55 protein-coding genes (1 of these 55 cut by a window edge) are annotated in these 56,599 nt (G+C 65.7%); 20 read left to right on the plus strand and 35 right to left on the minus strand.

The features are described from left to right. The first annotated feature begins 84 nt into the window (after nt 1–84). The gene (locus G404_RS0108500) at nt 85–291 is read left to right on the plus strand and encodes a hypothetical protein (RefSeq protein WP_028639520.1); all 207 of its coding nucleotides are present in this window, start codon (nt 85–87) and stop codon (nt 289–291) included. Between the two features lie 434 nt (nt 292–725). Here the strand turns inward: G404_RS0108500 and G404_RS18555 are convergent, their stop codons facing one another. The 6 genes from G404_RS18555 to G404_RS0108535 form a co-directional block, all read right to left on the minus strand. Further along, nucleotides 726–2,918 (minus strand): xanthine dehydrogenase family protein molybdopterin-binding subunit, encoded by a 2,193-nt coding sequence (locus tag G404_RS18555; protein ID WP_036520850.1) that lies wholly within the window; start codon nt 2,916–2,918, stop codon nt 726–728. Further along, entirely contained in the window at nt 2,915–3,385 is a 471-nt protein-coding gene (locus G404_RS0108515) for a (2Fe-2S)-binding protein (RefSeq protein WP_245584452.1), read from the minus strand. Before G404_RS0108515 ends, G404_RS18555 begins: the two co-directional genes overlap by 4 nt. A gap of 126 nt (nt 3,386–3,511) precedes the next feature. Continuing rightward, on the minus strand, nt 3,512–5,329 hold the full coding sequence (locus G404_RS18560) for a GGDEF domain-containing protein (RefSeq protein ID WP_084601176.1): 1,818 nt from the start codon (nt 5,327–5,329) through the stop codon (nt 3,512–3,514). Nucleotides 5,330–5,406: 77 nt separating this feature from the next. Next, on the minus strand, nt 5,407–6,756 hold the full coding sequence (locus G404_RS18565) for an APC family permease (protein ID WP_084601178.1): 1,350 nt from the start codon (nt 6,754–6,756) through the stop codon (nt 5,407–5,409). After that, nucleotides 6,753–7,781, minus strand: coding sequence for a histone deacetylase family protein (locus tag G404_RS0108530; protein WP_028640707.1), 1,029 nt, complete (start codon nt 7,779–7,781; stop codon nt 6,753–6,755). The genes G404_RS18565 and G404_RS0108530 overlap by 4 nt, the downstream gene beginning before the upstream one ends. A gap of 87 nt (nt 7,782–7,868) precedes the next feature. Next, entirely contained in the window at nt 7,869–8,630 is a 762-nt protein-coding gene (locus G404_RS0108535; RefSeq protein ID WP_028640708.1) for a metallophosphoesterase family protein, read from the minus strand. Nucleotides 8,631–8,923: 293 nt separating this feature from the next. On the opposite strand from G404_RS0108535, the gene G404_RS18570 reads away from it, so the two are divergent. Then, complete coding sequence (locus G404_RS18570) at nt 8,924–9,268, plus strand: UrcA family protein (protein ID WP_051280412.1); 345 nt, start codon at nt 8,924–8,926, stop codon at nt 9,266–9,268. On the opposite strand, the gene G404_RS0108545 is transcribed toward G404_RS18570, so the two are convergent. Further along, nucleotides 9,258–9,749 (minus strand): winged helix-turn-helix transcriptional regulator, encoded by a 492-nt coding sequence (locus G404_RS0108545; RefSeq protein WP_211230755.1) that lies wholly within the window; start codon nt 9,747–9,749, stop codon nt 9,258–9,260. The two genes, G404_RS18570 and G404_RS0108545, sit on opposite strands and share 11 nt — an antisense overlap. A gap of 273 nt (nt 9,750–10,022) precedes the next feature. On the opposite strand from G404_RS0108545, the gene G404_RS19820 reads away from it, so the two are divergent. The 3 genes from G404_RS19820 (at nt 10,023) to G404_RS18580 (ending at nt 13,434) form a co-directional block, all read left to right on the plus strand. After that, complete coding sequence (locus G404_RS19820) at nt 10,023–10,688, plus strand: hypothetical protein (RefSeq protein WP_156906247.1); 666 nt, start codon at nt 10,023–10,025, stop codon at nt 10,686–10,688. A gap of 64 nt (nt 10,689–10,752) precedes the next feature. After that, nucleotides 10,753–11,151, plus strand: coding sequence for a peptide-methionine (R)-S-oxide reductase MsrB (gene msrB, locus G404_RS0108555; RefSeq protein ID WP_028640710.1), 399 nt, complete (start codon nt 10,753–10,755; stop codon nt 11,149–11,151). Nucleotides 11,152–11,298: 147 nt separating this feature from the next. After that, nucleotides 11,299–13,434: a transglycosylase domain-containing protein gene (locus G404_RS18580; protein WP_036520852.1), complete on the plus strand. Its 2,136-nt coding sequence runs from the start codon at nt 11,299–11,301 to the stop codon at nt 13,432–13,434. Between the two features lie 48 nt (nt 13,435–13,482). Here the strand turns inward: G404_RS18580 and G404_RS0108565 are convergent, their stop codons facing one another. From G404_RS0108565 to hflK, 4 genes are all read right to left on the minus strand, one after another. Further along, a complete protein-coding gene (locus G404_RS0108565) occupies nt 13,483–13,902 on the minus strand; it encodes an ester cyclase (protein ID WP_211230756.1) in 420 nt (139 codons plus the stop codon). Between the two features lie 169 nt (nt 13,903–14,071). Further along, nucleotides 14,072–15,628 (minus strand): Do family serine endopeptidase, encoded by a 1,557-nt coding sequence (locus tag G404_RS0108570; protein WP_028640712.1) that lies wholly within the window; start codon nt 15,626–15,628, stop codon nt 14,072–14,074. A 114-nt stretch (nt 15,629–15,742) separates the two neighbouring features. Next, complete coding sequence (locus G404_RS0108575) at nt 15,743–16,588, minus strand: SPFH domain-containing protein (RefSeq protein ID WP_028640713.1); 846 nt, start codon at nt 16,586–16,588, stop codon at nt 15,743–15,745. After that, entirely contained in the window at nt 16,578–17,693 is a 1,116-nt protein-coding gene (gene hflK, locus G404_RS18585) for a protease modulator HflK (RefSeq protein ID WP_051280416.1), read from the minus strand. Before hflK ends, G404_RS0108575 begins: the two co-directional genes overlap by 11 nt. Nucleotides 17,694–17,860: 167 nt before the next feature. On the opposite strand from hflK, the gene G404_RS0108585 reads away from it, so the two are divergent. From G404_RS0108585 to hemH, 3 genes are all read left to right on the plus strand, one after another. Further along, the gene (locus G404_RS0108585; protein WP_028640714.1) at nt 17,861–18,826 is read left to right on the plus strand and encodes an Mrp/NBP35 family ATP-binding protein; all 966 of its coding nucleotides are present in this window, start codon (nt 17,861–17,863) and stop codon (nt 18,824–18,826) included. 5 nt (nt 18,827–18,831) lie between these two features. After that, nucleotides 18,832–21,165: a molybdopterin cofactor-binding domain-containing protein gene (locus G404_RS0108590; protein ID WP_425411625.1), complete on the plus strand. Its 2,334-nt coding sequence runs from the start codon at nt 18,832–18,834 to the stop codon at nt 21,163–21,165. Between the two features lie 63 nt (nt 21,166–21,228). Continuing rightward, nucleotides 21,229–22,260, plus strand: coding sequence for a ferrochelatase (gene hemH / locus G404_RS0108595; RefSeq protein ID WP_028640716.1), 1,032 nt, complete (start codon nt 21,229–21,231; stop codon nt 22,258–22,260). 3 nt (nt 22,261–22,263) lie between these two features. On the opposite strand, the gene G404_RS0108600 is transcribed toward hemH, so the two are convergent. Continuing rightward, nucleotides 22,264–22,632, minus strand: coding sequence for a hypothetical protein (locus tag G404_RS0108600; protein ID WP_245584453.1), 369 nt, complete (start codon nt 22,630–22,632; stop codon nt 22,264–22,266). 51 nt (nt 22,633–22,683) lie between these two features. Between G404_RS0108600 and G404_RS0108605 the strand changes: the two genes are divergently transcribed. Further along, nucleotides 22,684–23,802 (plus strand): serine hydrolase domain-containing protein, encoded by a 1,119-nt coding sequence (locus G404_RS0108605; RefSeq protein WP_028640718.1) that lies wholly within the window; start codon nt 22,684–22,686, stop codon nt 23,800–23,802. Here the strand turns inward: G404_RS0108605 and G404_RS0108610 are convergent. The 4 genes from G404_RS0108610 to pdxH all read right to left on the minus strand — a co-directional run bounded on the left by G404_RS0108610 (nt 23,767) and on the right by pdxH (nt 27,577). Continuing rightward, nucleotides 23,767–25,068, minus strand: a complete 1,302-nt coding sequence (locus G404_RS0108610; RefSeq protein ID WP_245584454.1) for an amino acid permease — start codon at nt 25,066–25,068, stop codon at nt 23,767–23,769. The two genes, G404_RS0108605 and G404_RS0108610, sit on opposite strands and share 36 nt — an antisense overlap. A gap of 67 nt (nt 25,069–25,135) precedes the next feature. After that, a complete protein-coding gene (locus G404_RS0108615) occupies nt 25,136–25,930 on the minus strand; it encodes a dimethylarginine dimethylaminohydrolase family protein (RefSeq protein WP_028640720.1) in 795 nt (264 codons plus the stop codon). Nucleotides 25,931–25,963: 33 nt separating this feature from the next. After that, entirely contained in the window at nt 25,964–26,935 is a 972-nt protein-coding gene (locus tag G404_RS0108620) for a cation diffusion facilitator family transporter (protein ID WP_028640721.1), read from the minus strand. A 9-nt stretch (nt 26,936–26,944) separates the two neighbouring features. Next, nucleotides 26,945–27,577 (minus strand): pyridoxamine 5'-phosphate oxidase, encoded by a 633-nt coding sequence (gene pdxH, locus G404_RS0108625; RefSeq protein ID WP_036520927.1) that lies wholly within the window; start codon nt 27,575–27,577, stop codon nt 26,945–26,947. Nucleotides 27,578–27,704: 127 nt separating this feature from the next. Between pdxH and G404_RS0108630 the strand changes: the two genes are divergently transcribed. The 3 genes from G404_RS0108630 to fabI are packed head-to-tail and all read left to right on the plus strand — an operon-like array spanning nt 27,705 to nt 30,478. Continuing rightward, the gene (locus G404_RS0108630) at nt 27,705–28,634 is read left to right on the plus strand and encodes a DnaJ C-terminal domain-containing protein (RefSeq protein WP_028640723.1); all 930 of its coding nucleotides are present in this window, start codon (nt 27,705–27,707) and stop codon (nt 28,632–28,634) included. A gap of 6 nt (nt 28,635–28,640) precedes the next feature. Beyond that, on the plus strand, nt 28,641–29,678 hold the full coding sequence (locus G404_RS18590; RefSeq protein WP_051280419.1) for a YihY/virulence factor BrkB family protein: 1,038 nt from the start codon (nt 28,641–28,643) through the stop codon (nt 29,676–29,678). Beyond that, nucleotides 29,675–30,478, plus strand: coding sequence for an enoyl-ACP reductase FabI (gene fabI / locus G404_RS0108640; protein ID WP_028640724.1), 804 nt, complete (start codon nt 29,675–29,677; stop codon nt 30,476–30,478). Before G404_RS18590 ends, fabI begins: the two co-directional genes overlap by 4 nt. 1 nt (nt 30,479) lies before the next feature. Here fabI and G404_RS0108645 read toward each other — a convergent pair whose 3' ends face one another. From G404_RS0108645 to G404_RS0108685, 9 genes are all read right to left on the minus strand, one after another. Next, entirely contained in the window at nt 30,480–31,046 is a 567-nt protein-coding gene (locus tag G404_RS0108645; protein ID WP_245584455.1) for a hypothetical protein, read from the minus strand. Between the two features lie 123 nt (nt 31,047–31,169). Next, the gene (locus G404_RS0108650) at nt 31,170–31,685 is read right to left on the minus strand and encodes a demethoxyubiquinone hydroxylase family protein (protein ID WP_028640726.1); all 516 of its coding nucleotides are present in this window, start codon (nt 31,683–31,685) and stop codon (nt 31,170–31,172) included. A gap of 14 nt (nt 31,686–31,699) precedes the next feature. Further along, the gene (locus G404_RS0108655) at nt 31,700–32,179 is read right to left on the minus strand and encodes a disulfide bond formation protein B (protein ID WP_281170260.1); all 480 of its coding nucleotides are present in this window, start codon (nt 32,177–32,179) and stop codon (nt 31,700–31,702) included. 13 nt (nt 32,180–32,192) lie between these two features. Beyond that, complete coding sequence (locus G404_RS0108660) at nt 32,193–33,524, minus strand: S41 family peptidase (RefSeq protein WP_036520856.1); 1,332 nt, start codon at nt 33,522–33,524, stop codon at nt 32,193–32,195. Between the two features lie 122 nt (nt 33,525–33,646). After that, nucleotides 33,647–34,870, minus strand: a complete 1,224-nt coding sequence (locus G404_RS18595) for a murein hydrolase activator EnvC family protein (protein ID WP_245584456.1) — start codon at nt 34,868–34,870, stop codon at nt 33,647–33,649. A 5-nt stretch (nt 34,871–34,875) separates the two neighbouring features. After that, nucleotides 34,876–35,313 (minus strand): 23S rRNA (pseudouridine(1915)-N(3))-methyltransferase RlmH, encoded by a 438-nt coding sequence (locus G404_RS0108670; protein ID WP_028640729.1) that lies wholly within the window; start codon nt 35,311–35,313, stop codon nt 34,876–34,878. Between the two features lie 86 nt (nt 35,314–35,399). After that, complete coding sequence (gene rsfS / locus G404_RS0108675; protein WP_028640730.1) at nt 35,400–35,786, minus strand: ribosome silencing factor; 387 nt, start codon at nt 35,784–35,786, stop codon at nt 35,400–35,402. A 124-nt stretch (nt 35,787–35,910) separates the two neighbouring features. Further along, the gene (locus G404_RS18600; protein WP_036520858.1) at nt 35,911–36,633 is read right to left on the minus strand and encodes a nicotinate-nucleotide adenylyltransferase; all 723 of its coding nucleotides are present in this window, start codon (nt 36,631–36,633) and stop codon (nt 35,911–35,913) included. After that, on the minus strand, nt 36,597–37,886 hold the full coding sequence (locus tag G404_RS0108685) for a glutamate-5-semialdehyde dehydrogenase (protein ID WP_028640731.1): 1,290 nt from the start codon (nt 37,884–37,886) through the stop codon (nt 36,597–36,599). The genes G404_RS18600 and G404_RS0108685 overlap by 37 nt, the downstream gene beginning before the upstream one ends. 272 nt (nt 37,887–38,158) lie before the next feature. Here G404_RS0108685 and G404_RS0108690 point away from each other — a divergent pair, with 272 nt between their 5' ends. After that, nucleotides 38,159–39,388 carry a peptidoglycan DD-metalloendopeptidase family protein gene (locus tag G404_RS0108690; RefSeq protein WP_245584457.1) on the plus strand — a complete coding sequence of 410 codons (1,230 nt, stop codon included), beginning with the start codon at nt 38,159–38,161 and terminating at the stop codon, nt 39,386–39,388. Continuing rightward, nucleotides 39,381–39,743, plus strand: coding sequence for a bactofilin family protein (locus G404_RS0108695; RefSeq protein ID WP_028640733.1), 363 nt, complete (start codon nt 39,381–39,383; stop codon nt 39,741–39,743). The genes G404_RS0108690 and G404_RS0108695 overlap by 8 nt, the downstream gene beginning before the upstream one ends. Before the next feature lie 129 nt (nt 39,744–39,872). Here G404_RS0108695 and G404_RS0108700 read toward each other — a convergent pair whose 3' ends face one another. Beyond that, nucleotides 39,873–40,550: a DUF1013 domain-containing protein gene (locus G404_RS0108700; protein ID WP_211230758.1), complete on the minus strand. Its 678-nt coding sequence runs from the start codon at nt 40,548–40,550 to the stop codon at nt 39,873–39,875. 143 nt (nt 40,551–40,693) lie between these two features. Continuing rightward, entirely contained in the window at nt 40,694–41,722 is a 1,029-nt protein-coding gene (locus G404_RS0108710; protein WP_036520863.1) for an NAD(P)H-quinone oxidoreductase, read from the minus strand. Nucleotides 41,723–41,815: 93 nt separating this feature from the next. On the opposite strand from G404_RS0108710, the gene G404_RS0108715 reads away from it, so the two are divergent. From G404_RS0108715 to G404_RS0108725, 3 genes are all read left to right on the plus strand, one after another. Then, on the plus strand, nt 41,816–42,034 hold the full coding sequence (locus G404_RS0108715; RefSeq protein WP_028640736.1) for a DUF1192 domain-containing protein: 219 nt from the start codon (nt 41,816–41,818) through the stop codon (nt 42,032–42,034). Nucleotides 42,035–42,279: 245 nt separating this feature from the next. After that, entirely contained in the window at nt 42,280–44,649 is a 2,370-nt protein-coding gene (clpA, locus tag G404_RS0108720) for an ATP-dependent Clp protease ATP-binding subunit ClpA (protein WP_028640737.1), read from the plus strand. A 120-nt stretch (nt 44,650–44,769) separates the two neighbouring features. Continuing rightward, a complete protein-coding gene (locus tag G404_RS0108725) occupies nt 44,770–45,774 on the plus strand; it encodes a ligase-associated DNA damage response exonuclease (RefSeq protein WP_028640738.1) in 1,005 nt (334 codons plus the stop codon). Between the two features lie 4 nt (nt 45,775–45,778). Here the strand turns inward: G404_RS0108725 and G404_RS0108730 are convergent, their stop codons facing one another. Then, a complete protein-coding gene (locus G404_RS0108730; RefSeq protein WP_028640739.1) occupies nt 45,779–46,087 on the minus strand; it encodes a hypothetical protein in 309 nt (102 codons plus the stop codon). A 95-nt stretch (nt 46,088–46,182) separates the two neighbouring features. On the opposite strand from G404_RS0108730, the gene G404_RS0108735 reads away from it, so the two are divergent. After that, nucleotides 46,183–47,769: a cisplatin damage response ATP-dependent DNA ligase gene (locus tag G404_RS0108735; protein WP_028640740.1), complete on the plus strand. Its 1,587-nt coding sequence runs from the start codon at nt 46,183–46,185 to the stop codon at nt 47,767–47,769. A gap of 25 nt (nt 47,770–47,794) precedes the next feature. Continuing rightward, nucleotides 47,795–48,433, plus strand: a complete 639-nt coding sequence (locus G404_RS0108740) for a YoaK family protein (protein WP_028640741.1) — start codon at nt 47,795–47,797, stop codon at nt 48,431–48,433. Here G404_RS0108740 and G404_RS0108745 read toward each other — a convergent pair. Genes G404_RS0108745 through G404_RS18605 form a run of 4 tightly spaced genes read right to left on the minus strand, consistent with a single transcriptional unit; the run spans nt 48,411 to nt 51,891 of the window. Then, nucleotides 48,411–48,698 carry a DUF167 domain-containing protein gene (locus tag G404_RS0108745; RefSeq protein ID WP_028640742.1) on the minus strand — a complete coding sequence of 96 codons (288 nt, stop codon included), beginning with the start codon at nt 48,696–48,698 and terminating at the stop codon, nt 48,411–48,413. The genes G404_RS0108740 and G404_RS0108745 overlap by 23 nt on opposite strands. After that, a complete protein-coding gene (locus G404_RS0108750) occupies nt 48,679–49,245 on the minus strand; it encodes a gamma carbonic anhydrase family protein (RefSeq protein WP_028640743.1) in 567 nt (188 codons plus the stop codon). The genes G404_RS0108745 and G404_RS0108750 overlap by 20 nt, the downstream gene beginning before the upstream one ends. Further along, a complete protein-coding gene (gene hemB / locus G404_RS0108755; protein WP_028640744.1) occupies nt 49,245–50,237 on the minus strand; it encodes a porphobilinogen synthase in 993 nt (330 codons plus the stop codon). The genes G404_RS0108750 and hemB overlap by 1 nt, the downstream gene beginning before the upstream one ends. Nucleotides 50,238–50,286: 49 nt before the next feature. Beyond that, on the minus strand, nt 50,287–51,891 hold the full coding sequence (locus G404_RS18605; RefSeq protein ID WP_245584458.1) for a M23 family metallopeptidase: 1,605 nt from the start codon (nt 51,889–51,891) through the stop codon (nt 50,287–50,289). 101 nt (nt 51,892–51,992) lie between these two features. Between G404_RS18605 and G404_RS0108765 the strand changes: the two genes are divergently transcribed. Next, complete coding sequence (locus tag G404_RS0108765) at nt 51,993–53,030, plus strand: DUF3667 domain-containing protein (protein ID WP_245584459.1); 1,038 nt, start codon at nt 51,993–51,995, stop codon at nt 53,028–53,030. Here G404_RS0108765 and G404_RS0108770 read toward each other — a convergent pair. From G404_RS0108770 to tilS, 3 genes are all read right to left on the minus strand, one after another. Further along, nucleotides 53,027–54,007, minus strand: coding sequence for a quinone oxidoreductase family protein (locus tag G404_RS0108770; protein ID WP_028640746.1), 981 nt, complete (start codon nt 54,005–54,007; stop codon nt 53,027–53,029). The two genes, G404_RS0108765 and G404_RS0108770, sit on opposite strands and share 4 nt — an antisense overlap. A 4-nt stretch (nt 54,008–54,011) precedes the next feature. Further along, on the minus strand, nt 54,012–55,964 hold the full coding sequence (gene ftsH, locus G404_RS0108775) for an ATP-dependent zinc metalloprotease FtsH (protein ID WP_028640747.1): 1,953 nt from the start codon (nt 55,962–55,964) through the stop codon (nt 54,012–54,014). A gap of 125 nt (nt 55,965–56,089) precedes the next feature. Next, nucleotides 56,090–56,599, minus strand: partial view of a tRNA lysidine(34) synthetase TilS gene (tilS, locus tag G404_RS0108780; protein ID WP_245584460.1) — the 3' portion only. The gene runs 354 nt beyond the window's last position; only the last 510 of its 864 coding nucleotides appear in the window; its start codon lies off the right edge, out of view; it ends in the stop codon at nt 56,090–56,092.

Below are 56,599 nucleotides of genomic sequence, written 5' to 3' on the forward strand. Positions count from 1 at the left end.
CCTCTCGCGCCTCGTCAATCGTTCTCAGCGTAAGGCGTTGCCGGGACTGGCCAATATTGCAATTATGCCTGCACGGAGGACTTTATGGCTTTGGTGGAAGTGTTTGAGGGCGAGGATCCGGAAAAGCTACTATTCGTAGCCGACTTCGACTTCCTGCCGCGCGTTGGCGAACACCTTGCCCGAGATACGGAAGGCTTTTTCGAGTATTATAACGTCGTCAAAATCTGGCACCGGCAGGACACTGCGGAAGGCACCTTTCGGGCGTGCCTGCTTGTGACGCTCGATGATTGAGAACCCCAAATTTGTCCACGCCGCCTAGCATGATGGCGCTGATGTTCTGGTGCTTAAATTCGATCGAGCCTCGGTTCCGTGGGAGTATCTTTTGAAGCGCGCGATTGTGCGCCGCCTTGTTGACGACATCTCCAGACAATTCGCTACCCAGTATGGCAAAATAATCCGCTACGATCAGATCGATTTCGCCGTTATCCCATGCATGTGCCATAGCTGAACGCTATCCCGATAATACCTCTTTGACCAGGTCCTCTTGGGTGCTCAAAATCCGCGATAAGCTATTGGTCTTACTCAGCGATCTCGACTGGGCACCATTTTTCCTCCCGGCCGGCGGTCGGGAGATCATAAAAACCTCGGAAAACTGAACAATTTAACCGGCCGGTGGGCATTGGCCGTGCGCCAAGGCCGCGCCGGGTCTGGCGCGGCCTTGGGGGTTATGCCAATTGCCGGGCGATCGGCAGGGTGCGGATGCGTTTGCCGGTGGCCATGAACAGCGCGTTGGCAAGCGCGGGGGCCGCAGGGGGCAGGCCCGGTTCGCCCAGGCCACCGATCGGGGCGTCGCTTTCGATAAAGTGCACATCGACCAGCGGGGCATCGGCGAGTTTGAGGATCGGATAGTCGGGAAAGCTGTTCTGATCGACCGCGCCATTGGTGATCGTGATCGCTTCGCCTAGCGCGGTGGACAGTCCCATCAGCACGCCGCCCTGCACCTGCGCCTCGGCATTTTTGGGGTTTACCGTCGTGCCGCAATCGATCACCGCCCACACCTTGTGGACCTGCGGCGTGCCGTCGGGTTTGAGGCCGGCTTCGATCACATGCGCGCAGATCGTGCCAAAGCTTTCGACCAGCGCGATGCCGCGCCCGGTGCCCGCGGGCAACGGCGCCCCCCAATTGCTGCGTTTGGCAACAGCATCAAGCACCGCCAGGTGCCGTCCGCCCGCGGGCAGATGCGCCCGGCGGAACTGATAGGGATCCTGCCCGGCGTGGTGCGCAAGCTCGTCCATGAAGCTTTCGTTGTAGAATCCGTGCTGGGTCGAATTGACCGAGCGCCAATAGGCATCGACCTGGTTCGAGATATATTTGTAATGCCGCCGCGCGGTCGCGGGCACCGTGTATGGGAACACGGTTTCGGATTCGGCATCGGCAAACTGGGCATAGTCGGTCTGCCACGCCGCGATCCGGCCATCAGCGTCCAGCGCGGCCTGCAACTGGCCGAGCGATTGCGGGCGATAGGCGCCCTGTTTGACATCCTCTTCGCGCGACCAGATGATCTTGACCGGGTGATCAACCTGCATCGCCACGCGCGCGATCTGTTCGATGATCTGGGTATAGGGGGGGAAACGCCGGCCAAACCCGCCGCCCATGATCATCGGGTGGAATGTCACCTTATCCACCGGCAGGCCGGAAAACTGCGCCAGCAGGTTGCGCGTCTGGATCGGGTCCTGCGTGCCGCCCCAGACTTCCAGCCGGCCATCCGCATGATATCCGGTCATTGCAAAGGGTTCCATCGCCGCCTGGTGCAGGAAAGGCACGCGGTATTCGGCACGGATTGCCTTGGCGCCCGGCGCGCTCAGCACTTTGGCCGCATCGCCTGTGGTGTAATGGTTGTCAGGCTTGCCCGCTGCGATCAGTTGGCCTTGCGCGGCGTAGATGCTGGCGCTGCTGAGCCCGCCATGCCCTCCATCGCCGAATTTGGGCGCAAGCGCGCGCGCGCCTTTCAACGCCGGCCAATAGCCGCTGGCCACGACCACCACTGCATTATCGAGCGCTATGACCTTTTCCACGCCCTTGACCGCCATCGCCGGCGCGTGATCGACCGACTGCAACGTGCCGCCGCGCACCGGCGCCGCGATCACGGTGGCCACGCGCATCTGCGGCAGGGCGAAATCGATGCCGTATTGCGCGGTGCCATTCACCTTGGCGGGAATGTCGAACCGGTCGATCGGCTTGCCGATGAAGGTATAACGGTCACGTGTCTTCAATTGCGGTTCGCTGACCAGATCCTGCCGCGCCGCCGCCTCTGCCAATTCGCCATAGCGCAGCACTTTGCCCGTTTTGGCATGGGTGATCCGGCTGTCCGATGCGACGAGTTCGGATTTGGGCACGCCCATCCGATCCGCCGCGGCATCGATCAGCGCCAGCCGCGCCGCCGCGCCGACCACGCGCATGCCATATTGCCCGGTGGCGCGGATCGCCGATGACCCGCCGGTTACCTGCAGCGGCACATTGCGCGCCAGCAGCGAAAAAACCTGGTCGGGCAGATGTTTCATCGCCGGTTGGCCGGCCAGGCTGGGCACAAACAGCTTGGCCAGCGCGGTGTTGCCAAAGGCATAGTCGGCAGGCGCCTGTTCGACGCGGATCCTGCTCCAGTCGGCATCGAGTTCATCTGCCAGCATCTGGGCCAGCGCGGTGTGCGATCCCTGGCCGAAATCGATATGCGGCGAATAGACCGTGATCGTGTCGTCGTTGGCGATTTTCAGCCAGCCTGCAAACGAGCTCTGGCCCGGCCCGGTGGTCAGCTGCTTGGCCCGCGACAGCGCCGCCTTGTCACCCCACCACACCGAAAACACGCCTGCGCCCACGACAGCCGCGCCGCCGATCAGGAAATATCTGCGGTGCAGTTTCATGCCACGGCTCCTGCTGATGTGCCGGCAACGGCGTGGATCGCCTCGCGAATGCGGACATAGGTGGCGCAGCGGCAGATATTGGTCATTGCCGCATCGATCTGCGCATCGGTGGGCCGGGGCGAATGGCTGAGCAGTGCGGCGGCCGCCATCAGCTGGCCCGACTGGCAATAGCCGCATTGCGGCACCTGGTGCGCAATCCAAGCGGTCTGCAGCGCGTGCGGTGCTTCGGGCGTACCCAGCCCTTCGATCGTGGTGATCGATTTGCCCGCCACCGTGCCCACCGGCACGCTGCACGAGCGAACGACTTCGCCATCCACATGCACGCTGCACGCGCCGCAAGCGGCAATGCCACAGCCGAACTTGGTACCGGTCAGCCGCAGTTCTTCGCGCAAGGCCCACAACAGCGGTGTGTCATCGTCGACATGGAACGTGACCGGTTTGCCGTTCACGCTGGTTTCGATCGCCATCGGCATTTTCCCCCAACACCCTTGTGCCGCGATCATCGGACCACGGTCATTGATAGGTAGCATATAAGGACTGGCCAGAGGTACAAGCCGAATGATCGGGCAATGCTTGTCGGCGGGGCGCCGGATTCAGCCGATTTCGGCGTGAACCGGCAGCAGCCCGTCGGCGGTGGCGGGCATCCCGCTGTGGCCGACAATCACCCGGTTGCGGCCCTGGTGCTTTGCTGCATAAAGCGCGGTGTCGGCCGCGCGATAGAGCGATCCGAAGGTGTCGCCCGGCCGCGCCATGACCAGACCGATGCTGACAGTCACTTCATCCCTGCCGATGGTATCGCCATGATCGCACGCAGCGATCGCCTGCCGCACGCTTTCGGCAAACCTGTGCGCGGCAAACAGGCCAAGGCCGCCGACCATGATCGCAAATTCTTCGCCACCCAGCCGCGCCACGATCTGGACGGGCGAATCCCAGCGTTGCAGCCGTCGCGCGATCGTCACCAGCACGGTATCGCCGACATCGTGGCCGTGGCGGTCGTTCACCGTTTTGAACTGGTCGATATCCAGCAGCAACAGGGCCAGCGCACCGGTGCCGTCGGCCGAGGCGGCATGATCGGTCAGCAGCGGGGTTATGCGTTCGACAAAGCCGCGCCGATTGCACAGGCCGGTCAGCGGGTCTCGCCGAGCCTGATCCTGCGCCACCGCCTCTGCGGCCAGCGCGGCATCGCGTTCCTGGCGCAACAGCGTGAAGCGCCGCGTGGCCGCGATCGACAGCCACACCGTCTGCCAGGCGCCCGACAGCAGCACCAGCATCTGTTCGCCGCCGCCCCACAGCGTATCACCCAGATTGAAATAACCGGTCAGGCTCATCATCAGCAGCGGCACCACCCAGGCACCGGCAAAGGCCCGCGCGGTGACACTGCCGCGGCGCCAGGCGATCACCAGACAGGCCAGGATCACCACCACCAGCACCGAAAACAGCGCCGATACGGTATAGGCCAGCGCCACGATCGCGCCCGATCGCATCAGGCCCAGCGGCAGGCCCGCCAAACCCACCAGCAGTGCCAATGCCACCGCGACGCGGGCCAGCCAGCGCGGCAATTTGCCGGGTTCGATCGCGCTGATCAGGCTGAGCGCGGTCAGCATCAGCAAAGCCAACGCCAGCACCGTGCACACCTGCGCCGACACCGTTCCCGCCATGCCGGGCAGGACAAACAGGTGCAATTGCGACCACATCACCCCCCACACCACCATCACCGTCGACCAGAGGCCCTGCAGCACCGGGAACAGGCGGCGCACGGCAAACCCCAGCGCCAGATTGAAGACCGCGCCGATCGCCAGCAACATCAGCGTGGCGCCGATCAGGCTGGCCAGTGCAACAGATTGCAGGTCGGATGCTTCGGCCGGGACCAGGCGCATCCGCAACGCCTCTGCCGCGGCCAACCGGTCAAACCGCACGATCAGCCCGGTCACGCGCGCGGTGCGCACCGGCGCCTGAAACCCGAGCTGGCCGCCCAGCCGCCAGTGCCCGGAGAAATCGCCGCTGTGAACGTCCTGCCAGGCGATAAAGCCATCGGCATAGCGGAACCCGACCAGCAGCCGGTCAAACCGCGATGAATGCACCATCAACACCGGCACATGGCCGCCCTGCCGAAACAGCTGCGCGCCGCCTGCAAGCCACAGGCTGCCATGCTGGTATCCGTCCGGGTCACCGCCGCACAACAGGCCGCCAGGCACATCATGATCGTGCGCCGGATCGGGTGTTGCGGTCGAGGCATGACAGAATGCGGCAGGCGACAGCGTGTCGACGCGTGCGTCAACACCCGCGTTGGCGCGGTGCGACACGCCGGGTGCGCCAACCAGCAATGCGATCAGGCACAGGCACGACACCAAGCGCGCCCGAGTCGCGATCCGCCACTTGGCGATCCAGAGCAAGGGCGGATTGCCGGTCATCGTGCGCTTGTGCCACGAAGCCCTGTGCAAAATGTTAAAAACGCAAGGATTTGCAGTAATATTTCGGCAATGGCCGATCAGGCATCGGCAAAAGGATCGATCGCGTCTGCAGATGCCACCAGCCCAAGCGGCACGATCCGGAATTGCCACCAGGCCAGTCCCGACACCAGCCAGATTGCACCCAGTTCAAGCGCCATCCGGTTCATGTCGGACATGATCGCGACAACCACGCCGATGCCCAGCAGCGGCGAGATCCCGTGCACGATCACGTTGCGGCGGACATGCCGCGCAAAATGGACCATCACGCACAGATGAATCAGCGCAAAGCCGAACAGCGCGCCGAAATTCACGAACGCGGCGAGCTGGTCCATGGCCTGGCGCAGCCACAGCGCAACCACCACCGACACCGCAGTCGATGCCAGCATGGCGACATGCGGCGTGTTGTAGCGGGGGTGCAGCCGCGCCAGCGCGCCGGGCAATTGCCGGTCGCGCGCCATGGCATACAGCACCCGCGCCACCCCGACCTGCATCGGCAAGGCATTGCTGAACCCGACGAGGATCGCATAGGCCCAGGCCAAGGCAAGGCCGGCCCAGATCCCGCCCAACTGTCCCGCCATTTCGTAGGCGGCAGCATCCAGGCTTTTGAAGTGCGCACCCTGCATCGCGTTGCCCAGGACCCACGCCGACAGCACGAACAGCGCGGTGGCAAAGGCCAGCACCAGCAGGATCGCACGGCCAAGCGTGCGCCCGCTGCGGTCGGCGGTGTCTTCGGCCAGCGTCGATACCGCGTCGAATCCCAGAAACGACATCACGCAGATCGACGTGCCGGCCAGCACCGCCGACAGCGAGAACGGCGTGCTGTAGAACGGAGTGATACCCAGACCTGCTGCGCCATAATGATGCAGGCGGACATACCCTGCCAACACCAGCAGTGCGACCATGACTGCCACTTGGGCGACCACAGCGGCAAACGACACTTTTGCGGTGGAGCCGATGCCGAACCAGTTGACCACCGTCGTAAACGCCGCCAGCAGCACGATCCACACCCCGCGGTCGATCCCCGGCATCAATTCGCCCAGCGCGACTGCCAGCACGACATAGACAAACGCGGGGATCAGCAGATAATCGAGCAGGATCATCCAGCCCGCCACAAACCCGGCGAACGGCCCCAGCACGACGCGGGCAAAGCCGTAGACCGATCCCGCGCTGTGCACTTCGCGGACCATTGCGGCATAGCTGAACGCGGTGAACGCCATGCACAGCCCGCCCAGCAAATAGGCCAGCGCCAACATCCCGTGCGCGGCCGCCCAGACAACCCCCAACGTCGACAGCGGCGAGATCGGCGCAATATAGGCCATGCCATAAGCCACCAGATCGCCCAGGCGCAGCTGGCGGCGAAACCCGTCGGGTGCGGCGGCCTGGCTCATCCGGAAAAGCCGGTCAGCACGGCGGTGACATTGCCGCCGATGTCGGCCACGGCATAGCCGCCCTCCATGACGAACAGCGTCGGCCTGCCCAGGCTGGCGATGCGTTGCCCGATCGCGGTGAAATCGTCGGCCCGCAGCTTGAAATGGCTGATCGGATCTTCGGCAAACGTATCAACGCCCAGCGAGATCACCACACTGTCGGGCCCGAACGCCGCGATATCGGCAATCGCACAATCGAGTGCTGCCAGATAGTCGGCCCCGGTGGTGCCCCATGGCAGCGGATAATTGACATTGGCGCCCAGCCCCGCCCCGCTGCCGCGTTCATCGGCATGGCCCAGAAAGAACGGATATTCCTGCCTTGGGTCGCCATGCAGCGAGGCAAAGAACACATCACCCCGGTCGTAAAAGATCGCCTGGGTGCCGTTGCCATGGTGGTAATCGACATCGAGCACCGCCACCCGCGCCGCGCCGTGATCGCGCAGATATTGCGCCGCGATCGCGGCATTGTTCAAATAGCAGAACCCGCCCATCGCGCGCGCACCGGCATGGTGCCCGGGCGGACGGCACAAGGCAAAGGCGCTGTGCGCGCCGCGGGTCAGATGGCGCGCGCCGGTCAGCGCGCAATCGGCGCTCGACCGCACCGCCGCCCAGGTGCCCGCGGTGATCGGCACCGCAGCATCGATTGCATAGAACCCAAGCTTGCCGTCGATATGGTCGGGCGGCACATCCTGGCGCAAGTCCGCGGCGGGCCAGGCATACGGCAGCGCATCACCGGTTTCGCCCAGAGCCGACCATTCGTCCCAGGCGGTTTCCAGAAAGGCCACGAAATCCTCGGTGTGTACGCGCGTCAGCGCGGAGCGATCAAACCGGTCGGGCGCAACGATCGGCCCCAGGCCCGCGCCGCGTACGGCATCGAGCACCTGATCGGCACGCGAAGGCATTTCAAAACATGGCACCAGCCGCCCGCGATAGAATTCGGCCGCACCATGATGCAACCGATGGTCTTCGCTATGGATTGTCAGCATGCCCCGTCCCGAATTGCGTGATCACAGTTGGTCAGACTGCCTGCAGGCGGGTGGCAATGCAAGCGGCCGCCGGAAAACGGCCCAGTCTCAGCGATATCGGCCGATTGTGGCCGCATCGACACCTTCAAGCTTGCGCAGGCTGCATGTCAGCCGCCCGCCGACCAGCGTCAGCGCGTTGAACGTGGGCGGTGTCGTGCGCAGCCGCTGTGACAGGGTGCCGGCGCCGATCATCCGCACCGGGCCCGATGGGGTTTGCTGCACCAGGTCGAACGCATCGTGCACATGGCCCGACAGCACCGCCAGCACCCCGCGGCGTGCCAGTTGATCGAGCGCATGATTGCCGCCCTTGGTCAGGGCGCGGCCGCGCGTGCCGACTTCGACCAGCGGATGGTGGCACGTCACCAGCACCGGCGTATCGATGGCGATGGCGTCGATCTGCGCCAGCGTGCGCGCCAATGCGCGCTTGGGCGCAATCCCGCGCGACCAGTTCAGCCGCCATTGCGCCGCGGCGGTGGTTGGCAGCCGCACGATCGCCAGGCGATCGAGCACCAGCGGTCGTTCGATCGCGGCCTCAAGCTTGCGAAACCGGCGATAGGGATCAAACAGGCGTTCGACCGGATTGAAATAGGGCAGATCGTGATTGCCCGGATCGATCTGCACCGGAACCCCCAGCCCGGCAATCCACCGCGCCGCGGCATCGAATTCGCGCGGCCGCGCGCGCATCGTGAAATCGCCGGTGATGATCACCCCGTCGGGCGCTTCGTCGCGCACCGCCTGCCGAACCCAATCGAGCGCGCGGCGGTCCTCCAGACCGAAATGCAGGTCGCTGATGTGGAACAGACGGATCATTGATCCAGCCTTGCCGTTGGCCGCATGCCAAGGTCAAGCCGACAATGTCGTTTGACGGCGCCGGGCCGTTGTTTGTCCCGCCATCGCGGTATCATGGCCCCCGGTCGAGCCTGTGATGCATCCACCGCCGCCCTGGGGCACACCACGATCAAGCGCTGGGCGGTACCCCCACCCCGGAAAGTTCGGGTGCCGCACAACGCGACCGGCGGGGGCCGTTGGAGACGAACCCCCGCCGGTTTCCCACCCAAGGTTCGTCTCGCCCCACATCTGTAAAACCGCAAAGGAAAACGATCATGTCACATGCATTTGCATGGCGTCGCGCCGCGCTCGCCAGTCTCGTCCTGATCCCCGCGCTTGGCCTGGGCATCAGCCCGGCCATGGCGCAATCCGCCGATGCCGATACCGAGGTGCATTCGATGGTGCTGCACTATGGCGATCTCGATTTGTCGACGGCCAAGGGTCGCGGTCAGCTCAACGCGCGCATCCGCGAAGCGGCGGCCAGCGTGTGTGGCATGCAGCCAGGCGTGCGTACACAGCCCCAGATCGAAGAATTTCGCGATTGCTACAACCAAGCGCTGAACCATGCGCAACGAACGCTGGCGCAAAAGCAGCAGGACATGCAGCTGGTCAGGCGGTGATGCGCAAGCCCGGTGTGCTGGTCTGGGCCAGATCGACAGCATCGCGCCAGACCAGTTCGCCAGGGCCGACAATGCGATCGTCGTGCGACCGGATGGTGATCGGTGCAATCGGCAAGCCGTCGCGCGCATCGCACAGCACCGGGTTGCACGGCACCCCCAGCGCCCATTTTTCGCCCCATTGCCGCAATGCCAGCATCGCCGGCAACAGATCATTACCCTTGGCGGTCAGGCGATATTCGATGCGGCGGCGATCATCGGCGCAATGTTCGCGCTTCAGGATGCCCGCTTCGACCAGCCGGCCAAGCCGGTTTGACAGAATATTGCGGGCAATACCCAACTGATCGAGAAAGTCCTCGAAATGGCGCACCCCGTTGAACGTCGCGCGCAGGATCATGAACGACCAGCGTTCGCCCATCGCTTCGAGCGCAAGCGGCAAACCGCAACCTTCGAGGCAGGACAAGGGTTCGTGCAGTTTATCCATGGTCTGCCCGCATAGACCAAAATCCGCGCAATTATAAGCGTCCATCTTGTTGCGTGGCCCGACTGCGTCCGTGCAGCGTCCAAGATTGCAAAACGCAACGTAACGCATTAGGTTCGGATACGAAACTGATTGCCCCCGGCTTTCCAGCGCAGGCCCTGATCGACACCCTTCTGGGCGCGCTGACACTGGCGCCCCGGATGATTCCTGGTTCATCCGGGGGCCTTTTCACACGATGCTTTGCGCCCCTGCCCCCGCGCCGCTATGGCCGTGGACATGGCTTTTCTGTTTCGATCGATGGTGCTCGCGCTGGCCGGCTTGGTCCTGGTTGCCGCAAACCAGCCGATACCGCCGGCAGTGCCGGCCATAACCGTGCAGGATCAGCATGACGTGCGCTGCGCTGCCGCGTTTGCCGTCGTGGCCACGCTGCAGGCCCGGGGCGACAAGAATGCATTGTCGCTGCCCCCGCTGGCCATTCGCGGCAAACGATACCTTGGACTGGTGGGCGAACGTCTGGCCACGCAAACCGGGCTGACCGGCGATGCGGTGCGCGATCTGTTGACACAGGCCGCGCGCAGCATCGGACCGGCCGGCGCGGCGGACGTGGCGCGGTCTTGCCTGGGCGAACTCGACACGGTCGTGCCACCGCGTCCGGCACCCGCTGCGCCGGCATGCCTTGCCATGCTCGACATCTATGCGCAGGTGCTGGAGTCCCGCGATCCGGGCGATCCGATCGTTGCGCGACTGCGGCAGGAATCGGCGGCCTTGTCGGCTGCGGCGCATGCCCTGCTGCAAAGCCACGGGCTTGATGACGCGGGCCAGGCTGCCGCAATCGCGCGCGAACGCGCGGCGGTCCGCGCAGCGCTGAGCGGTGGCGCGGCCACGCTCGATGCCGATGATTTTGCGCAATGCCGCCAGCTTGCCGCCGCACAGACCCGTTGAACAGACCCGTTGAACCGACCCGCCCGCGCCCCCAGATAGGCACCGCCACCAGGAGACCTGCGACATGCCAGACAAGCTCAACCTGACCGATGCCGAATGGCGCCAACGGCTGACCCCCGAACAGTATCATGTGCTGCGCGAGGCCGGCACCGAACGTGCATTCACCGGCAAGTACGACCACAACAAGGCACCCGGCGAATATTTCTGCGCCGGCTGCGGCGCGCCGTTGTTCGAATCCGAAGCCAAATTCGACAGCGGCTGCGGCTGGCCCAGCTTTACCGCCCCGGCCGAGGACGAAGCCGTGGTCGAATTGACCGACTCCACGCACGGCATGATCCGCACCGAAGTGCGCTGCGCGCGTTGCGACGGACATCTGGGCCATGTCTTTCCGGACGGCCCGGCGCCAACCGGCCTGCGCTATTGCATGAACAGCGCGGCGCTCGATTTCACGCCGAAAGACTGAGCGCGCATCGCCCTATCCCCCGCTTTTGCGCAAGCCGCGCATCGACGCCGGTTAACCCTGCGTTACACTTGCCCTATGCATGGCGTGCCGACGCGCTTAGGGGCGTGCATGGTGCGCATATCGTCAACAGGGATCTAAGCAGGACCGATGGCCAGAACGGACAATCCCCGTCGTCGCAAATCCGGGGGTGATGAGCCGCGTCGCAGCGGATGGCTGGGTCGTATGGTCAGGGGCACCCTGATCTGGACTTTGGCGATCGTGCTTTTGGCTGCGATCGGACTGACCGCGGCGGTTCTGGCCACCGCACGGTCGCTGCCCAGCTATGAACGGCTGAAATCGAGCCAGGCCGGGCAGATGATCGTGGTGCGCGCCGACGACGGGTCCGAAATCGTCACGCTGGGGCCCAGCTACGGCAAATGGATCCCGATCGACCGCATGCCCAAGGTCATGCAGGATGCGATGATTTCGGTCGAAGACCGCCGCTTTCACGACCATTGGGGGGTCGATCCGGTCGGCATCGCGCGCTCGGTTGTGGTGCGCGTTGAAAAGGGCCACTGGCGCCAGGGCGGATCGACAATCACCCAGCAATTGGCGCGCAACACATTCTTGAATTCCGACCGCACGTTCGATCGCAAGATTCGCGAAATCGTGCTGGCGCTGGCGCTGGAAACCAAGTTCAGCAAGGACCAGATCCTCGAACTGTACCTTAACAAGGTCTATTTCGGCGGAGGTGCCTACGGTGTCGATTCGGCCGCGCGCAAATTTTTCGGCCATTCGGGCGAACAGCTGAGCCTGGCCGAAGCCTCGGTGATTGCCGGGCTGGTCAAGGCACCGTCGCATTATTCGCCCACCGCCGACGCCAAGGCCGCGGTCGATCGCGCGCAAGTCGTGCTGCAGACCATGCAGGAAGCAGGCGCGATCACCCCGGCCGAGGAAAAGGCCGCCGACGTCAGGAACGTCAAGCTGGCCGAAGAAGCCGGCCAGAATTCGGCACGCTATTTCACCGACTGGGTGCTGCCGCAGCTCGACCAGATCCTGCCAGACAACGACCGGCAGATCGAGGTGTGGACCACGCTCGACCCCGCCGCGCAACGCGCCGCGACCGACGCGATTCAGGCCAACGCGCCCAAGGGCGCGCAAGGCGCACTGGTCAGCGTGGACCGCGATGGCGCGGTGCTGGCGATGGTCGGCGGTACCGACTACGTCACGTCGAACTACAACCGCGCCACCAACGCGGTGCGCCAGCCGGGGTCGGCGTGGAAACTGTTCGTCTATCTGGCAGCGCTTGAAGCCGGGTACAAACCCGATGACAAAGTGGTCGACGAACCGGTCACGATCCAGGGGTGGAGCCCGCGCAATTCGGGCGGCAAATACGCCGGGCCGATCGATGTCCGCACCGCGTTTGCCTATTCAAAGAACACCGTCGCGGCGCAGTTGGGCAACGAAGTCGGCTTTGGCGCGGTGGCCAACATGGCGCGCCGGTTCGGCATCAGCACCCCGATCAACACGATGCCGTCGATGGTGCTGGGCAGCAGCGACGTGCGCATGATCGACATGGTGCGCGCCTTTTCCGAAGTGTCGGCCAAGGGCGCATCGGTCACACCCTATGGCATTCGCAAGGTTACCACGACCGAAGGCGAAGTGTTGTACAGCCATCGCGCCGACGCGCCGCAGCAGCTGGTGCCCGACTATGTCGCGGCCGGAATCACCGATCTGCTGCAGACCGCGGTCGCAATCGGCACCGGACGCGCCGCCCAGATCGGGCGCCCGGTGGCGGGCAAGACCGGCACGACCACCTCGAACAAGGACGGCTGGTTCCTGGGCTTTTCCAGCGGGATCACCACCGGCGTATGGATGGGCCGTGATGATGCCAAGGCGGTGCCGGGGCTGCAGGGCGGAACCGCGCCGGCGCGCGCCTTTGCCGCGTATATGCGCGTGGCAACCGCCAAGCGCCCGCCCGAAAAATTCCAGACCGATCTGAAATTGCCGACGCAACAGCTCGAACCCGATGACGAAACGCTGCAGAACGGCGGCGACAGCTATTTCTTTGTCGATCCCAACGGCAATATCGCCAACCACCAGTCCAGCACGCCCGATGGCGGCGATGTGCCCGGTCGTTCGCGCGACGACACCGCGCCTGTGCCGGACAATGGCGCGGCGGCCAACGACGATTTCCTTGATCGCGCCACGGGCCGGCCACCCGGAACCGCGGCCGGACGCCGCGCCAATCCCGCTCCGCGTACCCCGGCGCCAGGCCATGGCCAGCCGCCGGGTCTGAATTGACGTCATTCCCGGGCAAGGTGCCCAGGCACTTCGCCCGGGATCAGCGGATCAGGCCCAGTCGAGCTGCTTCAGCGCCCAGCCGTCATTCCACACTTTGGTCATGTGGCTGACCTTGCCGTCGGTCAGTTTGATCACATAGACGTAGTCCGATTTCGCCGCCTGGCCGGTTGGCGGAACGGGCCCGCCATCGGCGGTATGGGTGCCGGTAAAGACAGCCGCGGCGACAACCGTGGCGCGTTCTGCATCTTCGGCAAAGGCGGTCAGGTGATAGGCGCCATCGGGCAGGATGCCCAGCAGGCCCTTCATCCATTCGGCATAGTCGGCCAGCGTGGTGATTTCGGCGATCGCGCCGGACTGCGCCGAAAATCCGGCATCGGCGGTGGCATAAGCCGCGCAGCCATCCCAGCCCTGCCCGGTTTCGCACGCTTCGAAAAAGGCCCGTGCCACCGCGATATTGCTTGTCATCATCGTTCTCCCGCCTGCCCCGAACGGGCCGGATCGCGGCGGAGATATGCCCGGCGAAGGTGCCGCGTACAAGGTGCATGGATGGGCGGATCGGGCGCGATTGCGTTGCCCGCGAAAAAGGGCGGCGCCGGTTGCCCGGCGCCGCCCCGTCGCATTCGGCAATCGGGCGCGATCAGCGGATACGCACCGGAAAATAGAACGGCGGCTGACCGCTGCGCTGGATGCGCAGCAGCACCGCTTCACGGTTGCCGGCCTTGGCCTGCCTGACGGCCGCATCGAGATCGGCGCGCGTCGCCACCGGCTTGTAATTGGCCGACAGGATGATGTCGCGGCGCTGCAGGCCCTTGGCCGCGGCATCGCTCGATTCGTCGACTTCGGTAATGACCACGCCATGGACATCTTCCGACACGCCCAGCTGGCGCGCGATCTGCGGGGTGACGGGGATTACCGACACGCCCAACGCCTGCTGAACCGGCGATCCGCCATCGTGGCCACCCTTGGCGCCCGCGCCCAGGCCATCTTCGTCCTGGCCCTGCTCGGGATCAAAGCTCTGCTTGGCCAGTTCCTCTTCGCTCGGCCGTTTGTTGACCACGGCATTGACCGTCAGGCGCTGCCCGTTGCGGATCAGTTCGATCGGCACATGTTTGCCCGGCGCGATATTGGCGACGATGTACGACAGCGACGTGTCGGGGGTGACATCTTTGCCATCGACCGTCAGCACCACGTCACCCGGCTGGATCCCGGCCCTGGCAGCACCTTGCCCGGGAACGACCGACTGCACGAATTCGCCGCGCCGCTTGGCCAGGCCCAGCGAATTGGCCAGATCGTCCGACAACGGCTGGATCGACACACCCAGATAACCGCGTTCGATCGCCATGCCCTTGATCAGCTTTTCCACGATCGGCGCTGCGGTTTCGGCCGGGATGGCAAAGCCGATGCCGACGCTGCCCCCGGTGGGCGAAAAGATCGCGTTGTTGATGCCGATGACATTGCCATGCATGTCGAACATCGGTCCGCCCGAATTGCCCCGGTTGATCGAGGCATCGGTCTGCAGATAGCGGTCATAGGCCGAACCCGTGCCGGTGTTGCGCGACACGGCCGAGATGATCCCCTGCGTCACCGTGCCGCCAAGACCATAGGGATTGCCGATCGCGATCACCCAGTCGCCCACGCGGGCATGGCGCGAATCGCCAAATTTCACGAACGGAAACGGCTTGGTCCCGTTGATCTTGAGCACGGCCAGATCCGATGCCGCGTCCTTGCCGATCAGTTTGGCCGGGTAATCGGTGCCATCGGGCATGGTCACGGTGATCGATTCGACCTCGCCCTTGCCTTCGGCGGTGATCACGTGGTTGTTGGTCACGATATAGCCGTCGGCCGACACCACAAAGCCCGACCCGAGCGACTGTGCTTCGCGCGTCTGCCCATTGCCGCCACCGTTGCCGCCGGGTCCGCCCTGGCCGCCGAACATTTCGCCAAACGGCGTTCCGGCAAACGGGTTCTGTGCCTGAACCTTGACCCGCTGGCGCGTGGAAATGTTCACCACGGCGGGCTGCAATTGCTGGGTCAGGTCGGCAAAGCTGGCCGGTGCGCCGGCGCGCGGCACCACTGCGTCGATTTGCGCACTGTCATTCTGCGCAACCTGGGCCCCTGCGGGAAAACCCGTGACAAGCGTCAGCGCACTGCCGGCGAGGAGCAGCGCCGAAGTAACTCCATAAGCGTATCGCACGTGTCCTGGTCCTCTTTCAATCTGCCGGCAGCGCGCAAACCTTGCGAATCCAAGCGCTGCCGGAATGCTGACATCACCTTCCCCGCCTGAACGGGGTTTGAATATGCGGCATGCCTATTTGCCCCGGAATTGGCGCAGATAGGCATTGTCGGGCGACAGCACGATGGTCGTGTGGTTGCCCTTGTGCGCAAAAGTCACGTCATAGCTTTGCATGGCGCGGTAAAATTCATGGAATTGCGGATCCTTGCCGAAACTGGCGGACAGGATCTGCAAGGCGCGCGCTTCGGCCTCGGCACGGATCAGCGCCGCATTGCGATGGCCTTCTTCACCGATCGCGGCAGCATCGGCCTGCGCCTGGGCGGTCATCCGCGCCAGCGCCGCATCCTGCGGTGCCCCATCGGCCAAGGCCACCCGCGACAGATGCACATCGGTCACCGTGGCGCCATAGCCCGCCCATTCGCGATCCAGCGCGGCGCGCAAGGCATCCTTGCCGCTGCCGCGTGCCAGGCCTTGCGCATCGGCCAAAGTGCCCTGCCCCAGCTGTTGCCGCACGACGCTTGCAAAGATCCCGCGCAAGGCTGCGTTCGCCTGGTCCGGCGTCCCCAGCGCGGCATGGAACCGCACCGGATCGGTCACCCGCCATGCCGCAAAGGCATCGACGCTCAACGCCTGTGCGTCGGCAGTGGTGACCGCGGTGTTGTCGACTGTCAGCGTCAGCAATCGCCGATCCAGCCAGACAACCTGGTCCACAATCGGCACGCGCAGCGCAAGCCCCGCCTGGGCCTCGGGCGCATTCCAGCCATTGATCACCCGCACCGGCTGGCCCAGGCGCAGCACCAGCGCGGTGCGATCGGGCGGCACCGCGATGACCGATGCCACAACCAGTGCGGCCACGGCCGCCCCGCCGAGCCCCGCGACAAGCCGGCGTCGCGCGCCAAGCGCGGTGAAATCAGTGCCCATCGCCGGCCTTTGTGCCGTGGACGGTCGGCTCTGCCGCCGCAGCGGCCTGCGGCGGCAGCACCGTGGTGGTGGTGCCCGGCGCATCGACAATGACCTTGTCGCTTTGCGCCAGCACGCGTTCCATTGTCGCGTAATACATCTGCCGCCGGGTGATCTCGGGTGCCTGGCGATATTGCGCCTCGATCTGGTCGAATGCGCCCGCTTCGCCCTGGGCGTGGGCAATCCACTGGCGCGACCAGCTGCGCGCCTGGTCGGCTTCGCCAGCCGCATCGGTGCGGGCGGCGGCAACGGCGTGCATCGCCTCGGCCACGCGCTGCGGGGGATCGGCGCGGCGGATATCGATGCCATCGATGACGATGCCTGCCTGATACCCGTCGAGCACCGTTTGCAGACGGCGCGCCGCTTCGCGTCCGATGCGGTTGCGACCGGGGCCGATGGCTGCGGGGAAATCCATCCCGGCCAGGGTCGCACGCATCGCAGTATCGGCCGCCAGCCGCAACGTGGTATCGGGACTGGCCAGCGCCAGCGCGTGGCGGCGCAGATCGCCGATCCGCCAGCGCACTTCGTAGGCCATATCGACCGCGCCGCCATCGCGGGTCATCATCAGATGTTCGCCGGACCCGTCTGGCAGCGTGAGCCGCCGCATCGTGGTGACATCTTCGATGTAGGCGGTGCCGATCGGCCAGGGCCAGCTGACCGCCACGCCAGGGCCCTGTACCGGTCCCCATGCACCCAGCGTGGCGACGATGGCCTGGTCGTGCGCGCCGACCGGATGCAGCGACGTCGCCCCCAGCCACACCAGCCCGGCGGCAGCGGCCAGCCACACGGTCCGGCGTGTGTCCGGCAAAGGCAGCCTGGTCCCGACCAGACGCCTTGCCACATCAAGCGCGGCCAGTGTGCCGGGCGCGGTTGCCCCGCGCCGGGGCGGGCGGGGGGCACTGCGGGGTCGCGAATGGTCCCAGGGGCCGGGAATGCGTGGCGCAGTCGTGTCGGGCGCTGGCGCGGGTGCGGGTGCGGCTTCGCCCTCGACCGGTGCGGCACAATCGGGATCGCGCAGCGCTGGCGCGGTTTCTGCGCCGCCCCACGGGCTGTCATGCTGGGCCACGCCAAGACCGTCATTTGCCGGCCTATCGGTGGCCTTACCCCTGTCAAGACCATTCATAGGTCCGGTTATAGGGTGCCTGCCCCAGAAAAACAGGTCTCGTTCCCTTTTTTCCTTTGCTAGGGGGTGTCCCGATAGGGCGAATTTCAACACGGGACCGGATTGACACGATGACTGATGTTTCTGCGCTGGAACGTGCGCTGCGTGACGTGGCCGGCGCGCGTATCCAGGCGGTGCGCCTTGCGGCCGATGGCTCTGCCAGCGCGGTGGTCGATGCCGAGGGCCTGACCGATGCGGCGCGCACCGAACTGGAACGCGCTTTGCAGGCAGCTGCGGCGCAAGCCGGGGTCCAGACGTTGCGCGTGGGCATGTCGGCCGCGCGCCGCAAACGGCGGATCATCGCCGTCGGTTCGGGCAAAGGTGGCGTCGGCAAATCGACGCTGTCGGCCAATCTGGCCATTGCGCTGCACCGGCTGGGGCGCCCCACGGGGCTGGTCGATGCCGATATCTACGGCCCGTCGCAGGCGCGCCTGTTCGCCACCGAAGACCAGCGGCCCGAGGCAAAGGACAAACAGCTGATCCCGGTGATGAGCCGGTTTGGCGTGCCGATGCTGTCGATGGCGCATCTGGTCCGTCCCGGTCAGCCGATTGCCTGGCGCGGCCCGATGGTGGGCAATGCACTGGGCCAGCTGCTCGATGCCGACTGGGGCACCGCCGAAGTGATCGTGGTCGACCTGCCGCCGGGCACCGGCGACGTGCAATTGACCATGCTGCAGAAATACAAACCGGCCGGCGCGGTGATCGTGTCGACCCCGCAGGATCTGGCGCTGATCGATGCCACCCGCGCGATCGGCCTGTTCGAACAAGGCGGGGTGCCGCTGATCGGGATGGTTGAAAACATGGCCGGCTATCTGTGCCCGCATTGTGGCGAAGCCAGCGATCCGTTTGGCCATGGCGGGGCCGAAGATGCGGCGAAGACCGGCGGGTTGCCCTTTCTCGGGCGTATCCCGCTGGCGCTGGCAATTCGCGAGGGCAGCGATGCGGGCGAGCCGCCGGCGGCAGGCAGCGGCCCGCTGGCCGATGCCTATATGGCGATCGCGCGCCAGATCGCCGGCTGGCTGGACACGCACGGCTGATGCCGGTGCCGCGCGCCCTTTCGCGTCGCACCGTGCTGGTGGGTGCTGGCGCAGCGGGCGCGCTGGTGATCGGGCTGGCGATGGTGCCGCGCCGCTATCGCGCGCCGCTGGCGGCAGGCGAGGGCGAACACGTGATTGACGGGCTGATCCGCCTGTCACGCGATGGCACGGTCAGCGTGGCGGTGCCCGCGCTTGAAATGGGGCAGGGGATTACCACGCTGGCCGCGCAGATCGTTGCGGTGGAACTGGGCGCGGACTGGCGCCGGGTGGGGGTAGAGCCCGCCCCGGTCAGCCGGTTTTATGCCGATCCGGTGATCGCCGCCGCGTGGGCGACGATGTGGCTGCCACGCGCACTGGCCGGGGTGCCCTGGCTGAGCGATGCCCCGGACGACGCGCTGGTGCGGTACAAGGCGGACAGCCAGCCGGTGGTGATGACCGCCTGCGGCACGACGCTGGCCGTGTTCGAACCGCGGCTGCGGCTGGCGGCGGCTGCATTGCGTGCGGCGCTGATCGCGGCGGGCGCGGCGCAGGCCGGCGTGCCGGTGGCATCGTGCGACACGCGCGACCATCATGTGGTGTGCGGCAAACAGCGGTTTGGCTTTGCCAGCCTGATCGATGCGGCGCTTGCGTCAACCCCGCCGTCGGCACCACCCTTGCGCGCAGCACCCTTGCGCGCAGCACCCGCGCGCGAGCCGGCCGAGGCCGTACCCGGCCCCACCGCCGCGCCCGATTTTCCCCGCCTTGACCTGCCCGCCAAGGTCGATGGCAGCCTGGTGTTCGCCGCCGATCTGCGCCTGCCCGGTATGGTCCATGCGGCGATCGCGCACGGACCGCAGGGGCATTGCCACCTGGCCAGCCACGATGCCGCCGCTGCGCGTTCGGTACCAGGCCTGATCGCGGTGGTGCGCAGCGAACGCTGGCTGGCCGCCGTGGGCAAAACCTGGCATGCCGCCGATCGCGCGCTGACGGCCATGGACCCGCTGTTCCGCATCGATCCGCACGGCGATGGCCGCGTGGTCGACAGCGCAGCGATCGATGCCGCGCTCGACACTGCGCTGCGGCACGGCAGCGCCACCCGGATCGCCGCCGAGGGCGATCCCGACCCGCTGCTGGCGCATCCCGCGCTGAGCGCGCGCTATGACATCGAACCCGCGCTCCACGCCCCGCTCGAACCCGCCTGCGCCACCGCGCGGATCAGCCACGGGCAGCTGGAACTGTGGATCGCCACGCAGGCGCCCGAGGCGGCGGCGCAGGCGGCGGCGCGCGGTGCGGGCGTGGGGCGCGATGCGGTCACCGTTTACCCGTTGGCCGCCGGCGGCAGCTTTGACGCGCGGCTGGATGTACGCATCGCCGAACAGGTCGCGGTGATCGCGCGCGAAACCGGCAGGCCGGTGCAGCTGACCTGGTCACGCTGGCAGGAAACGCTGGCCGGGTATCCCCGCGCCCCGGCCAGCGCCATGCTGAGCGCGGCCTTCGACCCGGCCCGACAACACCTGATCGGATGGCGCGCGCGGATCGCCACGCCATCCAGCGGGGTGGAAACCGGCGCGCGGCTGTTTGGCGGCCGCGATGCCCACACCGCGCAAGGCCTGGCCAATGGCACGGCCGACCCGCTGGCCGTGGCAGGGGGCCTGCCGATCTATGCCATGCCCGCCCGCGCGCTCGACCATGTGCCGGTCGCAATCAGCCTGCCGGTCGGCCGGCTGCGCGGGGGGGCCCATGCCCAGACCGCGTTCATGACCGAAAGCTTCATCGACGAATGCGCGCATTTCGCCGGCGCCGAGCCGCTGTCGTTCCGCGTGACCATGTTGGGCAGCCAGCCGCGTCTGGTGGCATGCCTGCAAGGCGCCGCAAGCCTGGCCATGTGGGGCGGGGGTGGCAATGGGTCGGGGCAGGGCATTGCCTGCCACACCATGACCCTGAACGCCCCCGAAGGCCCGCGTGCCGGGCATATCGCCGTGGTGGTCAGCGCGCATATGCAGGGCAGCGCCATCCGCGTCGACAGCGTGGCGGCCTATTGCGATATTGGCCGCATCATCAACCGTGATATCGCGCGCCAGCAGATCGAGGGCGGGCTGATGTTCGGCATCGCCCATGCGCTGGGTGGCAGCGCGCGATGGAACGCAGGCCTGCCACAGGCGGGCCGACTGGCCGGTCTTGGCCTGCCGCTGCTGGCCGATTGCCCCAAGGTTGCGGTTGCCTTTGCCACCAGCGACGCCGAACCGTTCGACCCGGGTGAGCTGGGCATGGTTGCCATCGCGCCGGCAATCGGCAACGCTCTGTTTTCTGCCAGCGGGATACGTTTTCGTCGCCTGCCGTTCCTGTCCGAAGGACTTTGAAAGCGTGATGACAAAACGTCCGAACCGGTCTTTGTCCGAAATCACGCCACAGCAAGGATTCTGATGCCTGTTTCCAATCCGCCGCACTGGCCTGCCGATCACCCGCGCGTTGCCACGGGGCGCGTGGGCGTGTTGCTGGTCAATCTGGGCACACCCGATGCGCCCGATACACGCTCGGTGTCCCGTTATCTCAAACAGTTCCTGTCGGACCGGCGCGTAGTGGAAATCCCCGTGCTGATCTGGCAACCGATCCTGCGCGGGATCATCCTCAACACCCGGCCCAAGAAATCGGCGCACGCCTATGCCCAGGTCTGGACCGAAGACGGTTCACCGCTGGCCGCGATCACCGCGGCGCAGGCGCGCGCGTTGCAGGCGCGGATGGGCGATGCGGTCGTGGTGCGCCACGCCATGCGCTATGGCAAACCGCCGATCGCCGACCAGCTCGACGCGCTGGTCGCCGAAGGCTGCGAACGCATCCTGATCGCGCCGCTCTATCCGCACTATTCGGGCGCCACCACCGCCAGCGTGCTGGACGATGCGGCACGCTGGATCCTGCGCACGCGGCGCCTGCCCGCGCTGCGCACGCTGCCGCCCTATCATGATGATCCGGGCTATATTGTAGCGCTGCACCAGGATCTGTCGCGCCAGATCGCAGCGCTCGATTTCGCACCCGAACTGTTGATGCTGAGCTATCACGGCATGCCCGAACGCACCTTGCACATGGGCGATCCCTATCACTGCCATTGCCGCAAGACCTCGCGGCTGTTGGGCGATGCCTTTGCTGCCACGCATCCGGACTTGCGGCTGATGACCACGTTCCAGTCGCGTTTCGGGCGCGCCAAATGGCTGGAACCGGCCACCGACGAGATGCTGATGGCCGAAGCGCGCGCCGGAACCCGCCGCGTGGCGATCGCCGCGCCAGGCTTTTCCGCCGACTGTCTGGAAACGCTGGAGGAACTGGCAATCCGCGGGCGCGAGGAATTCACGGGTGCCGGCGGCACCGAATTTGCGGCGCTGGGCTGCCTGAACGCGGGCACAGACGGCATGGCACTGCTCGACGCGATGGTACGGCGCGAGCTGTCGGGGTGGATCTGACCGCTATTTGGCCCAGGGTTGCAGCTGGCAGCCCCAGCCTTCGCGATACACCGCGGTCTGGTGGGCAATCAGCGGATAGCTGGCGGTTACGCTGTGGGCCGCCGGGTCTTCGCTCAGGCTGACCCAGCCGACCGCGCCTTCCATGTCCTTGTGGCAATCGGCCAGATTGCGCCCGCCCAGATAACGGCACGAACAGGCCACGCGCGCGCCATAGGCCGCGCCGGTCTGCGCATAGCGGCCGGCCGGGTTCCAGATCCACGCCAGCCCGGCAATCAGCAGCGCGATCAGTGCCAGCGCAATCATCCGTCGCAGCGGGCGGCGCGGCGGCTGCACGCTGTCTGGCACGGAACCCTGATAATTGGTGCTTGTCATGTGGAGTTACCCATTGCCCGGCGCGTCGATCTTTGTGAAGGATCGGGAACGATGATTCCCAACCGCCGTTTCCTTATCGCCCCCCTTGCGCTCGTGCCAGCGCTGATCGCCTGCCAATCCGCGCCGGTGGCACCACCGCTGGCGCCGCAGGCGCAGGCGGCAGTCGTGGCCGATCCAGGCACGACCTCGCGCGCCGATCTGGCCCGCAGCATCGACGCGCTGTTCACCGCGCCCGAGGCGGGCGAAACGCGCGCCTTGCTGGTGTGGCGCGACGGGCGACCGATCGCCGAACGCTATGGCCCGGGGTATGACCGCAACACCCGTTTCATCAGCTGGTCGATGGCCAAATCGGTAACCGGGGTGCTGATCGGCATGCTGGTGTCCGACGGACGGCTGCGGCTGGATGATTCGGTGCCGATCCCGCTGTGGCAGCGCCCCGGCGATCCCCGCGGCGAGATCACCTTGCGCCAGCTGTTGCAGATGCGATCGGGACTGCACCATGTCGAGGCGGGCGATCCGCCCTATGACTCGGACGAAGTGCGCATGCTGTTCCTTGATGGCCGCGACGATATGGCCCGCTATGCCGAGGCGCAGCCGCTGCAATATGACGCCGGGCGCAAATGGGTCTATTCCACCAACACCAGCGTGATCCTGGCCGACCTGGCCGCACGCGTGCTGGCGCCCGGCGGCAATCCCGAGATGCGGCGGCGCGCCGTGCTCGATTATCTGCACACGCGACTGTTCGATCCGGTCGGCATGCGGTCGGCCACCCCCGAATTCGACGCCGCGGGCACGATGATCGGCGGCAGCGCGATCCACGCCACCGCGCGCGACTGGGCGCTGTTCGGCGAATTCCTGCGCCATCGCGGCGCGGCCGGCGGGGTGCAGCTGGTGCCGCGTCAGTGGATCGATTTCATGACCACGCCCTCCCCGCGTGAGGCGCAGTACGGCGCGCAGATCTGGCTCAATCGCAAGGCGACAGTCGGCGATGCCTCGCTGTTTCCCGGGCGCGGTCCTGCCGACCTGTTCGCCTGCGAAGGGCATCTGGGCCAATATGTGCTGGTATCGCCTTCGCGCAGGCTGGTGGTGGTGCGCCTGGGCATGACGCCCGAGGATCATCTGGACAAAGTGACGTCAAAGCTGGGCGATATCGTCGGGCTGTTCCGCTGATCGGCAGGACCTGACGCGGTCGCGTCGCGACAATCGCATCGAACCGTAGATCGGTGCGCCCGCGGCCAGCAGCACCAGGCCCCAGGCATCTGCGCGCAGGCCCAGCCCCCACACCATCCACGCGACATAGCCCGCCGCCAGCATTGCCGCAGCGGCCAGCACCGGCTCGCCACGGACCAGCTTCAGCGCCGCCAGCGCACTGGCGAAATAGGCCAGCATGCCCGCCGCCAGGCTGATCTCGATCACCGCGGCGAACAGGTTTGCGGTGCTGCCCGAATAATTCAGCAGCATCACGGCACTCAACAGAACCCCCGACACCACATGCGCGCGCGCGGGTGTGCCTTGCGGCGTTTCCCGGCCGAACCACGCCGGGAACACTCCGCCGTGTGCCATTGCCCAGGGCATCTCGCCCTGCAGCAGGGTAAATCCGTTCAACGCGCCCACCGCGCTGATCGCGGCAAACACGGCCATCGCACCGGCCGCAAGTGGCCCAAAACTGCGCCCCAGAAAATCGGCGACCGGCGCCGGCGATTGCGCAAGCACCTGCGATGGCACGAAATAAAGCAGCGTCGCGGCAATCGAAAAATAGACCACCCCGGTAAAGGCCGTGCCCAGCATCGTGGCGCGCGGTACGTTGCGTTCGGGATCGCGCACTTTGTCGGCGGGCACAGTCGCCGCCTCAACCCCCAGAAAACCCCAGAACGTCAGTGCTGCCGCCTGCGCAACCCGTGCGCCGCTCAGTGGAACTGCAACGGGTGGAACCGCCGCCACATGCGCTGCCGGCAACAGATACCACGCACCCAGCAGCATCACCAACGCCAGCGGAACCAGTTTGGCAACCGCGGTGACCACTTGCACATGACCGGCCAGCGCCACGCCGCGCACGTTTACATAAACCAGCGCCCAGACCAGTGCCAAAGCGGCACCCGCCGCCATCGCCGGCTGGCGCAGGAACACCAGGGGGCTGCTCAGCGCGCTGATCGCCGCCACGGCAATCGCGGCATTGCCCGTCCACACCGAAACCCAATAGCTCCAGGCCACGGCAAAGCCGGCCCCGGGACCAAACGCCGCCCCGACATAGGCATAAGGTCCGCCCGCCTTGGGAATTTTTGCGGACAGACTCGCAAACACCCAGGCCAGCGACAATGCGCCCACGATCGTGGCCGCCCACCCGAACAGCGCGTTCAAGCCAAGCGGCGCCAATGTGGCCGGCAGCAGGTAAACGCCCGAACCGATCATGTTGCCCACCACCAGGGCAAGCACCATGCCAAATCCAAGCGCCCGTTTGCCGGTGTTCCCCGATCCAGTCACGCCCCCGCCCATCGATCGGACATCAGATCGCAGGCGTGAACCGCAACGACAGACACGACATGCCCCCATCGATTTTGGCGCATTCGCCGTTGTCGACCGTCACGACATCAAAACCGTGCCCGGACAAGATCTTCGCGGTTTGCGCATAACCCGACGGCATGATCACCACGTCGTTGACGCGGATTGCATTGGCACAGGCATCTTCGCCTTCGGCGGTTTCAATCACCGTGTAATCGGCGAAACAGCCGCTGGCATTCAGGCGCGGCGTGGCCAGAATGGTCCGGTGATCCAGCAACGAACAGTCGGTCTTGAAATGCAACACGCCCGGCGGTGTGATGACCTCGCGCACGCGGTGCCCCCAGGCATTGGCGATACGCGTCAGCTCGGCAATCCCTGCGGCATCGGTACGGGCTGAGCGCCCCACCAGAATTTCCCGCTCGGTGACCAGGATGTCGCCGCCTTCGACAAACCCCGGCCCGGTGATCGTTTCAATCCGGCTGAAGAATTGCGCGAGATGCGGCGCCATCGCGCTTGCCTCACCCAGCCTGGTAACCGCGCCGGGACGCAGCACGATGGCGCCCTGAGGCAGGCACAAGGTGGTGTCTTCGACAAAGCAGCTGTCGGGAAACTGGTCGATGGGGGCCAGTTCGTGGACTGTCACCCCGGCCTTTTGCAGCGCCGCGACATAGTCGCCATGATGGGCGGTTATCCGGTCGAAATCGGGGTTTCCCTGGTCGACCGCACGCAGTCCGTCGCAGATCGTCGATGGAGGCCGGCGCGTGATGGCATGCGTAAACTGGTAGGAATGGTACGGCATCCGCGCCCCTTGCAGAATTGGCCTTGCGATCGTTTAGCCCTTCGGCCGTCCCTGGGCGAGCAGTGCCGGGCTTTCGGCCAACAGGTCGTGCGCCGCCTGCGGATCTTCATCGACCAACCCTTCGGGATCGGGATGGATCAGGATTTCGGTGTCGGGAAATTCGCGCGCCAGCAGGTCCTCGATCTCGTCCATCACATGATGCGCCTCGGTCACGGTCATCGCGCCGTCGACCCACACGTGGAATTGCACGAAATCTCGGTTGCCGCTGGTGCGGGTGCGCAAGTCATGAATGCCCTTGAGCGCGGGGTGGCGCGCCGCCACAGCCAGAAAGCGTTCGCGTTTGTCCAACGGCCATTCGTGATCCATCAACTGCTCGATCGCCGTTTGCGAGGCGCCCCACGCGCCCCACCCCAGCCAACCGGCAATCGCCAGCGCAAACCCGGCATCGGCCCAGCGCAGATGGCCCCAGTGATCAAGCGCCAGCGCCGCGATTACCGCCAGATTGAGCACAAGGTCGGCGCGATAATGGATATGGTCGGTGGCGATTGCCACGCTGCCGGTGCGGCGGATCACGCGGCTTTGATAGGCAACCAGCGCCAGCGTGGCCGCAATCGCCAGCGCCGACACCACGATGCCATCGCCCGGGTCCTGGACCCCGCCCGGCATGAACAGCTGCGTCACCGCGCGAAACGCCAGGCCGATCGCCGACAGCGAGATCAGCACGACCTGGAACATCGCCGCCAGCGCCTCGGCCTTGCCATGGCCAAAGCGGTGGTTGTCATCATCGGGGATCGCCGCGATCCACACCCCCAGCAGCGTGGCCAGGCTGGCGACCAGATCGAGCAGGGTGTCGGCCAGACTGCCCAGCATCGCCAGCGACCCGGTCGACGCCACGGCCCAGCCCTTGAGCGCCAGCAACAGCGTTGCCACCGCGATCGAGGCAAACGCGGCACGGCGATTGAGCATGCCCTTGGCGGGCACGCTGATGGGTGTCGGGGCGGTCATCGCGCCTGTTTACGGGTAGAGCAGGCGGCTGGTCCAGCCTTGATCGCCCCGGCGCACAAATTGACGCCGTTCGTGCAGGCGATATGCGCGGTCCTGCCAGAATTCGATCCGTTCGGGCCGCACGCGATAGCCCGACCAGTGCGCCGGGCGCGGCACGTTGCCATCGGGATACTGCGCACGCAGCGCGGCCACGCGGTCAAGATAGGTCTGCCGGTCATCCAGCGTCTGCGACTGGTCGGATGCGGCCGAACCCAGCCGCGATTCGGGATGGCGGCTGGCAAAATAGGCATCGGCCTCGGCCGCGGTCACTTCGGTGATCGGCCCTTCGATGCGAATCTGGCGATGCAGGCTTTTCCAATGGAACAGCAGCGCGACATGGCCGTTTGCGGCCAGTTCCCCGCCCTTGCGGCTGTGAAAATTGGTGTAGAACACAAATCCGTCCGGCCCGTGTCCCTTCAGCAGCACCATGCGCACCGACGGCAGGCCGTCGGGCGTGGCGGTCGCCAGTGCCATGGCGTTGGGATCGTTGGGCTCGCTGGCGCGCGCATCGGCAAACCATGCTTCGAACAAGCCAAATGGATCGGCATCGGGGATGGCGTGATCGGCAGACGACAGCGTCGTCAAAGGCGGCAATTGCGACATGGCCCAGGCCATAGCCCGAGAATGCGCCCCTGCCCAGCGTACGTTTGGGCGCACGCGCGCAGGACGGGCTGAAATCAGTTGCGCGAAAATCTTGCGCGATGCGGGGTGCGGGCCTAGCTATGAGCCCATGCCAGACCCCTATACCATTCTTGGCGTCGGTCGCAGTGCCAGCGAAAAGGACATCAAGTCCGCCTATCGTCGGCTTGCCAAGGAACTGCACCCCGATCGCAACCAGGACAAACCCAACGCGGCCGAACGGTTTGGCGAAATCACCAGCGCCTATGACCTGCTGTCTGACAAGGACAAGCGCGCCCAATTCGACCGGGGCGAAATCGACGCCGAGGGCAATCCGACGGCTCCGTTCGGTTTTGGTGCGGGTGGCGGCCAGGGCGGGTTTCGCCACGACGGATTCGAAGGGTTTGCCGCACGCCCCGGCGACGGTGCCGGGCCCGATCTGGGCGATCTGTTCGAAGGGCTGTTCGGCGGGCGCGGCGGTGCGGCCGGCGGGCCATTCGGTGCGCGGCGCGGGGCGCCCCCGCGCGGCGGCAATGTCGCCTATCGGCTGGTGGTGCCATTTGTCGATGCGGCGACGCGCGCGGCGCAGCGGATCACGCTCAAAGACGGCAAGACGATCGATCTGAAGCTGCCCGCAGGCGTCGAACAGGGCCAGCAGATGCGCCTTGCCGGCAAGGGCGAACCCGGACCGGGCGGGGCCGGCGATGCCATCGTGACGATCGAGATCGCCGCGCACCCGGTGTTCGAACGCGATGGCGACAACATCCGCATCGATGTGCCGATCACGCTTGATGAAGCGGTGAACGGCGCCAGGATCAAGGTGCCGACAGCCGATGGCGCGGTGATGCTGACGGTTGTGCCGGGCACCACCGGGGGCAAGACCCTGCGCCTGAAAGGCAAAGGTTTTTCGCGCAAGGACGGCGAACGCGGCGACCAGCTGGTCACTTTGCAGGTCGACCTGCCGCCCGACGATGCCGATCTGCGCCGCCGGCTCGAAGGCTGGCACGATACGCGCAATCCGCGCGCCCGCCTGGGCGTCTGATCGGTGATGCCCGGCGATCCAGCGGCCGCCGGGCCCACACTTTCCGAAGCCGAACTGGCCAGCCTGTCGCCCGAGGCGCGGCGCCTGCGCGCGCTGCGCTGGCAGGCGCACCTCGACGATGCCAGAATGCGCCTGCGATCACGGCGGCGCGTGGTGCGGGTGGTGCGCCGGGTATGGGCAGGCGTGTTGAACGACGGCACCATCCATGCCGGCAATTTTGCCTATATGGTGCTGATTTCGCTGTTTCCCTTCTGCATCACTGCAGCGGCGATGTTTTCGCTGGTGGGCGAAGCGGGTGAACGCGGCGCGGCGATTGCCACCGTGCTTGCGGCATTGCCTCCCGATGTCGCCAGCGTGCTGGGCCCGGTTGCGCGCAAGGTGCTGGCGGCGCGCACCGGTTCGTTGTTGTGGATCGGCGGCGCAGTGGGGCTGTGGACCGTGGGCAGCATGATCGAAACCATCCGCGACATGTTGCGCCGGGCCTATGGCACGCCGATTACCCGCGCGTTCTGGTGGCGGCGGCTGGCGTCGACCGGATTGATCATTGCCTCGGTCGTGCTGATCCTGCTGGCGATCACCGCGCAAGTCGCACTGGGCGCGACAGTGGAAACGTTGCTGGCGCTGGCGCCCGACCTGCATGGCTGGATCAATGGGCTGGCGCTGTCGCGGTTTGCCCCGGCGCCCTTGATGTTCGGTGCGTTGTGGGTGCTTTTTTTCAGCCTCAGCCCCGGTGAATATGGCGCGCGGCGCTATCCCAAATGGCCCGGCGCGCTGTTTGTGTCCGCCTGGTGGCAGGGGATTTCGATCATCCTGCCCAAACTGCTGCGCTATCTTTTTACCTACGATCTGACCTATGGCAGCCTGGCCGGGGTGATGATCGCCCTTTTCTTTTTCTGGCTGGTGGGCTTAGGAATGGTGGTGGGTGCCGAACTCAACGCCGCGCTGGCCGAAACGCCGGAAGAGCACGATGTGGTGAGCCTGGCCGACGAACGCACTGCAACGCGTTCGGGTGTGATGACGACAAATGAACACGAGGGCGCATGACCGGACTGATGGTGGGAAAGCGCGGCCTGATCATGGGCCTCGCCAATGACAAATCGCTGGCCTGGGGCATTGCCAAGCGGCTGCACGAGGCTGGCGCCGAACTGGCGTTTTCGTACCAGGGCGAAGCTTTGGAAAAGCGTGTGCGCCCGCTGGCGGCAAGCCTGGACAGCGATTTCCTGATCGAATGCGACGTGGGCGATATGGACGCGCTCGACGCGACCTTTGCCACGCTGGCCGAACGGTGGCCGACGATCGATTTTATCGTCCATGCCATCGGCTATTCGGACAAGACCCAGCTGCGCGGCCGGTATTACGACACCACGCTCGACAATTTTCTGATGACGATGAACATCTCGGCCTACAGCCTGGTCGCGGTGACCAAGCGTGCGATGCCGATGATGGCCGCGGGTGGATCGATCCTGACGCTGACCTATTACGGCGCGGAAAAGGTCGTGCCGCATTACAACGTGATGGGCGTGGCCAAGGCTGCGCTTGAGGCGAGCGTGCGCTATCTGGCCAATGACTGCGGCCCGGCCGGCGTGCGCGTCAACGCGATCTCGGCCGGCCCGATCAAGACGCTGGCGGCCAGCGGCATCGGCGATTTCCGCTATATCCTCAAATGGAACGAGCTGAATTCGCCGTTGCGCCGCAATGTCACGATCGAAGACGTCGGCGGGTCGGGCCTCTATTTCCTGTCGGACCTGTCATCGGGCGTCAGCGGCGAAGTGCACCATGTCGACGCCGGATACCACACCGTCGGCATGAAGCAGGAAGACGCGCCGGATATCGCGCTGGGCTGACCTACTGGTGCCCGGCCGGTTCGGTATCGGCCGGCGGCGTTGCCAGCGAACCCGGCGTGCCCGATTGCGCCGGGGCATCGCCCGCAGTGCGTTCGCGCGCCAGGCGGGCGTCGTATTCCTTTTCCAGCGATTCGACGCGGGCCTGTTCGGCGGCGGCATCGCTGTCGACGGTTTCCAGCCGCTTGGAGCGTTCCGCCTCGATCAGCTTGGCAAAATGCACATCGCTCGATTGCTTGCGTTCGGCGTGGGCGTTGTTGATCAGCCGGGCCAGACAGCCGGTATCGCCCCCTGCGCCCACCGGCGAACACGAATTGGTGCCGAACGCGCCCACCGTTTCATAGGCCTTGACCCGCTCGGTCCAGGCCTGGTTCGACGCCTTGTTGGGATTGTCGCGCAGCGGCTCGGGAATACGGAACCGTTCGCCTTCATCCTTGCGCGCGCAGACCGTGATCTGATCCCCGGTTGACGCGGGGCAGGGATCGTTGCCGAATACGATCAACTGGTTGACCTTGTCGCCCGACTGGCCCTGCGCCAGCGCCGCGTGCGGCACGCCAAGCGCGAAAACCATCGTGGCGACAAGAGGGATCAGGCGCTTCATCTTGGCAAACTCCGGCGGCAGCGACATGCGATTGACCCCCATATAGGCGTCATAACCCCTGAACGGTAGCCGGGTTGCGATCCTTGGCCAGAATCAAATTTTTGCCGACAGCCGGATCGCGGCGCGACAGCCCAGACGGATCGCGTGAAACAGCACCGGATAGGCGGGTGCGCGTTCGGCGCCGGCGGCCAGCGCCGCATCGCGGTGCGCGCGTTCGTCATCGCGAAACTGGCGGATCACCGCGCCCAGCTCGGGGTCGGTATCGCCCAGTTCTTCAAGCTGTTCGGTATAATGGCGGTCGATTTCGGTCTCGATCGCGGCGGTGCAGGCCATCGCCGCCTCGGGACCGATCAGCGCGGTGGCCGCGCCCAGTGCAAAGCCCGCGGCCGACCACACCGGGTGCAACAGCGTGGGGCGTACGCCGCGTTCGACGATCATCGCGTCAAACCGCGCGCGGTGCGCCTCTTCCTGCTGGGCCATGTGCAGGATTTCGGCAGACTGGGGCGCGCGATCGCCCATCACCGCCAGTTGCCCGGCATAGATGCGGGTGGCGCCGAATTCGCCCGCCTGGTCCACCCGGACCATGGCTTCGCGCTGCTGCTTGTTCATGGCGTCAACGTCCTTTACCGACCGCGCCGGACAAGCAGGGCAATGCCCGCCGCCGCCGCCAGCGAACCGATGCAGTTATACCCTGCCATGCTGATGCCGAACAGCGTCCAGGCGGGCACATCGCAGCGAATCACTGGCGCAGCCATGATCGCGGCCAGCGGATCGCCGGTGATCCGCGTGGACGAACACGCGGTCAGCCCCTGCCACCAATGGTATTCCACGCCGGCATGAAACCCGCCGATCAGGCCGCCGGTGGCGATGCCCAGCACCGCCAGCCACACCAGCGCGCGCACTGCGCGCGGGTCGCGCACCGCAAACGCACCCAGCGCCACGACCAGCGCGGCTATATGCGCATAACGCTGCCACCAGCACATGTCGCACGGCGCCAGTCCAAAGCCATATTGCGCCACCAGCGCGGCCGCCATGGCACCCGCAGGCACAATCAGCGCCAGCGCGCGGGCAAGCCTGTGCACCACCGGAGTCTGGCCGAACACCATGGCCGCCCGCTCAGCGCTTGTGCGCGGCCAGCGCCGCAGGGGTGGTGCGCCCGATGGTCTGCAGCGCATACCACAGCTGGAAATCGTCGATGCCCTTGGCCTTCAGCTGTTCGGGGGTCATCTTGAAGCGCGCGTCCTCGGCATTGTCCTTTTCCAGTTCCTTGTCGTCCTTGATCTCGTTGGCAAGATGGTGGCGAAGATCGCTTTCGCGATAGGCGCGCGCCGCACGCTTGCGCGCATCGGGGTCGGAAATCTGCGGCACGGCAATGTCGGGGGTAATCCCGCCTTCCTGCACGGATCGGCCCGATGGGGTGTAATACCGTGCTGTGGTCAGCTTGACCGCGGTGTTTTCATCAAGGTCGAACTTGGTCTGCACGCTGCCCTTGCCAAAGCTGCGCTGGCCCATGATGACGGCACGCCGCTGGTCCTGCAACGCGCCCGCAACGATTTCCGACGCCGACGCCGTTCCTTCGTCGATCAGCACGACGATCGGCAGCCCGCGCGCGATATCGCCGGGGGTGGCGCTGAACACTTCGCTGTCGCGGGCATAGCGCGCGCGTTGCGACACGATCGTACCGTGATCGAGGAACAGGTCGGACAGACCCACGGCTTCGCCCAGCAGGCCGCCCGGATCGCCACGCAGATCGAGGATCAGGCCGCCAGGGTGATCGCCGGTCTGTTTGCGGATCTTCATCCAGGCATCGTTGACTTTGCCGGTGATGTTTTCGCTGAAGCTTGACACCGAAATCACCCCGATGCCGTTCACGACCTTGAAATCGACCGGCTGCAGTTCGATCACCTGGCGCGTGATCGTCACATCGATCGGATCGTCGCGACCCGGGCGATACAGCGTCAGCGTGATCGTGGTGCCCGCAGGACCGCGCATCTGATCGACCGCATCGTCCAGCGTACCGCCAAACAGCAGTTTGCCATTCAGATGGGTGATGAAATCGCCGGGCTTGACCCCGGCCAGCGCCGCGGGGCTGCCCTTGGTCGGGGCGATCACTTTCACCGCGCCGTCTTCCATCTGCACGCTGAGGCCCAGCCCGCCATAGGATCCGTTGATCTGGATCTGCAGATTGGCGTTGTCGCGCACGTCGAGATAGGCACTGTGCGGATCAAGCGAGGCAACCATGCCGTTGATCGCGCCCTTGATCAGCTTGTCGTCATCGACCGGCTCGACATATTGCTCCTTGATCTTGGCATAGACCGCAAAAAGCTTGTTGAACTGGGGTCCGCTGCGCGCATCGACGGCGGCAAGGCCCGCGGTCGCCACCGGGATCAGCGCAATCGCGGTCGCAAGGGCAGAGGCACGCAGGGCAAGTGTCAGGCGGTTCGCCATGGGGAACTTTCGCAAGGGTTTTCGCAAACGCAGCGACAGGCGCGTTGTTTCCTCCATGTAACGCCGCATCTGCGCGAATACCAGACAGGCGTTTGGGCAGCGCGGTTCGGGGCTTGGCCCGGTCAGGGCCGCAGGAATTCCATCGGATTGACTGGCGTCCCGTCCTTGCGCAGTTCGACCATGACGCGCGGATGGCCCGGTTCTGCCACGCCCAGCGGCGCGCCCTGCACCAGCGCCTGCCCCACCCCGACATCGATCCGGCCCAGCCCCGTAACCAGCGAAGACCAGCCGCCATCATGCGCCAGAATGACAATATGGCCATAGCCGCGATAGGGGCCGGCAAACGCCACGCGACCGGCCGCCGGAGCCACCACTTGGGCGCCGCCGGCAGGCGCCAGCACGACGCCGCGTTGCGGCCCGGTCTCGCTCGATTCGCCAAATCCGCCAAGCAGGCGCCCCGCCACCGGCAGAATTCCGGAAAAATGCGCCACAGGCGGGCCGATATCGGGTCGTTTGATCTGCAGCATGTGGCCCGCCGGTGTGCCCAGATCTGCAGGCCGCGGCATGGGCCCCGGCAAAGCCGCCAGCCGGCCCGCCAACCCGTCATCCGCCTCAAGCCGCGTGACCAGTGTGCCCAGATCGCGGGTCTGTTCGGCCAGCGCAAGCACCCGGTCGGATTCGCGACCGGCATTGCCCGTGGCCGCGCGACTGGCAATCCGCTGACGACTTTCGATGGCCACCAGATCCTGCTGGCGCGCGGTCAGGTCGTGCTGGCTTTGGCCAAGGCTGGTGGCCAGCACGCGTGCCTGATCCTGCAACTGCCGCCCACGGGCGATTTCGGCGCGCAAAGCGGCAGTGCGGCGCGACACTTCGGGCAGCATGGTTTCCAGCGTGGCCCGCAGCCATACCGTTTCGCGCACCGAATCCGCGCGCATCATACTGAACGCCAGCGGCCGGCGCGCCATCATCTGCAAGGCGGCAGTCAGGCGCACCAACGGCTGTTCGCGCGCAGCAATGCGCGCGCGCAGATCCTGCCGTTCATGGTCAATTTGCGCGATGCGCACGCGGGCCAGGCCGATTTCGGCCTCGGCCTGCTGAATGCGGGCGGCTGTGGCGACGGCTTCGCGCGCGGTGCGGTCGGCCGCCTGGCTGGCGGCGGCAGCTTCGCGATCAAGCCGTTCGGCGCGTGCACGGGCATCGGCCAGAGCGCGCGTTGCCTCACCCAGCGCGGCGCCTGCTTCGCCGCTGCTGGCATACGGCGCATCCAGCGCCAGCGCCACGCCGGCGGCAAAGCACAGCGCCAGACCCGGCCATATCCACACTTTGTGCCCCAAGGTGGTTCGCACCCGGGTCACCCTTCGCGATGATACGGGTGGCCCGCAGCGATGCTGGTGGCCCGCCACAGCTGTTCGACCAGCATGACCCGCGCCAGCATGTGCGGCCAGGTCATCGCGCCAAAGCCCAGCAACAGGTCTGCCGCATCGCGCAGTCCATCATCGTGGCCATCGGCGGCGCCGATCCAGAACCGCACTTCGCGCACGCCGTCGTCGCGCCAGCGTTCAAGCATACGCGCGTATTCGGCCGAGCTCAGTTGTCGTCCGCGCTCGTCCAGCACGACATGGCGAACCGGACCTGGGGGCAAAGGGGGCGCAACGCCGCCCCGGTCGGGCAATTCGGTGACACGCAATGGCCCCAGCGCACCGGCCGTCATCCGTTTGGCATAGCGCTCGATCAGATCCGCCTCGGGCGAGCGGCCGATCTTGCCACGGGCGATGACATGCAACTGCATCGCCCGGTCCTAGCCGAGTTTGGCCCAATGCGCAAAATCCCTGTCATTCGGACCGCGATGCGCGTGCCCGTCAGGGATGCGTTACATCACGCCGCGCCGTGATCGCCGAATGCCCACATCCGTTCCAGGTTGTAGAACGTGCGCACTTCGGGGCGGAACAGGTGGATCACGATATCCCCTGCGTCGATCAGCACCCAGTCGGCCGCAGGCAACCCTTCGATCCGGCAATGGCCATAGCCGCCATGCTTCACGCGTTCAGCCAGCTTTTGCGCCATCGTCGCCACTTGCCGCGTCGAACGGCCCGATGCGATCACCATGTAATCGGCGATGCTGCTTTTGCCTTCGAGCGGGATCACCACCACGTCCTGCGCCTGGTCATCGTCAAGCGATTGCAGGACCAGATCATGCAGCGATGCCGGGGTGGGCCGGGGGGCGGTGCTGGCATCGGCCAGTACGGGCTGAACAGTGGTCATGTGGGGACGCTGGTCTCCGTGGTTGGTGGCAGTCATGAAACGCAATATCCGGATAAACAGGCGCAAGGGCTTGCGCGAAACGCCGCCCGCCGCACTGGCGATTGGCAACAAAGATACGGTCCGATCAGGATCGGCCCTTTCGCCGCAGCGAACGGGCCGTGCCGGATCGCACCGGTCGAAACGTCAACATGTCGCGAGCGGGAAAAGCGGGAACGCGACGATGCCAGTCCGGGTCGGCGGCGCGCAACGCCGATGCCGACATGGGGTCTGGATCGAATCGCAGCTGATACAGCGCCGGGGTATCCCGCCTTGCGCCCAATCGGCCGATTCCCGGCCTGTCCTGCCCGAGCCGCCGGCGCCAGCGGCGCAGCCAGGCCATGGCGGGGCTCGCCACGGCATGCGCATCATAGCCCGGACGCGCGATAACCGCAATCGGCATCATCCGCGCGATCGCGCGCCAGTCGCGCCAACGATGAAACTGTGCCAGATTGTCGGCCCCCATCAGCCAGACAAAACGGTATCGGGGATAACGCCGCTGCAACCGGGCCAGCGTGTCGACCGTGTAGCGCGTGCCCAGTTCCGCCTCTATCGCGCTGACCCTGATCGGCGCAGTCCGCGCCATCGCCTGCGCGCTGGCAACGCGTGCGGCCAGCGGGGCCATGCCGTCTACCGGTTTCAGCACGTTGCCGGGCGAAACCAGCCACCACACCTCGTCCAGCCCGAGTGCCCCAAGCGCGTGCAGGCTGATCCGGCGATGCGCGCGATGCGCCGGATTGAAACTGCCGCCCAGCAGCCCGATCAGGCGCCGGGTCAGGGCCGGATCTGGCCGGTGCCGCGCACCAGCCACTTGTATGTGGTCAACCCTTCGACCGCGACCGGCCCGCGCGCGTGCAACCGCCCGGTGGCGATGCCGATTTCCGCGCCCAGCCCGAATTCACCACCGTCGGCAAACTGGCTTGAGGCGTTGTGCATGACAATCGCGCTGTCGACTTCGGCCAGAAATCGTTCCGCCGCCACAGGATCGCTGGCCACGATGGCATCGGTATGGCCCGATCCGTGCGCGGCTATATGCGCCAGAGCCTGGTCCAGCCCGTCGACCACTTTGACCGCCAGGATCGCATCAAGATATTCGGTATCCCAGTCGGCCTCGGATGCGGGCAGGATACCCGGATCGATCGCCTGCGCCCGCGCATCGCCGCGCAATTCGCATTGCGCATCAAGCAACGGCGTAACCAGCCCGTGCGGATCGGGATAACAGGCATCGATCAGCAGCGTTTCCATCGCGCCACAAATTCCGGTGCGGCGCAATTTGGCGTTGCGCACAATCGCACTGGCCATCGCCGGATCGGCCGACCGGTCGACAAAGGTGTGGTTGTTGCCGTCGAGATGCGCCAGCACCGGCACCCGTGCATCGGCCTGCACCCGCGCCACGAGGCTTTTGCCGCCGCGCGGCACGATCATGTCGATCAGTCCGGCTGCACCCAGCAACGCGCCGACCGCCGCGCGATCCTGCGTGGGCACGAACTGCACCGCCGCGGCCGGAACCCCGCCCGCCACCAGCCCTTCGACCAGTGCGGCATGGATGGCGCGGTTCGAATGCACCGCCTCGGTCCCGCCGCGCAACAGCACCGCGTTGCCCGCACGCACGCACAGCGCTGCGGCATCGGCGGTCACATTCGGGCGGCTTTCATAGACGATCGCAATCACGCCGATCGGCACCCGCACGCGTTCCAGCACCATGCCGTTGGGCCGGCTGTTGCGATCGAGCACCAGGCCGGTGGGATCGGGCAGCACCGCGACATCGTCGATCGCATCGGCGATCGTGTTAAGCCGTTGGGAATCAAGCCGCAGGCGATCGAGCATCGCGCCCGACAGGCCGTTGGCCTGCCCGGCTGAAACATCCCGCACATTGGCGGCCAGCACATCGGGCGCGGCACGGCGCAAAGACTGCGCCGCAAGCTTCAGCGCGTGTTCCTTGTCCGCAGCGCTCATCCGCGCAAGCCGGCCTTGCGCCGCGCGCGCGTCACGCGCCAGCCGGTGCACCAGGTCGGTCACGCTTTCGCTGCCGGTTTCGGGCCGTTGATCAAGGGATGTTGCCATGGCTGCGCGGCGTACCATAACCGCGCCACAGTGTCAGCCCCCGCGCCCGGCCTCGAGTCGCAGCGGAATCGCCCGGCACCGCTTCGGCCGGTTTGCACGATTCCAACCCGATTGGTTCGCTTGGCCGTTCGCCCGGCACGATTCAACGATTCCGGAGCGGCTTGCTAGTGCCCGCACCGCACAGGCGGCCTAAGCGGCGCGCGGTGGGGTCGAAACCTGAATGCGGGGGCGCAAGCGGGATCGGCATACAAAAAAGACAGAAGGTCGTCCGATTGCCTGAGCGTCATCACCTGATCAAGCCAAGCGCTGCATCCGTGCGGCCGCATGGTCTTGGCCGGCGGATACAGGCTCGCGCGGCCGAGCTGGTGGTGCGGATCGAAGCCCGGCTCGTCCGCTGGTTCCCGCAACGCGAATTCTTCATGCGCAGCGAAGGCCATGTGCGATTCTTGCGCATTTCCACGCGTTTGCAGGCAGGTGTTGCGGCAGGCCTGGGCGCTGCCGTGCTGGTGTGGGTTGGCGTGCTGGGCTGGGCGCTGATCGGACAGCTTTCGGCCGGATCGAACGCGCGTTCGCTGCTGACGCGCGAAGCCGCGGTGGCGAGCGCCGAAACCCGCGTGACACGGTACCGCGCCAATCTTGACGCGGTGGCGGGCGATCTGAAGCGGCGGCAGGATTTCCTTGAAAAAGCGGTGCAGGGCGTGATCGGCCCGATCCCGGACACGCTGCCCAAAGGCACGGTCAGCGACAGTTCGGGCGAAACCGCCAGAACCGTGCACAAGATTTCGCAAGCCATGCCCGAAGCCGTGCCCCTGGCCCGGATCGAGGCGCGGCAAATCGCCTTTGCCGAACGTCTGACCCGGTTTGCCGATGATCGCGCCCGCGCGGCCAGCGGGGCAATCCGCAAGGTCGGACTTAACCCCGCAACCGTGATCGCCGACGATGCCCGCGCGCAAGGCGGCCCGCTGATCCGGCTGGGCGTCGGGATCGATCCGCGGTTCCTGCGCATGGCCGCCAGCCTGGGCCAGATGAGCGCGATGAACGCGGGGCTTGCACATATTCCCAACACCATGCCCGCCAGTTTCCAGTATATCTCGTCGGGTTTTGGCGTGCGCACCGATCCGATCGAGGGCGGCGCGGCGTTCCACCCCGGGCTGGACTTCAAAGGGCCCAAGGGTGCGCCGATCTATGCCGCGGCCGCCGGAACGGTCAGTTTTACCGGGCAACGGTCGGGCTATGGCAATTGCGTGGAGATCAGCCACGGCCATGGGCTGATCACCCGTTATGCCCATATGTCGCGCATCACCGCGCACCCGGGCCAGCCGGTCACACCCGGCACACCGATCGGCCTGATCGGCAGCACGGGACGATCGACCGGACCGCATCTGCATTTCGAAGTTCGTCTCAACGACCGACCGGTCAACCCGCGCCCGTTTCTGGAGGCCCCGTTACCGCATGTTTTCCCGGAAAAATCCCGCACCGGAAAGGGCCCCGACCATGGCTAGCCGCAACACCGACGCCAGCTTTTCGGTCCTGGGCGCAGACCTGCTGCTGCGCGGATCGCTCCACGCAGAGGCCGATCTGCATATCGACGGCATGATCGAGGGCGATGTCGTGTGCAAATCGCTGGTCCAGGGCGAATCGAGCACCATCAAAGGCTCGATCAGCGCAGGCACCGTGCGCCTGTCAGGCACCGTCGAAGGCCCGATCGAGGCCGCGCAAGTGGTCATCCTGCGCACCGCCACGGTGCGTGGCGATGTGCGCTATGACGCATTGACCATCGAACAGGGCGCCCATGTCGAAGGCCACTTTGCGCGTCGCGACGGCGTGGCCAGCCCGGGGCTGGCGCTGCTCGGTTAACGCGATACGCCACGCGACGGTCGGCCGGGTCCTGACCCGGCCTGAACACGCGAGATCGGCGCACGCAAAAAAGGGGGGCGATCCGGCCAGCGGATCGCCCCCCTTTTTTGGTGTCGTAAGCGCTCAGGCTCAGCTGTCGGAGCGGCCCTCGGCGCGGCGCTGCGCCAGCCACGCGGCGGCTTCGGCCTCCTGTGCGGCCTCGGCGGCGACGCGGCCCTGGGCCTGGCGTTCGGCGCGCAGTTCCTCGATCAGCGCGTCACGATCCGAACCGAGCCGGTTGTCGTTGGCGTCATCGATTTCCACGCCCGACTTCTTCGCGGCCTTGGCCACCAGTCCGTCGAGTTCGCGCTGCGAACACAGGCCCAGAGTTACCGGATCCTTGGGGTTGATATTGCCGATGTTCCAATGGCTGCGATCGCGGATCGCGGCAATGGTGTTGCGCGTGGTGCCGATCAGCTTGCCCACTTGCGCATCGGAAATTTCCGGGTGGTGGCGCAAGATCCAGGCGATGCCGTCGGGCTTGTCCTGCCGCTTTGACACCGGGGTGTAGCGCGGGCCCTTGGTCCGGCTGATCGACAACGGCGCGCGCTGCATCTTCAGACGGTACTCGGCATTGGCCTGGCCACGTTCGATTTCGGCCTGGGTCAGTTCGCCCGAATGCACCGGATCGCGCCCGGTGTACTTCGCACCGGCCAGATCGTCGGCCATCGCCTGCACTTCAAGAATGTGCAGACCACAGAATTCCGCAATCTGTTCGAAAGTCAGCGCGGTGCTGTCGACCAGCCATGACGCGGTGGCGTGTGGCATCAACGGATACGTGGGCTGCTGGCTCACGAGAACCTCTTTTGAAAAGGGCGCATCAAAAGCGCGAAAACAATAAGGGCCGCCCCATACAGGACGGCCTCGAGACTGCCGATGTAGGCCAGGACCACACAAACGGCAAGGTGAAATCAGCCAAAAACGTCCAGCACAATCTTGCCGACATGTTCGCCCGATTCCATCCGCGTATGGGCCGCGGCGGCATCGGTCAGCGCAAAGCTGGTGTCCATGACCGGCCGCAACAACCCCTCGCCCACCATCGGCCAGGCGTGTTCGGCGATTTCGGCGGCGAGCGCGGCCTTGAACGCGTTGCTGCGCGCCCGCAGCGTCGATCCGGTCAGCACCAGCCGCCGCATCATGACTTCGGCCATGTTGATTTCCGCGCGGGCACCGCCCTGCACGGCAATCGTCACATGGCGACCGTCATCGACCAGGCATTTGAGATTGCGCGACACATAGCTGCCGGCCACCATATCGAGCACGATATCCACCCCGCGGCCTTCGGTGATCGCGGCAACTTCGGCGACGAAATCGCATGCTTTGTAATCGATCGCGTGATCGGCGCCCAGATCCAGCGCACGGGCGCATTTTTCGGCGCTGCCGCACGTGACGATGGTGGTGATCGCAAACAGCCGCGCCAGCGTGATCGCCAGGGTGCCGATCCCGCTGGTGCCGCCATGGATCAGGATTGTTTCGCCATCGCGCGCATAGGCCCGTTCAAACACATTGTGCCACACCGTGAACAGCGTTTCGGGCAAGGCCGCCGCCTGCGCCAGCGGCACACCATCGGGCACGGGCAGGCAATGATCGGCCTGCGCCAGGCAAAACTGGGCATAGCCGCCGCCATTGACCAGCGCCGCCACCGCCATCCCCTTGGCGGGAAAGGCCACCCCTTCGCCCAGAGCGACGACATGCCCTGCCACTTCCAATCCCGGAATGGGCGAAGCGCCCGGTGGCGGCGGATAGAATCCCTGCCGTTGCACGACATCGGGCCGATTGACCCCCGCATGCGCCACGCGGATCAGCACCTGCCCCGGTCCCGGCACGGGCAACGGCACCGTTTGCGCGCACAAGACTTCGGGCCCGCCGGGGGTGGCGATGCCGATGGCAACCATCGTCGGCGGAAGTACGCCGGGCAAGTGATCCGAACTGTCTGGCATGTGCGGGTTTCCCCCCCAATTGGGAATCCTTTGTCACCCCTACCCACACGCCCTGTTGACAGCAAGAACGAACGCGCCACATTGTCGTCCGAAATGGATATCGACGATCGCCCGCGCCCAAAAGGGGATCTGGCCAGCCAGCTGGCAGGCGAATCGCTCGACCATCTGTCGGTCAACGATCTTGGCGAACGCATTCGCCTGCTCGAGGCGGAGATTGCCCGCATCATTGCCCATCGCGATCGCGCGCAGGCGCATCGCGCCGCTGCCGACGCGCTGTTTGGCAAACCGCCCCCCGCAGCGTCGGCATCATGATCGGCGCCGCCCTTTGCAAGACAGGGCGGCGTTCCCATATCGTGTGTTGCAAGGTCGGCAATCGACCTGGAACACCCCCCACCGCCGCGCCACGCCATGGCCCGGCCCTGCACTATCGCGCAGATCGTGGTTTAGCGCTGGTTAATCCCCAGAGCGTAGATCATGATGTGCATTCATCCCCTCGCGGGATTCCACCCGGCATACGGCCCTTTGCGGCCCGACTGCCTGTTTGAAGAGCGCGCCCCATGCCCAGTTTTGCCCAAAGCCTTGAAAAGACGCTTCACGCCGCGCTCGCCAATGCTTCGGAGCGCAGCCACGAATACGCCACGCTGGAACATCTGCTGCTGGCGCTGATCGACGATACCGATGCGGCGCAGGTGATGCAGGCCTGCGGCGTGGATCTTGGCGATCTTGGCGATGTCGTGCGCCAGTATCTCGATCAGGAATACCAGTCGCTCAAAACCCAGGAAAAGGCCGATCCGCAGCCCACCGCCGGGTTCCAGCGGGTGATCCAGCGCGCCATCCTGCACGTGCAATCGTCGGGCAAGGACACCGTAACCGGCGCCAATGTGCTGGTTGCCCTGTTTTCGGAACGCGACTCCTATGCCGTCTATTTCCTGCAACAACAGGATATGAGCCGCCTCGATGCGGTCAGCTATATCAGCCATGGCATCGGCAAGGGCGGCCGCGCGGTCGACAGCCGCACCCCCAAGGGCGCCGAGGAAGAGGCCCCCAAGCCCGAGGAAAAACAGGAAGCCAAGGGCAACAAGAAGGATTCCGCGCTCGATCAGTTCTGCGTCAATCTGAATGAAAAGGCGCTGTCGGGCAAAGTCGATCCGCTGATCGGTCGCGGGCCCGAGGTCGACCGCACGATCCAGATCCTGTGCCGCCGGTCGAAGAACAATCCGCTCTATGTCGGCGACCCCGGCGTTGGCAAAACCGCCATTGCCGAAGGCCTGGCGCGCAAGATTGTCGAAGGCGACGTGCCCGAAGTGCTGGCACCGGCGGTGATCTATTCGCTCGATATGGGCAGCCTGCTGGCCGGCACGCGCTATCGCGGCGATTTCGAGGAACGCCTGAAGCAAGTGGTGAACGAGCTGGAAAAGATGCCGCACGCCATCCTGTTCATCGATGAAATCCACACGGTGATCGGTGCCGGCGCCACCAGCGGCGGCGCCATGGATGCATCGAACCTGCTGAAACCGGCGCTGTCGGGGGGCACCATCCGTTGCATCGGGTCGACCACCTACAAGGAATTTCGCAATCATTTCGAAAAGGACCGCGCGCTGTTGCGCCGGTTCCAGAAGATCGACGTCAACGAACCCAGTGTCGAGGACACGATCAAGATCCTGCGCGGGCTGCGCACCGCGTTTGAAGAACATCACAAGGTCAAATATACCCCCGATGCGATCAAGAGCGCGGTCGAGCTGTCGGCGCGGTACATCAACGACCGCAAATTGCCCGACAAGGCGATCGATGTGATCGACGAAGTGGGCGCGATGCAGATGCTGGTGCCACCGTCAAAGCGCAAGAAAACCATCACCGCGCGCGAGATCGAACAGGTCATCGCCACAATGGCGCGCATCCCGCCCAAATCGGTCAGCAGCGACGACAAGAAAGTGCTCGAACATCTCGATCGCGATCTGAAGCGGCTGGTGTTTGGGCAGGACAAGGCCATCGAAGTGCTGGCCAGCGCCATGAAGCTGAGCCGGGCGGGCCTGCGCGATCCCGACAAACCGATCGGGTCGTTCCTGTTTTCGGGCCCCACCGGCGTCGGCAAGACCGAAGTCGCGCGCAGCCTGGCCCAGATCATGGGCATTCCGCTGCAACGCTTCGACATGTCGGAATATATGGAACGCCATTCGATCAGCCGGCTGATCGGGGCGCCCCCGGGCTATGTCGGGTTTGACCAGGGCGGGCTGTTGACCGATGCCATCGATCAGCAACCGCATTGCGTGTTGTTGCTCGATGAAATCGAAAAGGCGCATCCCGATCTGTTCAACATCCTGTTGCAGGTGATGGACAACGGCCGCCTGACCGACCACCACGGCAAGACGGTTGATTTCCGCAATGTCGTGTTGATCATGACGACCAACGCCGGCGCGTCCGACATGGCGCGCCAGGGCATCGGTTTTGGCGACGTGTCCAAGGCCGACGCGGGCGACGAAGCGGTGAAGCGGATGTTCACGCCCGAATTCCGCAACCGTCTCGACGCCATTGTCCCGTTCGGATACCTGCCGCCCGAAGTGGTCAGCCGCGTGGTCGACAAGTTCATCCTGCAACTCGAACTGCAATTGGCCGATCAGAACGTGCACATCCAGTTCGACAGCGATGCCCGCGCATGGCTGGCCAAGCAGGGCTATGACAAGATGTACGGCGCGCGCCCGATGGCCCGCGTGATCCAGGAAAAGGTCAAAAAACCGCTGGCCGAAGAACTGCTGTTCGGCAAACTGGCCAATGGCGGCGAAGTCCATGTCAGCCTGAAGGAAGACGCCCAAAAGGATGTTGCCCTGTCATTCGAACTGACGCCGGCCGCGCCGAAAGTGGTGAAGAAAAAGGCCCGCAAGGGCAAAGCCGACGGCGCAGCAACCGCGCCCAACACCGACGAGGCATAAGCTGCCTTCTGAAAAGGCGCCCTCTCCACCCGGAGAGGGCGCCTTTTTGTATCCGGGCCGGGCGTGTTGGGCGCCAACAGGCAATGGCCCCTGCCCGCCGGAAGACCTAGGCCACACGCAATGATCGCCGATTTCGCCTGGATCCGCCCCGAACCGGGGGGCCTGTATATCCGCCCTGCCGATGTGTGGATTGATCCCGCGCGCGCGGTGCCGCGGGCATTGATCACGCATGGCCATGCCGATCATGCGCGCAGCGGGCATGGGGTGACCATGGCGACGGGCCCGACCATTGCGATCATGCGCGAACGGTATGGCAATATCGGTGAAGCGCAGGGGTTTGCCTATGGCGAGCGTGTGCCGCTGGGTGGCGGGGTTCACGCCACCTTTGTGCCGGCGGGGCACGTGCTGGGCTCGGCGCAGATCCTGCTGGAACATGCCGGCGAACGCGTGGTGGTGACAGGCGATTACAAGCGCGCGGCGGACCCGACCTGTGCACCGTTTGTCGTCACATCATGCGATGTGCTGATAACCGAAGCCACGTTCGGATTGCCGGTGTTTCGCCATCCGCCGATTGCCGACGAAATCGCCAAACTGCTCGCCGCGCGCCGGGCCGAGCCGGCGCGGGCAATGCTGGTCGGGGCGTATGCCCTGGGCAAGGCGCAGCGGGTGATTGCCGAATTGCGCGCAGCGGGCTTTACCGATCCGATCTGGCTGCATGGCGCGATGGAACGGATGTGCCGGCTGTATGAGGACCATGGCGTGCCGCTGGGGCCTTTGCGCAGCGTGGCAGGCGTGCCAAAGGCAACCTTGGAGGGGGCGATCGTGATCTGTCCGCCCGCGGCGCTGGCCGATCGCTGGTCGCGCCGTCTGCCCGATCCGGTGACGGCCATGGCCAGCGGATGGATGCGCGTTCGCCAACGCGTGCGCCAGCGCGGGGTCGATCTGCCGCTGGTGATTTCCGACCATGCCGACTGGGATGAACTGACCGCCACGATCGGCGAAATTGCACCGCGTGAAACATGGATCACGCACGGGCGCGAAGAGGCGCTGCTGCGCTGGTGCGAACTGCACCAGCGCAAGGCCCGCGCACTGGCCCTTGTCGGTTACGAGGACGAAGGCGAGTGAGTTTTCAGTTCAGCTTTGCAAGGTCGTCCTTGACCTTGCCCAGCACCGCAGGCGTCAGCTTGTCGGGCGCAAAACTGGCCAGTGTGGTCAGGCTCATGGTCTTGAACTGTTCGTATTGCGGATGCTTGGTCAGATCGGGCAGGTCGGTGTCGATCACTGCACGCGCGCGGGTGTCGGCAACCAGCGTTTCGATCGGGGTGTCGAGCGTGAATTTGGCCGCAGGCGCGGTGGCCGGGGCCGGATCGGCCAGGGCAGGCGTTGCGACAGACAGCGTCAAGGCAGCAAGCGCAACAAGTGCGGAGATCGGTTTCATGGGTCGCGGGTTCCTGTGCAAGGATCGGTTGCAGCAAGAAACTAGCATGACTGTGCGGGCCCGTGGAACGCCTTTGCGGGCCGTGGGGCGCTGAATTGGAACGCTTCGCCGCCTTGCTCGACACGTTGCTGCTGACCCGGTCGCGCAATGCCAAGCTGGCTGCGATCGTGCGCCACCTGCGCGAGGTGCCCGATCCCGATCGCGGCTGGGCCTTGGCGGCGCTGACCGGCGCGGTCGATTTTCCGGCGATCAAGGCCGGCGTGGTGCGCACCTTGATGGCGCAACGCGTCGATCCGGTGCTGTGGACACTGTCGCGCGATTATGTCGGCGATACCGCAGAAACCGCCAGCCTGTTGTGGCCCGAGCCCGTCGATCCCGCTGCGCCGCCGCCGGAATTGCGCGAAGTGGTGGCACAATTGACGTCTGCCACGCGGGGCACGGCGGGGCCGATCATGGCCGGGCTGCTTGATCGGCTCGACAGCGACGGACGCTATGCGCTGATCAAATTTGCCACCGGCGCCTTGCGCATCGGGGTGTCGGCGCGGCTGGCCAAACTGGCGTTTGCCGAATGCTTTGGTGTGTCGGTCGATCTGGTCGAGGAATACTGGCACGGGCAGGCCCCGCCCTATGCCGACCTGTTTGCCTGGGCCGCCGATGGCGGACCCGCGCCATCATCAGAACGGGTGCCGCTGTTTCGTCCGTTCATGCTGGCGCATCCGCTCGAGGTCGCAAGCCTGGACCTGGCCGACTATGCCGCCGAATGGAAATGGGATGGCATCCGTGTCCAGCTGGTGCATGTGGCGGGGCACACGCGGATCTATTCGCGCGGGGGCGATGATATTTCAGCCGCCTTTCCCGAAATGGCGGCAGCCCTGACCTGTCCGGCGGTGATCGACGGCGAACTGCTGGTGCGCGGCGATGCCCAGGGGGGCAGCGCTGCAAGCTTCAACGCGTTGCAACAGCGCTTGGGGCGCAAAGCCGTCAGTGCAAGGATGATGGCGCAATCGCCCGCCTTTGTCCGCGCCTATGACCTGTTGTTCGACGATGGCGAGGATCTACGCCCCCTGCCCTGGCATGCGCGGCGCGCCCGGCTCGAGGCGTTGATGCCCCGGCTCGATCCGGCGCGGTTCGACCTGTCGGAATTGATCGTGGCCGACAGCTGGGGCGCATTGGCGCAGCTGCGCGACGGCGCGCGCGATGCCGCGATCGAAGGAATCATGCTGAAGCAGCGCGATGCCGCTTATGTCGCCGGCCGCCGCGCAGGGCTGTGGTACAAATGGAAACGAGAGGCGCAGCGCGTCGATTGCGTGCTGATGTATGCGCAGCGCGGGTCGGGCAAGCGATGGAGTTTCTATTCCGATTTCACCTTTGGCTGCTGGACCGGCGATCCCGATGCCGGCGGCGAACTGGTGCCGGTGGGCAAGGCCTATTTCGGGTTTACCGATGACGAGCTCAAAATGCTCGACCGCCATGTGCGGCAACACACCGTGGCCAAGTTCGGCCCGGTGCGCGAAACCGACAAATCGCTGGTGTTCGAGGTGGCGTTCGATTCGGTGCACACCAGCAACCGGCACAAATCGGGTGTGGCCATGCGGTTCCCGCGCATCGCGCGCATTCGCACCGACAAACCCGCGCACGAGGCCGACCGGATCGATACGCTCAAAGCGATGATTGTCGATTGACCATCGGGTCTGTTAACCAGGCGCGATGATCCAATACGATCGCAACCGCCGGCGTTTTGCCGTTGCGCTGGCCGCGCTGGCAGGTTGCGTCGATTCGATCGGGTTCCTGTCGGCCAACGGGTATTTCGTGTCGTTCATGTCGGGCAACACCACCCGGCTGGGCGTGGCACTGGGATCATCGCCGCGCCATGCGCTGGTGCCCGCGCTGCTGATCGGCGGGTTCATTGTCGGCGTGACCACCGGATCGCTGATCGCCACGGCGGCAGGACGCTGGCGCAAGCCCGCGATCACCGCACTGGTCACCGCGCTGCTGCTGTGCGGCGCAGCCGCGCGCGTGCTGGGGGCCGAGCCGGTGATGCTGGGCACGCTGGTCATGGCGATGGGCGCGATCAACAACACCTTTCAACGCGGGGGCGAGGTTGCGATCGGTCTGACCTATATGACCGGCGCGCTGGTCAAGCTGGGGCAGGGTCTGGCGCAGCGGCTGGCCGGGCGGCCCACGCCGGGCTGGGGCAGCTGGGCCTGGCTGTGGGGGGGATTGCTGACAGGCGCGGTGACCGGCGCATTTCTGGAGGATCGCCTGCCGCGCGGGTGCCTGTGGCTGGCGGCCGGATGGGCGGCGATCATGGTGGTCGTCGCGTTCAGGCTGCCGGTGGAATCCTGATCAGCTTGTCGCGGCTGGTGGCGCCGCGCAGCAGTTCAAGCCGGGTGACGCCAACGTCGAGCGCCTGCGCGACCAGCGACAGCACGGCCGCCGTCGCTTTGCCATCTTCGGCCTTGGCACGCACTTTCACCTGCACCTGACCATTGGCGATGGCAATCGTCTCGGCCCGCGCGCCTGGCGTCACGCGGATCGCCAGGCGCCCTTCGCCATCGGCCAATGCGCGGATCGCACCGGCCGCAGGCAGCTCAACTTTCGCGCGCGCCATCGGCCAGCGCCTGTGCATGCGCCCTGGCATTGGCGACATAGTGCGCCACGCCCAATTGCATGTCGGCCAGCGCAGCGTCGGTCAGATCGCGCATGAGCGCTGCCGGGCGGCCGCCCCACAATTGCCGCGCGCCGATCCGCTTGCCCGGGGTCAGCAGCGCTCCTGCCGCCAGCATGCCGTCGCTTTCGATCACGCAGGCGTTCATCACTGTGGTCGAAAGGCCGACAAAGCCGCGATCGTGGATGGTGCAGCCGTGGATCATCGCCATGTGGCCGATCAGCACGTCATCGCCGATCAGCGTGGGGAACCCCTGCGGATGGCGCGAATCGGGGCTGTCGCAATGGATCACCGTGCCGTCCTGCACATTGCTGCGCGCGCCGACCACCACCCGGTTGACGTCACCCCGGATCACGCAATTGTACCACACCGAAGCATCGGGCCCGATTTCGACATCGCCGATAATGCGGCAGCCCGGCGCGATGAACGCGGTTTCGTGGATGCGCGGCGCCTTGCCGCCAAACGGGATGATCGTAACGTCGCGGCGCATCACGCCCCCAGCAAACGCGCGGCGTGGAGCGCATGATACGACAGCACCCCCGAACACCCGGCGCGTTTGAACGCGATCAGCGTTTCCAGCACCATCTTGTCACGGTCGGCAGCGCCCGCGGCCACTGCCGCTTCGATCATCGCGTATTCGCCGCTGACCTGATAGGCGAACACCGGCACGCCAAATGCCTGTTTCACGCGGTAGGCAATGTCGAGATAGGGCAGGCCCGGCTTGACCATCACACTGTCGGCACCTTCGGCCAGATCGAGTTCCACCTCGCGCAGCGCTTCTTCGGCGTTGGCCGGGTCCATCTGATAGGTCTTCTTGTCACCTTTCAGCAGGCCGCCGCTGCCCACCGCATCGCGGAACGGACCATAGAACGCCGAGGCATATTTGGCGGCATAGGCCATGATCTGCACATTGATATGGCCCGCCTCTTCCAGCGCGGCGCGGATCGCGGCGACGCGGCCATCCATCATGTCGGACGGGGCGATGATATCGGCGCCCGCCGCGGCCTGGTTCAGGCTTTGTCCCACCAGCACTTCAACGGTTTCGTCGTTGATCACATAGCCCGCATCGTCGATCAGGCCGTCCTGGCCGTGGCTGGTATACGGATCGAGCGCGACATCGGTCAGCACGCCGATATCGTGGCCACAGGCATCCTTGATCGCGCGGATCGCGCGGCACATCAGATTGTCGGGATTCAGCGCCTCGCCCCCGTCATGGCTGCGCCGATCGGGCTGCGTGTTGGGAAACAGCGCGATCGCCGGAATGCCCGCCGCCACCGCAGCACGGGCCTGCGCCGCGATGCGATCGACCGACCAGCGCGATACGCCGGGCAGCGAGGCCACCGGAACCTCGAGATCATGGCCTTCGGTCACGAACAGCGGCCAGATCAGATCGGCCGGGGTCACTTCGACTTCGCGATGAAGCGCGCGGCTCCAGGCCGTGGTGCGCGTGCGGCGCAGCCGCACATGGGGATAGCTGGTCATGGCAGGCAGTCTTATCGGCGCAAGGCCCCCGTGCAAACGGGTATTTCGTTTACCGCGCAGGCAGCGCCAGCAACTGGCGCATGCGCGCGCGAAAGCCTGCCACTTCGGCCGGGCTGACCACGGTATGATGCGGCACAAACCGGATCGACAGCGGATCGACCGCCTGGCCGCCGCGAAACAGTTCGTAATGCAGGTGCGGACCGGTCGAAAGCCCGGTTGACCCGACGTAGCCGATCACCTGGCCGCGCGCGACGCGCGTGCCGACCCCGACGGCGATGCGGCTCATATGGCCGTACCCGGTGTCGATGCCGCCACCATGCGCCAGCCGCACATAATTGCCGTGTCCGCCATGCCAGCCGGCATAGTCAACCACGCCATCGCTGGCGGCATAGATCGGCGAACCATACGGCGCGCCGAAATCCACCCCCGCATGCATCCGCGCATACCCCAGGATCGGATGGTGGCGCATCCCGAACCACGAAGTGATGTTGCCCGCAACGGGTGCCGCCATCAGCGCCGATCCCTGCCCCGCTTCGCTGACCAGTGCGTCGGCGGTATAGAAATTGCCGTCATTGCCCCATCGCATCGCCTGCAACAGCGGTTTGCCGTCGCGCACGATCCCGGCATACAGCAGATCGCCGTCCTGCCCTGCGGCACCCGGCCCTTCCCCGTTGCGCCCGTCGAGCGCGCGCTTGTGCGCCACGACCAGTTCGAACCGGTCACCGGGCGCAATCGCATCGAATGGCAGGTATTGGTCCACTGCCTGAAGATAGGCCTGCACCGTGTCGGGCGTAGCGCCGGCGGCGCGCGCCGCGCGATAAAGGCTGTCGCCCACCGCCCCTGCCAGGTGCAACGGGGTCGAATCGACCGGGATCGGGCGCTTGATCAGGGTCAGTCCGTTGCCCGCGCGCTGAACCGTAACGGCCAGGTCGAAGGCAGGCCGGAATGACAGCGCCGCCAGCGGGCGTGGCTCTCCTGCCGCGGCGCGCGGCCCCAGCGTGACGTCAAACTGGGTGCCCGGCACCGGTGCGCCCAGCGATGCGGTCATGGCCTTGACCGCGTCGGCATCGCGCGCTGCCAGGCCCACGCGTCGCAGCATATGGGTGACATCGTCGTTTTCGCCCAGCGTTGCGGTCAATGCGATGGTCGCGCGTTCGGGCACCGAATCGAGCCGCGCAACCATGTCGGTCGCGGCAAAGTGCCGCCCGCTCGATCCACCTGCGATCAACGGCCGGATTGCCTGCGCGCGCATTTCGGCCTGTGCCGCCTCGCCCGGAACCGGCAAGGGCAGGCCATCGAACGGCCCCATCGCGGGCCAGCACAGCAGCGCGGGCAAGGCAAAGCCCCCCAGGCGCACCAGGCCTGCAAACCAGCGGCGGCTGCCAACGGCATTGCGCAAATCGATCGCCAGCGTGCGATTGGCCCAGCGCGCCTCGACCCGGCAGCACCAGGAATCCCAACGGCGGGCCAACGGGTGCGGCACATCGCGCAGCGAAAGTGGCGATGGTGGGACGGCGCTGTGGACCTGCGGTCGATCGCCACGGCGAAGCCCGGGCTGGCCCGGCAGGGCGCGGCCAAAGCTGCGCGGTGGCGCAACCACAGGATCAAAGCCGGCAAACGCCATGCGCACGTCTTTCCATTCGGGTCCGAGCAATCCACAATCCCTGCACCAGCAGGGTTAACCGCCGGTAAAGGGGTGGCGCGATGCCCCTGCGACGGTGTAGGTTTGTGGTGTTTTTTTGGTGGGGACGGCACGTGAGCACAGCGGACATGGCAGGCGATGTGATCGAGGCGACGCTCGTGTCCGCGGCAATCGAGTGCGAGGCAGGTCGCACGATCGCGGCCGATGGACACACGCACGAAACCGCCTGCCTCAATTGCGGGGCAAACCTGACCGGGGCGTTTTGCCATGCATGCGGCCAGGCGGCGCATGTCCACCGCACGCTGGCCGCGTTCTTTCACGATCTGTTGCACGGCGTGTTTCATTTCGAAGGACGCATCTGGCACACGCTGCCACTGCTGGCGTGGCGTCCGGGGCAGTTGACCCGGCGTTATATCAACGGGCAACGCGCGCGATTCATATCGCCACTGGCGTTGTTCCTGTTCTGCGTGTTCCTGATGTTTGCCGTGATCCAGCAGACCGGCAAACACGTTCCGGTGACAGTGCAAGGGCCCGACGGAAAGGCGTTGCAAGGCCTGTCTGCCATCCAGACGCGGCTGGCGCAGCTTGATACCGAGCGCAAGGCCGAGGTCGCCAAACACGAGGACACCGATGACACCGACGCGCAGATTGCCGCACTGAAAAGAGGCGAAACGCTGTTCAAGGCTGGTCGCACCCCCAAAGGTGCGCTTGCACCAGCCTCAACCGGGCTGTCGTTCCTGGACAGCATGATCGACAACGTGCGCGAAAATCCGGAACTGGTGCTCTACAAAGTGCAGATGCACGCCTACAAATACAGCTGGCTGCTGATCCCGATCTCGGTGCCGTTCGTATGGCTGCTGTTTCCGTTCAGCCGCCGCTTTGCGGTCTATGACCACACCGTGTTCGTAACTTATTCGCTCAGCTTCATGACCCTGCTCAGCGTCGTGGCCATGCTGGCCGAAGCGGCGGGGCTGGAACTGGTGCAGGGGCTGCTGGTGTTTGCTCCGCCGTTGCACATGTATCGCCAGTTGCGCGGTGCCTATGGCTGTTCACGCGGCGGCGCGATTGTTCGTACGATGGCTCTGCTGGTCTTTGCCAGCATTGCGCTGGCGATTTTTGCCGCGGTTATCGTGGCCGAAAGCACCGATTAGCAATCGAGCACAAACGGCCCCGCTGCCCGAGCCTCCAGCGCGGCATGCGCCAGGCCTGCGTCTGCCAGCGGAAACCGGCCACCCAATGTCAGCGGCAAATCGCCTGCGGCAATTGCCGCAAACAGGCTGGCCGAAGCCGACAGCATCTTCGCGCGCGGCTGGATATACGGCCACAGGAACGGGCGCGACACTTTGGCCGATCTGGCGCCCAGCCGTGACAGGTCAAACGGCGGGATCGGACCCGACGCCTGCCCGTAATGCACCAGATGGCCTTTGAGCGCGAGCGCGGCAAGCGACCCTTCGAAGGTGTCTTTGCCCACCGCGTCGAACGCCACATCGACCCCGCGTCCCCCGGTCAGTTCGATCACCGCCGCGGCAACATCGGCTTCGCGATAGGCGATCACATGGTCGCAGCCGGCGGCACGCGCAATGGCGGCCTTTTCGGGTGAACCGGCGGTGCCGATCACGGTTGCGCCGCGCAACTTTGCCATCCGCGCGACCAGTTGCCCGACACCGCCGCCCGCGGCCTGCGCCAGGACCACGCTGCCGGCATGGACCGGTTCGACATTGTCAACCAGCGCCTGTGCGGTCAGGCCTTTCAGGAACCAGGCGGTGGCCACGCCATCGTCGATGCCCTGGGGCACGGGCACGGCCAGGTCTGCGTCAAGCACGCGCAACCGGCTGTAGCCGCCGTAACTGCGCGCGATGTACGCAACGCGGTCGCCCACCGCGAATTCGCTGACGCCGGCGCCCACAGCAGCAACCCCGCCAACGCCTTCAAGCCCGGGAATACCCGGCAAAGGCAGCGTCTGATAGGCACCCGACCGCACATAGATGTCGTGAAAATTGACCGAGGCCGCGCTTTGCCGGATCAGCAATTGCCCCGGCCCCGGGGCCGGGACCTCGACCGATTCCAGCACGAGCGTTTCAGGTCCGCCCTGCTTGCGCAGGACGATCGCTTCGCTGACCATGGTCATCCGATCACGCTCCGAGTGGACGCGGGGCCCCGGCATTGACGTCCACGCCGACAAATCGGCGGCCGGCGCGCGGCACCGACACGGTCTGCGGCATCGGCGGACGGCCATCGGTCGACGGCGTTTCGGGGCGATCAAGCTTGCCCTCATCGATCAGCTTGCGAATTTCCTCTCCGCTCAGCGTTTCGTATTCGAGCAAGGCCTGGGCAAGCAGGTGCAGCTTGTCCTGATGATCCTTGAGGATCGCGTGCGCACGGGCATAGGCATCATCGACCAGCAAGCGGATTTCGCTGTCGATCAGCTTGCTCGTTTCGTCCGACATCATCGTGCGCTGCGACGTGCCCATGCCGAGATAGCCATCCTGGCTTTCTTCATACAGCAACGGGCCGAGCTTGTCCGACATGCCCCAGCGCATGACCATGTTGCGTGCAAGGCCTGTGGCATACTGGATGTCCGACGATGCGCCCGACGACACCTTGTCATGGCCGAAAATCACCTCTTCGGCCACCCGGCCGCCCATGCTGACCGACAGATTGGCCAGCATCTTGTCGCGGTGGTAGGAATAGCTGTCACGCTCGGGCAGGCGCATGACCATGCCAAGCGCCCGGCCACGCGGGATGATCGTGGCCTTGTGGATCGGATCGCTGGCCGGTTCGTTGACCGAAACCAGCGCATGGCCTGCCTCGTGATACGCCGTCATCTTCTTTTCGTCGTCGGTCATGACCATCGAGCGCCGTTCCGCGCCCATCATCACCTTGTCCTTGGCGTCTTCGAATTCCTGCATCGCCACCAGCCGCTTGTTGCGCCGAGCGGCCAACAGCGCAGCCTCGTTGACCAGATTGGCCAGATCAGCCCCCGAAAAGCCCGGAGTGCCGCGCGCGATCACCCGCGGATTGACGTCGGGCGCCAACGGCACTTTCTTCATGTGCACGCCCAGGATCTTTTCGCGGCCCTCGATATCGGGGATCGGCACGACCACCTGGCGATCGAACCGGCCCGGACGCAGCAATGCCGGATCGAGCACATCGGGGCGATTGGTCGCGGCGATGATGATGATGCCTTCGTTGGCTTCAAACCCGTCCATTTCGACCAGCAACTGGTTCAGCGTCTGTTCGCGTTCGTCGTTCGAATTGCCCAGCCCATGGCCGCGATGCCGGCCCACGGCATCGATTTCGTCGATGAACACGATGCACGGCGCATTTTTCTTGGCCTGTTCGAACATGTCGCGCACGCGGCTGGCGCCGACGCCGACAAACATTTCGACAAAGTCCGAACCCGAAATGGTGAAGAACGGCACGCCTGCTTCGCCCGCGATGGCGCGCGCCAGCAGCGTCTTGCCGGTGCCGGGGCTGCCAACAAGCAACGCGCCCTTGGGAATCTGGCCGCCCAGTTTCGAAAACCGGCTGGGATCGCGCAGGAATTCGACGATTTCCTGCAGTTCCTCGCGCGCTTCATCGATGCCCGCAACATCGTCAAACGTCACCCGGCCCGACCGTTCGGTCAGCAGCTTGGCCTTGGACTTGCCAAAGCCCATCGCGCCCGAACCGCCGCCCTTTTGCATCTGGCGCATCGCAAAGAACACCATCGCGATGATCAGCAGGAACGGCAGCGACTGGATCAGCAGGATGAACAGCACGCTCTGTTCTTCCTGAGCCTTGCCGGCATAGCGCACGCCCTTGTCCTGCAACATCTTGGGCAGTTCGACATCACCGGGCACCGGCACAGTCTTGAACTGCTGATCGGATTTCAGCGTGCCCGAAATCAGATCGTTGCCAATCTGCACTTCGCGCACGTCGCCCGCCAGGACATGGTTGCGGAAATCCGAATAGGGGATCACCGTGCCCGTTGCGTCGGTCCGCTGGCTGAACATCGACACCACCAGCAGCAGGGCAAGGAATATCCCGCCATAGACCAGCAGGTTCTTGATCCAGGGGTTACCCTGCGGTTGGTCTTCGTTCATCGCGTGTCGCTTTCCGTCGGGCGGGCCGGCCCCGTCATACCGTCGTTCCAATGTAGGACGGCCGAGGTGAATGGCAATATAACCGTTGGTGCGAAATTTGCGCCCATTGTGATCGTTTGTCGCGATTATCGCGGGGCATGCGGTCTGACGGCGGAAAATCGCCACGGACGTGCACGACCATCGCCGCGCACACCCGCCAGAGTTGCCACCTGGCCGGCCGCCAGCCGATCGTGCCAGCGCGCCAGATCACGACCCCGTGGCACGCTGGTGCCGGTCTGCGCGATCACCCGTTCGAGCACGCGCAGCGCCAGCGCGCGCGGCAGGTCGGGATCGCCGGCCAGGCCTTGCACCACGATCCGGTCTGCTGCCCAGTCAAGCGCGGCGTCGGCCTGCGCCAGATGCCCGGCGGTTGCCGCCATGCCGGCCGGATCGATCCAGTGCGCCTCGGCAAGGCCGGCGCGCACGCGCACGCGTTCGAACTGCATCGCCCGATTCGAAGGATCATCGACCGTCGCAACGCCTGCCTGCGCAACCACCGCGGCAAGATCCCCACGGCGCCACCCGAGCAGCGGCCGCAGCAGGGGCAATGCGCCCCCCGGCACGACCGCGCTGCTGCGCATTCCCGCCAGCCCGCG

Origin of the sequence: Novosphingobium acidiphilum DSM 19966, assembly GCF_000429005.1 — a bacterium.
Lineage (GTDB): Bacteria > Pseudomonadota > Alphaproteobacteria > Sphingomonadales > Sphingomonadaceae > Novosphingobium > Novosphingobium acidiphilum.

What these genes read in the sequence shown, in the direction of transcription:
- G404_RS0108500 (WP_028639520.1), top strand. Translation starts at nt 85, where the DNA reads ATGGCTTTGGTGGAAGTGTTTGAGGGCGAGGATCCGGAAAAGCTACTA.
- G404_RS18555 (WP_036520850.1), bottom strand. Translation starts at nt 2,918, where the DNA reads ATGAAACTGCACCGCAGATATTTCCTGATCGGCGGCGCGGCTGTCGTG.
- G404_RS0108515 (WP_245584452.1), bottom strand. Translation starts at nt 3,385, where the DNA reads ATGGCGATCGAAACCAGCGTGAACGGCAAACCGGTCACGTTCCATGTC.
- G404_RS18560 (WP_084601176.1), bottom strand. Translation starts at nt 5,329, where the DNA reads ATGACCGGCAATCCGCCCTTGCTCTGGATCGCCAAGTGGCGGATCGCG.
- G404_RS18565 (WP_084601178.1), bottom strand. Translation starts at nt 6,756, where the DNA reads ATGAGCCAGGCCGCCGCACCCGACGGGTTTCGCCGCCAGCTGCGCCTG.
- G404_RS0108530 (WP_028640707.1), bottom strand. Translation starts at nt 7,781, where the DNA reads ATGCTGACAATCCATAGCGAAGACCATCGGTTGCATCATGGTGCGGCC.
- G404_RS0108535 (WP_028640708.1), bottom strand. Translation starts at nt 8,630, where the DNA reads ATGATCCGTCTGTTCCACATCAGCGACCTGCATTTCGGTCTGGAGGAC.
- G404_RS18570 (WP_051280412.1), top strand. Translation starts at nt 8,924, where the DNA reads ATGTCACATGCATTTGCATGGCGTCGCGCCGCGCTCGCCAGTCTCGTC.
- G404_RS0108545 (WP_211230755.1), bottom strand. Translation starts at nt 9,749, where the DNA reads ATGGATAAACTGCACGAACCCTTGTCCTGCCTCGAAGGTTGCGGTTTG.
- G404_RS19820 (WP_156906247.1), top strand. Translation starts at nt 10,023, where the DNA reads ATGGCTTTTCTGTTTCGATCGATGGTGCTCGCGCTGGCCGGCTTGGTC.
- msrB (WP_028640710.1), top strand. Translation starts at nt 10,753, where the DNA reads ATGCCAGACAAGCTCAACCTGACCGATGCCGAATGGCGCCAACGGCTG.
- G404_RS18580 (WP_036520852.1), top strand. Translation starts at nt 11,299, where the DNA reads ATGGCCAGAACGGACAATCCCCGTCGTCGCAAATCCGGGGGTGATGAG.
- G404_RS0108565 (WP_211230756.1), bottom strand. Translation starts at nt 13,902, where the DNA reads ATGATGACAAGCAATATCGCGGTGGCACGGGCCTTTTTCGAAGCGTGC.
- G404_RS0108575 (WP_028640713.1), bottom strand. Translation starts at nt 16,588, where the DNA reads ATGGGCACTGATTTCACCGCGCTTGGCGCGCGACGCCGGCTTGTCGCG.
- G404_RS0108585 (WP_028640714.1), top strand. Translation starts at nt 17,861, where the DNA reads ATGACTGATGTTTCTGCGCTGGAACGTGCGCTGCGTGACGTGGCCGGC.
- hemH (WP_028640716.1), top strand. Translation starts at nt 21,229, where the DNA reads ATGCCTGTTTCCAATCCGCCGCACTGGCCTGCCGATCACCCGCGCGTT.
- G404_RS0108600 (WP_245584453.1), bottom strand. Translation starts at nt 22,632, where the DNA reads ATGACAAGCACCAATTATCAGGGTTCCGTGCCAGACAGCGTGCAGCCG.
- G404_RS0108605 (WP_028640718.1), top strand. Translation starts at nt 22,684, where the DNA reads ATGATTCCCAACCGCCGTTTCCTTATCGCCCCCCTTGCGCTCGTGCCA.
- G404_RS0108610 (WP_245584454.1), bottom strand. Translation starts at nt 25,068, where the DNA reads ATGGTGCTTGCCCTGGTGGTGGGCAACATGATCGGTTCGGGCGTTTAC.
- G404_RS0108615 (WP_028640720.1), bottom strand. Translation starts at nt 25,930, where the DNA reads ATGCCGTACCATTCCTACCAGTTTACGCATGCCATCACGCGCCGGCCT.
- G404_RS0108620 (WP_028640721.1), bottom strand. Translation starts at nt 26,935, where the DNA reads ATGACCGCCCCGACACCCATCAGCGTGCCCGCCAAGGGCATGCTCAAT.
- pdxH (WP_036520927.1), bottom strand. Translation starts at nt 27,577, where the DNA reads ATGTCGCAATTGCCGCCTTTGACGACGCTGTCGTCTGCCGATCACGCC.
- G404_RS0108630 (WP_028640723.1), top strand. Translation starts at nt 27,705, where the DNA reads ATGCCAGACCCCTATACCATTCTTGGCGTCGGTCGCAGTGCCAGCGAA.
- G404_RS18590 (WP_051280419.1), top strand. Translation starts at nt 28,641, where the DNA reads ATGCCCGGCGATCCAGCGGCCGCCGGGCCCACACTTTCCGAAGCCGAA.
- fabI (WP_028640724.1), top strand. Translation starts at nt 29,675, where the DNA reads ATGACCGGACTGATGGTGGGAAAGCGCGGCCTGATCATGGGCCTCGCC.
- G404_RS0108645 (WP_245584455.1), bottom strand. Translation starts at nt 31,046, where the DNA reads ATGGTTTTCGCGCTTGGCGTGCCGCACGCGGCGCTGGCGCAGGGCCAG.
- G404_RS0108650 (WP_028640726.1), bottom strand. Translation starts at nt 31,685, where the DNA reads ATGAACAAGCAGCAGCGCGAAGCCATGGTCCGGGTGGACCAGGCGGGC.
- G404_RS0108660 (WP_036520856.1), bottom strand. Translation starts at nt 33,524, where the DNA reads ATGGCGAACCGCCTGACACTTGCCCTGCGTGCCTCTGCCCTTGCGACC.
- G404_RS0108670 (WP_028640729.1), bottom strand. Translation starts at nt 35,313, where the DNA reads ATGCAGTTGCATGTCATCGCCCGTGGCAAGATCGGCCGCTCGCCCGAG.
- rsfS (WP_028640730.1), bottom strand. Translation starts at nt 35,786, where the DNA reads ATGACCACTGTTCAGCCCGTACTGGCCGATGCCAGCACCGCCCCCCGG.
- G404_RS0108685 (WP_028640731.1), bottom strand. Translation starts at nt 37,886, where the DNA reads ATGGCAACATCCCTTGATCAACGGCCCGAAACCGGCAGCGAAAGCGTG.
- G404_RS0108695 (WP_028640733.1), top strand. Translation starts at nt 39,381, where the DNA reads ATGGCTAGCCGCAACACCGACGCCAGCTTTTCGGTCCTGGGCGCAGAC.
- G404_RS0108700 (WP_211230758.1), bottom strand. Translation starts at nt 40,550, where the DNA reads ATGCCACACGCCACCGCGTCATGGCTGGTCGACAGCACCGCGCTGACT.
- G404_RS0108710 (WP_036520863.1), bottom strand. Translation starts at nt 41,722, where the DNA reads ATGCCAGACAGTTCGGATCACTTGCCCGGCGTACTTCCGCCGACGATG.
- G404_RS0108715 (WP_028640736.1), top strand. Translation starts at nt 41,816, where the DNA reads ATGGATATCGACGATCGCCCGCGCCCAAAAGGGGATCTGGCCAGCCAG.
- clpA (WP_028640737.1), top strand. Translation starts at nt 42,280, where the DNA reads ATGCCCAGTTTTGCCCAAAGCCTTGAAAAGACGCTTCACGCCGCGCTC.
- G404_RS0108725 (WP_028640738.1), top strand. Translation starts at nt 44,770, where the DNA reads ATGATCGCCGATTTCGCCTGGATCCGCCCCGAACCGGGGGGCCTGTAT.
- G404_RS0108730 (WP_028640739.1), bottom strand. Translation starts at nt 46,087, where the DNA reads ATGAAACCGATCTCCGCACTTGTTGCGCTTGCTGCCTTGACGCTGTCT.
- G404_RS0108740 (WP_028640741.1), top strand. Translation starts at nt 47,795, where the DNA reads ATGATCCAATACGATCGCAACCGCCGGCGTTTTGCCGTTGCGCTGGCC.
- G404_RS0108745 (WP_028640742.1), bottom strand. Translation starts at nt 48,698, where the DNA reads ATGGCGCGCGCGAAAGTTGAGCTGCCTGCGGCCGGTGCGATCCGCGCA.
- G404_RS0108750 (WP_028640743.1), bottom strand. Translation starts at nt 49,245, where the DNA reads ATGCGCCGCGACGTTACGATCATCCCGTTTGGCGGCAAGGCGCCGCGC.
- hemB (WP_028640744.1), bottom strand. Translation starts at nt 50,237, where the DNA reads ATGACCAGCTATCCCCATGTGCGGCTGCGCCGCACGCGCACCACGGCC.
- G404_RS0108770 (WP_028640746.1), bottom strand. Translation starts at nt 54,007, where the DNA reads ATGACCATGGTCAGCGAAGCGATCGTCCTGCGCAAGCAGGGCGGACCT.
- ftsH (WP_028640747.1), bottom strand. Translation starts at nt 55,964, where the DNA reads ATGAACGAAGACCAACCGCAGGGTAACCCCTGGATCAAGAACCTGCTG.